General features: G+C 58.0%; 53 protein-coding genes and 1 tRNA gene (2 of these 54 running past the window's edge). 40 read left to right on the top strand and 14 right to left on the bottom strand.

The features are described 5' to 3' along the window. Nucleotides 1-2,252: the 5' portion of a [protein-PII] uridylyltransferase gene (locus AC27HQ_RS08945; protein WP_487155809.1), read on the bottom strand. Its footprint begins 448 nt before the window's first position; 2,252 of the gene's 2,700 nt are visible here — the first part of the coding sequence; its start codon is at nucleotides 2,250-2,252; its stop codon lies off the left edge, out of view. Nucleotides 2,253-2,271: 19 nt separating this feature from the next. Beyond that, a complete protein-coding gene (gene map, locus AC27HQ_RS08940) occupies nucleotides 2,272-3,060 on the bottom strand; it encodes a type I methionyl aminopeptidase (RefSeq protein WP_487155808.1) in 789 nt (262 codons plus the stop codon). A gap of 307 nt (nucleotides 3,061-3,367) precedes the next feature. Between map and rpsB the strand changes: the two genes are divergently transcribed. The 24 genes from rpsB to AC27HQ_RS08820 all read left to right on the top strand — a co-directional run bounded on the left by rpsB (nucleotide 3,368) and on the right by AC27HQ_RS08820 (nucleotide 29,588). Beyond that, the gene (rpsB, locus tag AC27HQ_RS08935; RefSeq protein WP_487155807.1) at nucleotides 3,368-4,105 is read left to right on the top strand and encodes a 30S ribosomal protein S2; all 738 of its coding nucleotides are present in this window, start codon (nucleotides 3,368-3,370) and stop codon (nucleotides 4,103-4,105) included. 138 nt (nucleotides 4,106-4,243) lie between these two features. After that, nucleotides 4,244-5,113, top strand: coding sequence for a translation elongation factor Ts (gene tsf, locus AC27HQ_RS08930; RefSeq protein ID WP_487155806.1), 870 nt, complete (start codon nucleotides 4,244-4,246; stop codon nucleotides 5,111-5,113). Nucleotides 5,114-5,291: 178 nt separating this feature from the next. Next, nucleotides 5,292-6,026: a UMP kinase gene (gene pyrH, locus AC27HQ_RS08925; protein ID WP_487155805.1), complete on the top strand. Its 735-nt coding sequence runs from the start codon at nucleotides 5,292-5,294 to the stop codon at nucleotides 6,024-6,026. A gap of 2 nt (nucleotides 6,027-6,028) precedes the next feature. After that, on the top strand, nucleotides 6,029-6,586 hold the full coding sequence (gene frr / locus AC27HQ_RS08920) for a ribosome recycling factor (RefSeq protein ID WP_487155804.1): 558 nt from the start codon (nucleotides 6,029-6,031) through the stop codon (nucleotides 6,584-6,586). Nucleotides 6,587-6,631: 45 nt separating this feature from the next. After that, nucleotides 6,632-7,363: a polyprenyl diphosphate synthase gene (uppS, locus tag AC27HQ_RS08915; protein WP_487155803.1), complete on the top strand. Its 732-nt coding sequence runs from the start codon at nucleotides 6,632-6,634 to the stop codon at nucleotides 7,361-7,363. Continuing rightward, nucleotides 7,363-8,178, top strand: a complete 816-nt coding sequence (locus AC27HQ_RS08910) for a phosphatidate cytidylyltransferase (RefSeq protein WP_487155802.1) — start codon at nucleotides 7,363-7,365, stop codon at nucleotides 8,176-8,178. The genes uppS and AC27HQ_RS08910 overlap by 1 nt, the downstream gene beginning before the upstream one ends. Continuing rightward, nucleotides 8,175-9,356, top strand: a complete 1,182-nt coding sequence (ispC, locus tag AC27HQ_RS08905) for a 1-deoxy-D-xylulose-5-phosphate reductoisomerase (protein WP_487155801.1) — start codon at nucleotides 8,175-8,177, stop codon at nucleotides 9,354-9,356. The genes AC27HQ_RS08910 and ispC overlap by 4 nt, the downstream gene beginning before the upstream one ends. A 42-nt stretch (nucleotides 9,357-9,398) precedes the next feature. Next, nucleotides 9,399-10,760 (top strand): sigma E protease regulator RseP, encoded by a 1,362-nt coding sequence (gene rseP / locus AC27HQ_RS08900; RefSeq protein ID WP_487155800.1) that lies wholly within the window; start codon nucleotides 9,399-9,401, stop codon nucleotides 10,758-10,760. 71 nt (nucleotides 10,761-10,831) lie between these two features. Next, on the top strand, nucleotides 10,832-13,183 hold the full coding sequence (bamA, locus tag AC27HQ_RS08895) for an outer membrane protein assembly factor BamA (RefSeq protein ID WP_487155799.1): 2,352 nt from the start codon (nucleotides 10,832-10,834) through the stop codon (nucleotides 13,181-13,183). 37 nt (nucleotides 13,184-13,220) lie between these two features. Continuing rightward, nucleotides 13,221-13,727, top strand: coding sequence for an OmpH/Skp family outer membrane protein (locus AC27HQ_RS08890; RefSeq protein WP_487155798.1), 507 nt, complete (start codon nucleotides 13,221-13,223; stop codon nucleotides 13,725-13,727). 5 nt (nucleotides 13,728-13,732) lie between these two features. Continuing rightward, entirely contained in the window at nucleotides 13,733-14,794 is a 1,062-nt protein-coding gene (lpxD, locus tag AC27HQ_RS08885) for a UDP-3-O-(3-hydroxymyristoyl)glucosamine N-acyltransferase (protein WP_487155797.1), read from the top strand. Between the two features lie 49 nt (nucleotides 14,795-14,843). Continuing rightward, the gene (gene fabZ / locus AC27HQ_RS08880) at nucleotides 14,844-15,281 is read left to right on the top strand and encodes a 3-hydroxyacyl-ACP dehydratase FabZ (protein ID WP_487155796.1); all 438 of its coding nucleotides are present in this window, start codon (nucleotides 14,844-14,846) and stop codon (nucleotides 15,279-15,281) included. After that, a complete protein-coding gene (gene lpxA, locus AC27HQ_RS08875; protein WP_487155795.1) occupies nucleotides 15,278-16,054 on the top strand; it encodes an acyl-ACP--UDP-N-acetylglucosamine O-acyltransferase in 777 nt (258 codons plus the stop codon). Before fabZ ends, lpxA begins: the two co-directional genes overlap by 4 nt. A gap of 2 nt (nucleotides 16,055-16,056) precedes the next feature. Next, nucleotides 16,057-17,259 (top strand): lipid-A-disaccharide synthase, encoded by a 1,203-nt coding sequence (lpxB, locus tag AC27HQ_RS08870; protein WP_487155794.1) that lies wholly within the window; start codon nucleotides 16,057-16,059, stop codon nucleotides 17,257-17,259. Next, the gene (gene rnhB, locus AC27HQ_RS08865; protein WP_487155793.1) at nucleotides 17,256-17,873 is read left to right on the top strand and encodes a ribonuclease HII; all 618 of its coding nucleotides are present in this window, start codon (nucleotides 17,256-17,258) and stop codon (nucleotides 17,871-17,873) included. Before lpxB ends, rnhB begins: the two co-directional genes overlap by 4 nt. 465 nt (nucleotides 17,874-18,338) lie before the next feature. Next, entirely contained in the window at nucleotides 18,339-21,860 is a 3,522-nt protein-coding gene (dnaE, locus tag AC27HQ_RS08860; RefSeq protein WP_487155792.1) for a DNA polymerase III subunit alpha, read from the top strand. A gap of 97 nt (nucleotides 21,861-21,957) precedes the next feature. Beyond that, nucleotides 21,958-22,914: an acetyl-CoA carboxylase carboxyl transferase subunit alpha gene (accA, locus tag AC27HQ_RS08855; RefSeq protein WP_487155791.1), complete on the top strand. Its 957-nt coding sequence runs from the start codon at nucleotides 21,958-21,960 to the stop codon at nucleotides 22,912-22,914. After that, on the top strand, nucleotides 22,915-24,231 hold the full coding sequence (gene tilS, locus AC27HQ_RS08850) for a tRNA lysidine(34) synthetase TilS (protein ID WP_487155790.1): 1,317 nt from the start codon (nucleotides 22,915-22,917) through the stop codon (nucleotides 24,229-24,231). It abuts the gene before it with no gap. Nucleotides 24,232-24,370: 139 nt separating this feature from the next. Then, the gene (gene pyrG / locus AC27HQ_RS08845) at nucleotides 24,371-26,002 is read left to right on the top strand and encodes a CTP synthase (protein WP_487155789.1); all 1,632 of its coding nucleotides are present in this window, start codon (nucleotides 24,371-24,373) and stop codon (nucleotides 26,000-26,002) included. 9 nt (nucleotides 26,003-26,011) lie between these two features. Continuing rightward, entirely contained in the window at nucleotides 26,012-26,857 is an 846-nt protein-coding gene (kdsA, locus tag AC27HQ_RS08840; RefSeq protein WP_487155788.1) for a 3-deoxy-8-phosphooctulonate synthase, read from the top strand. Between the two features lie 46 nt (nucleotides 26,858-26,903). After that, nucleotides 26,904-28,193: a phosphopyruvate hydratase gene (gene eno, locus AC27HQ_RS08835; protein ID WP_487155787.1), complete on the top strand. Its 1,290-nt coding sequence runs from the start codon at nucleotides 26,904-26,906 to the stop codon at nucleotides 28,191-28,193. Nucleotides 28,194-28,199: 6 nt separating this feature from the next. Beyond that, nucleotides 28,200-28,472 (top strand): cell division protein FtsB, encoded by a 273-nt coding sequence (gene ftsB, locus AC27HQ_RS08830; protein ID WP_487155786.1) that lies wholly within the window; start codon nucleotides 28,200-28,202, stop codon nucleotides 28,470-28,472. Next, nucleotides 28,469-29,161 carry a 2-C-methyl-D-erythritol 4-phosphate cytidylyltransferase gene (gene ispD, locus AC27HQ_RS08825; protein ID WP_487155785.1) on the top strand — a complete coding sequence of 231 codons (693 nt, stop codon included), beginning with the start codon at nucleotides 28,469-28,471 and terminating at the stop codon, nucleotides 29,159-29,161. Before ftsB ends, ispD begins: the two co-directional genes overlap by 4 nt. Before the next feature lie 151 nt (nucleotides 29,162-29,312). After that, nucleotides 29,313-29,588, top strand: coding sequence for a hypothetical protein (locus tag AC27HQ_RS08820; protein WP_487155784.1), 276 nt, complete (start codon nucleotides 29,313-29,315; stop codon nucleotides 29,586-29,588). Nucleotides 29,589-29,693: 105 nt separating this feature from the next. On the opposite strand, the gene umuC is transcribed toward AC27HQ_RS08820, so the two are convergent. The 4 genes from umuC to AC27HQ_RS08800 all read right to left on the bottom strand — a co-directional run bounded on the left by umuC (nucleotide 29,694) and on the right by AC27HQ_RS08800 (nucleotide 32,444). Next, nucleotides 29,694-30,962, bottom strand: coding sequence for a translesion error-prone DNA polymerase V subunit UmuC (gene umuC, locus AC27HQ_RS08815; protein WP_487155783.1), 1,269 nt, complete (start codon nucleotides 30,960-30,962; stop codon nucleotides 29,694-29,696). 9 nt (nucleotides 30,963-30,971) lie between these two features. Further along, nucleotides 30,972-31,403 carry a LexA family protein gene (locus AC27HQ_RS08810; RefSeq protein ID WP_487155782.1) on the bottom strand — a complete coding sequence of 144 codons (432 nt, stop codon included), beginning with the start codon at nucleotides 31,401-31,403 and terminating at the stop codon, nucleotides 30,972-30,974. 45 nt (nucleotides 31,404-31,448) lie between these two features. Continuing rightward, nucleotides 31,449-32,219 (bottom strand): substrate-binding periplasmic protein, encoded by a 771-nt coding sequence (locus AC27HQ_RS08805; RefSeq protein ID WP_487155781.1) that lies wholly within the window; start codon nucleotides 32,217-32,219, stop codon nucleotides 31,449-31,451. 148 nt (nucleotides 32,220-32,367) lie between these two features. Then, nucleotides 32,368-32,444, bottom strand: a tRNA-Met gene (locus tag AC27HQ_RS08800). Nucleotides 32,445-32,700: 256 nt separating this feature from the next. Here AC27HQ_RS08800 and AC27HQ_RS08795 point away from each other — a divergent pair. Genes AC27HQ_RS08795 through dinB form a run of 3 tightly spaced genes read left to right on the top strand, consistent with a single transcriptional unit; the run spans nucleotide 32,701 to nucleotide 36,183 of the window. Next, nucleotides 32,701-33,882, top strand: coding sequence for a GGDEF domain-containing protein (locus AC27HQ_RS08795; protein WP_487155780.1), 1,182 nt, complete (start codon nucleotides 32,701-32,703; stop codon nucleotides 33,880-33,882). Beyond that, on the top strand, nucleotides 33,879-35,090 hold the full coding sequence (locus AC27HQ_RS08790; RefSeq protein WP_487155779.1) for a GGDEF domain-containing protein: 1,212 nt from the start codon (nucleotides 33,879-33,881) through the stop codon (nucleotides 35,088-35,090). The genes AC27HQ_RS08795 and AC27HQ_RS08790 overlap by 4 nt, the downstream gene beginning before the upstream one ends. 40 nt (nucleotides 35,091-35,130) lie before the next feature. Continuing rightward, nucleotides 35,131-36,183 carry a DNA polymerase IV gene (dinB, locus tag AC27HQ_RS08785; RefSeq protein ID WP_487155778.1) on the top strand — a complete coding sequence of 351 codons (1,053 nt, stop codon included), beginning with the start codon at nucleotides 35,131-35,133 and terminating at the stop codon, nucleotides 36,181-36,183. On the opposite strand, the gene AC27HQ_RS08780 is transcribed toward dinB, so the two are convergent. Further along, nucleotides 36,153-36,611 (bottom strand): hypothetical protein, encoded by a 459-nt coding sequence (locus tag AC27HQ_RS08780; protein ID WP_487155777.1) that lies wholly within the window; start codon nucleotides 36,609-36,611, stop codon nucleotides 36,153-36,155. The two genes, dinB and AC27HQ_RS08780, sit on opposite strands and share 31 nt — an antisense overlap. Before the next feature lie 144 nt (nucleotides 36,612-36,755). Here AC27HQ_RS08780 and AC27HQ_RS08775 point away from each other — a divergent pair, with 144 nt between their 5' ends. Next, a complete protein-coding gene (locus tag AC27HQ_RS08775; RefSeq protein ID WP_487155776.1) occupies nucleotides 36,756-37,538 on the top strand; it encodes an SDR family oxidoreductase in 783 nt (260 codons plus the stop codon). Between the two features lie 20 nt (nucleotides 37,539-37,558). On the opposite strand, the gene AC27HQ_RS08770 is transcribed toward AC27HQ_RS08775, so the two are convergent. Then, nucleotides 37,559-38,005, bottom strand: coding sequence for a DUF2489 domain-containing protein (locus AC27HQ_RS08770; protein WP_487155775.1), 447 nt, complete (start codon nucleotides 38,003-38,005; stop codon nucleotides 37,559-37,561). Between the two features lie 3 nt (nucleotides 38,006-38,008). After that, nucleotides 38,009-38,482 (bottom strand): LEA/WHy family protein, encoded by a 474-nt coding sequence (locus AC27HQ_RS08765; protein ID WP_487155774.1) that lies wholly within the window; start codon nucleotides 38,480-38,482, stop codon nucleotides 38,009-38,011. A 122-nt stretch (nucleotides 38,483-38,604) separates the two neighbouring features. Between AC27HQ_RS08765 and AC27HQ_RS08760 the strand changes: the two genes are divergently transcribed. After that, nucleotides 38,605-39,171 (top strand): hypothetical protein, encoded by a 567-nt coding sequence (locus tag AC27HQ_RS08760; RefSeq protein WP_487155773.1) that lies wholly within the window; start codon nucleotides 38,605-38,607, stop codon nucleotides 39,169-39,171. On the opposite strand, the gene AC27HQ_RS08755 is transcribed toward AC27HQ_RS08760, so the two are convergent. Then, entirely contained in the window at nucleotides 39,172-39,648 is a 477-nt protein-coding gene (locus AC27HQ_RS08755; RefSeq protein WP_487155772.1) for a YchJ family protein, read from the bottom strand. Between the two features lie 2 nt (nucleotides 39,649-39,650). Then, a complete protein-coding gene (locus tag AC27HQ_RS08750; protein WP_487155771.1) occupies nucleotides 39,651-40,136 on the bottom strand; it encodes a DUF6231 family protein in 486 nt (161 codons plus the stop codon). 142 nt (nucleotides 40,137-40,278) lie between these two features. On the opposite strand from AC27HQ_RS08750, the gene dinG reads away from it, so the two are divergent. The 4 genes from dinG (at nucleotide 40,279) to AC27HQ_RS08730 (ending at nucleotide 45,672) form a co-directional block, all read left to right on the top strand. Further along, nucleotides 40,279-42,411, top strand: a complete 2,133-nt coding sequence (gene dinG / locus AC27HQ_RS08745) for an ATP-dependent DNA helicase DinG (protein ID WP_487155770.1) — start codon at nucleotides 40,279-40,281, stop codon at nucleotides 42,409-42,411. 444 nt (nucleotides 42,412-42,855) lie between these two features. Beyond that, nucleotides 42,856-44,028 (top strand): serine hydrolase domain-containing protein, encoded by a 1,173-nt coding sequence (locus AC27HQ_RS08740; RefSeq protein ID WP_487155769.1) that lies wholly within the window; start codon nucleotides 42,856-42,858, stop codon nucleotides 44,026-44,028. Between the two features lie 76 nt (nucleotides 44,029-44,104). After that, entirely contained in the window at nucleotides 44,105-44,746 is a 642-nt protein-coding gene (gene pdxH, locus AC27HQ_RS08735; protein WP_487155768.1) for a pyridoxamine 5'-phosphate oxidase, read from the top strand. A 107-nt stretch (nucleotides 44,747-44,853) separates the two neighbouring features. Further along, the gene (locus AC27HQ_RS08730) at nucleotides 44,854-45,672 is read left to right on the top strand and encodes an SDR family oxidoreductase (protein ID WP_487155767.1); all 819 of its coding nucleotides are present in this window, start codon (nucleotides 44,854-44,856) and stop codon (nucleotides 45,670-45,672) included. Here AC27HQ_RS08730 and AC27HQ_RS08725 read toward each other — a convergent pair. Then, the gene (locus AC27HQ_RS08725; RefSeq protein ID WP_487155766.1) at nucleotides 45,656-46,897 is read right to left on the bottom strand and encodes a TIGR03862 family flavoprotein; all 1,242 of its coding nucleotides are present in this window, start codon (nucleotides 46,895-46,897) and stop codon (nucleotides 45,656-45,658) included. The genes AC27HQ_RS08730 and AC27HQ_RS08725 overlap by 17 nt on opposite strands. 32 nt (nucleotides 46,898-46,929) lie before the next feature. Then, the gene (locus AC27HQ_RS08720) at nucleotides 46,930-47,850 is read right to left on the bottom strand and encodes a histone deacetylase family protein (protein ID WP_487155765.1); all 921 of its coding nucleotides are present in this window, start codon (nucleotides 47,848-47,850) and stop codon (nucleotides 46,930-46,932) included. Between the two features lie 178 nt (nucleotides 47,851-48,028). Between AC27HQ_RS08720 and tesB the strand changes: the two genes are divergently transcribed. From tesB to AC27HQ_RS08700, 4 genes are read left to right on the top strand one after another with little or no spacing between them, the layout of a single operon-like run. Next, nucleotides 48,029-48,895, top strand: a complete 867-nt coding sequence (gene tesB / locus AC27HQ_RS08715; RefSeq protein ID WP_487155764.1) for an acyl-CoA thioesterase II — start codon at nucleotides 48,029-48,031, stop codon at nucleotides 48,893-48,895. Continuing rightward, on the top strand, nucleotides 48,892-49,479 hold the full coding sequence (locus AC27HQ_RS08710) for an HAD family hydrolase (RefSeq protein WP_487155763.1): 588 nt from the start codon (nucleotides 48,892-48,894) through the stop codon (nucleotides 49,477-49,479). The genes tesB and AC27HQ_RS08710 overlap by 4 nt, the downstream gene beginning before the upstream one ends. 4 nt (nucleotides 49,480-49,483) lie before the next feature. Continuing rightward, nucleotides 49,484-50,515 (top strand): HDOD domain-containing protein, encoded by a 1,032-nt coding sequence (locus tag AC27HQ_RS08705; protein ID WP_487155762.1) that lies wholly within the window; start codon nucleotides 49,484-49,486, stop codon nucleotides 50,513-50,515. A gap of 40 nt (nucleotides 50,516-50,555) precedes the next feature. Continuing rightward, nucleotides 50,556-52,592, top strand: coding sequence for an LTA synthase family protein (locus tag AC27HQ_RS08700; protein WP_487155761.1), 2,037 nt, complete (start codon nucleotides 50,556-50,558; stop codon nucleotides 52,590-52,592). 64 nt (nucleotides 52,593-52,656) lie between these two features. On the opposite strand, the gene nadC is transcribed toward AC27HQ_RS08700, so the two are convergent. Beyond that, the gene (gene nadC / locus AC27HQ_RS08695) at nucleotides 52,657-53,505 is read right to left on the bottom strand and encodes a carboxylating nicotinate-nucleotide diphosphorylase (RefSeq protein ID WP_487155760.1); all 849 of its coding nucleotides are present in this window, start codon (nucleotides 53,503-53,505) and stop codon (nucleotides 52,657-52,659) included. A 383-nt stretch (nucleotides 53,506-53,888) separates the two neighbouring features. On the opposite strand from nadC, the gene AC27HQ_RS08690 reads away from it, so the two are divergent. The 3 genes from AC27HQ_RS08690 to ampE form a co-directional block, all read left to right on the top strand. After that, nucleotides 53,889-56,372 carry a DUF1631 domain-containing protein gene (locus AC27HQ_RS08690; protein WP_487155759.1) on the top strand — a complete coding sequence of 828 codons (2,484 nt, stop codon included), beginning with the start codon at nucleotides 53,889-53,891 and terminating at the stop codon, nucleotides 56,370-56,372. A gap of 66 nt (nucleotides 56,373-56,438) precedes the next feature. After that, nucleotides 56,439-57,023, top strand: coding sequence for a 1,6-anhydro-N-acetylmuramyl-L-alanine amidase AmpD (ampD, locus tag AC27HQ_RS08685; protein WP_487155758.1), 585 nt, complete (start codon nucleotides 56,439-56,441; stop codon nucleotides 57,021-57,023). Beyond that, nucleotides 57,020-57,030 carry the 5' portion of a regulatory signaling modulator protein AmpE gene (gene ampE, locus AC27HQ_RS08680; protein WP_487155757.1) on the top strand. Its footprint extends 814 nt past the window's final position, so 11 of the gene's 825 nt are visible here — the first part of the coding sequence; its start codon is at nucleotides 57,020-57,022; the stop codon falls past the right edge of the window. Before ampD ends, ampE begins: the two co-directional genes overlap by 4 nt.

Genomic DNA, 57,030 nt, shown 5'->3' with positions numbered 1-57,030 from the left:
GCATCCAGCACAATATAGGTATCCAGACTGAAGCGGTTGGTCGAGGTAATGATGCGCGCATCCTGAATGCTCAGATTGAGCTGGTCCATGGCCGCCACCGTTACCGCGAACAGGTCATGCTGTTCCGGGGTATAGATGAAGATCTGGGTAGCTCCCTCGAATTCGCGCTGGGCGGTTTCCTTGATCAACACCAGTGGGCCGTCGCGGTCCGGATGCTGGACAATGGCTTCGGTGTGCCAGGCCACGTCGCTGGCGGTATGGCGCAGGAAATAGTCCTCACCAAGCTGCTCCCAGAGCGCTTCGGCATCCTCTTCTTCCATACCGCTGCGCACCAGAATATCCAGCGCTGCATGTTGGGTCTGACGCACCTGCTCTTCGCGATCCGGGGGATTTTCCAGGCCACGTCGCAGGGCGCGCTTGGTCTCGGTATAGAGCTGGCGCAGCAGTGACGCGCGCCAGGAGTTCCACAGGGTCGGGTTGGTCGCGTTGATGTCGGCAATGGTCAGCACATAGAGGTAGTCGAGTCTGACCTGATTACCCATCAGCACGGCAAAGTCGTGGATCACCTGCGGGTCGGAAATGTCCTTGCGCTGGGCGGTCGTCGACATCAGCAGATGGCTTTCCACCAGCCAGCTGACCAGATGCGAGTCCCAGGCGGGGAGATGATGCCGCTGACAGAAGTCCATGGCATCCACGGCGCCGAGCTCGGAATGATCGCCACCACGTCCCTTGGCAATGTCGTGATAAAGCCCGGCCATGTAAAGCAGATCCGGTTTCGGCAGGCGACAGAAGATACGCCAGGCCAGGGGGTACTTTTCCTGATAATCCGGGCGCCCGAGTTTGCGCAGGTGTTTGATCAGATTCAGCGTGTGCGCATCAACGGTATAGATATGGAACAGGTCATGCTGCATCTGCCCGACAATCTTGCCGAACTCGGGCAGGTAACGACCCAGAATGCCGTAGCGGTTCATCCGCCGCAGATTGCGGTGCACGCCTTCCTTGCAGCGGAACAGCTCGACGAACAGGCTGGTGTTGCGGATATCGGCGCGGAACGCATCGTCGATCAGATGCCGGTGGTCGCGTAGCAGGCGAATGCTGTCGGCGCGCACGCCCCGGATCTCGGGGTGCTGGGCCATCAGCAAAAAGATTTCCAGCAGGGCAAAAGGCGCGCGCTTGAAGACCTGCGGGTGGGTTACCTCGATATAGTGATTGCGCACCTGGAAGCGCGCATTCAGCGGCTCGATCTCGGCGCTTTCGGCATCGCGCAGGAGGATTTCCTCGAAATGCTGCATCAGTAGATCGTTCAGTTCGGACAGCGACATGACCACCCGGTAGTACTTCTGCATGAAGCGCTCGACCGCCAGTTTACTGTCGTTGTCTTCATACCCCATCATGCTCGCTATGGTGCGCTGGTGATCAAACAGCAGGCGGTCCTCGGCGCGGCCAGCAAGGATATGCAGGGCAAAACGCACCTGCCATAGAAAGGCGCGACCCGAAGCCAGGATGTTGTATTCGGCTTCGTTGAGAAAACCGCGCTCGACCAGCTCGCGCAAGTCGTTGGTACCGAAATGCCGCAGTGCAACCCAGCCAATGGTCTGGATGTCGCGCAGGCCGCCGGGGGAGCTTTTGACGTTGGGCTCCAGGTTGTATTCGGTGTCGTTGAACTTGGCGTGGCGTTGCTGCTGTTCGGCACGCTTGGCACGGAAAAATTCGTCATCGGACCACATGACACTGGCGTTGATGCTGTCGACCATGGCGCTGCGCAGCGCCTCGTCGCCGCACAGGGTGCGCGACTCCATCAGGTTGGTGATCACGGTGATATCGGCGCGCGCCTCATCCTGGCACTCGCTGACCGAGCGGACGCTCTGGCCGACTTCGAGGCCAATATCCCACAGCAGCATAAGGAACTGTTCGATGGCTGCGTTGTGGCGCTCGGCCTCGGCGTCGCGCAGCAGGATCAGCAGGTCGATATCCGAATGCGGATGCAACTCCCCGCGCCCGTAGCCGCCCACCGCCAGCAGGGCAATGTCGTCGGCCTTGGTCCCGGCTTGCAGAGCCCAGGCCTGCAGCAGGATCTGGTCGGTAAACCAGGCGCGTTCATGGATCAGTCGGTGGATATCGCGTCCGCCTTCAAAGCGCCCGCGCAGCACGTTGTCGGCCTGGCGAATGGCTTTCTTGAAGGCGGCAACCGGGCTGCTTTTCAGCGCCAGCTCGGCCTTGAACTGACCCAGATCGAAGAGTTCGTTATCCACAAAAGCATCCAGACAGGGATTAATGGAAGTTTTCTTCCTGGCGGCGGGTCAGGACCTCATAGCCGTCAGCCGTGACCAGAATGGTGTGTTCCCACTGTGCCGAGAGTTTGCGATCCTTGGTGATGGCGGTCCAGCCGTCACCCAGCAGACGGGTTTCGGCACGACCCTGGTTGATCATCGGCTCAATGGTGAAGGTCATGCCTTCCTTCAGCTCCATGCCGGTGCCGGCACGGCCATAATGCAGAATCTGCGGTTCCTCGTGGAATACCTTGCCGATGCCATGGCCACAGTATTCGCGTACCACGCTGTAATGGTTGGCATGGGCATGATCCTGAATGACCTGGCCAATGTCGCCCAGGCGTGCACCGGGACGGACCACTTCAATACCCTTGTACATGCATTCCTGGGTAATTCGTGCCAGGCGCTGGGCCCAGTCTGGTACCGTGCCAACCATGAACATTTTGCTGGTGTCGCCGTGGTAGCCATCCTTGATCACGGTGACGTCGATATTCAGGCAGTCGCCGCTCTTCAGTGGCTTTTCGTTGGGTATGCCGTGACAGACCACATGATTCAGCGAGGTACAGATCGACTTGGGGAAGCCCGGCCGGCCGGGCACAGCACCATAGTTCAAGGGCGCTGGAATGGCTTTCTGAACGTTGACTATATAGTCGTGGCAAATCTGGTTGATCTCATCCGTGGTGACACCGGGCCTGACGTGCTCGCCGATCATTTCCAGTACCTCGGCGGCCAGGCGGCCGGCAATGCGCATGCCAGCAATGTCTTCCGGGGTTTTGATGGTCACGGTCATCAGAGTGCTCTCTTGGTTGTGCGGGCTCGGACTGTGTTGGCTGAGGCCGACTTTGGCAATAAAAAGAGCGCTATCTTAGCAGACATGCGGCGGGCTGTTGAGCGCGGCATGAACGTCGCCGCCCGGCAGTTGCGACTTTATTCGTTTCCCTTTGTGTGGTATAAAGCGCCGCGCCTGAAAGAACATCGGTCAGCTGACCACAGGTGAACACTGAAACCGCACACGTATCGACACGGTGTCCTGGGTGCCCTTCGGGGTTGGACATTGGGATGCGTGGAGGCTCAACCCAATACAATTTGGAGCTGTCATGACTCAAGTATCAATGCGCGATATGCTGAAGGCCGGTGCGCACTTCGGCCACCAGACCCGTTACTGGAACCCGAAAATGGGCAAGTTCATTTTCGGCGCTCGCAACAAGATTCACATCATCAACCTCGAAAAAACCATGCCCATGTTCCATGATGCCCTGAGCTTCGTGGAAAAGCTGGCCTCCGGCAAGAACAAGCTGCTGTTTGTTGGTACCAAGCGTGCCGCCAGCAAGATCATTGCCGAAGAAGCCACTCGCGCTGGCATGCCTTATGTTGATCACCGCTGGTTGGGCGGCATGCTCACCAACTACAAGACCATCCGTCAGTCGATCAAGCGTCTGCGTGACCTGGAAGTTCAAGCCCAGGACGGTACCTTTACCAAGCTGACCAAGAAAGAAGCGCTGATGCGTACCCGTGATCTGGAGAAACTGGATCGCAGCCTGGGCGGCATCAAGGATATGGGCGGTCTGCCTGATGCGCTGTTCGTTATCGACGTTGAGCACGAGCGCATTGCTATCACTGAAGCCAACAAGCTGGGTATCCCGGTTATCGGCATCGTTGATACCAACAGCAGCCCAGAAGGCGTTGACTTTGTTATCCCCGGTAACGATGACGCGATCCGCGCCATCAAACTGTACGCAGCAGCCATGGCTGACGCTGTCCTGAGTGGCAAGAACAACGGTGGTGTCGACGAGTTCGTCGAAGAAGCACCGGCTGCTGAGGCTTCAGAAGGCTAAGGCTTTCTTTGCTCTGTTTTCTGCCGTATTGAAAAGGGGGCTATGCCCCCTTTTTGCAATATCTTGAACGCAACATGATCTGGCTGACCGATCGAGCTATCGGCCAGTCCTACATCAAGCAAGTTAGAGGAACCATTCATGACACAGATTACTGCTGCCCTGGTAAAAGAACTGCGTGAGCGTACCGGCCAAGGCATGATGGATTGCAAAAAGGCCCTCGAAGCGGCCGGCGGCGACATCGAAAAAGCCATTGACGACATGCGTTCAGCTGGTGCCATCAAGGCCGCCAAGAAAGCTGGCAACATTGCCGCTGAAGGTTCGATCGCGGTCAAGGTTGCCGCTGATGGCAAGTCTGCGATCATCATGGAAGTCAACTCCCAGACTGACTTCCTGGCTCTGCAGGATGACTTCAAGGGTTTTGTCAGCGATAGTCTGGAAAAAGCCTTTGCTGCTGGTTACAGCGATGCCGCGCCGCTGATCGCGGATCAGGAGCCGGCCCGTGAGGCGCTGGTTGCCAAGTGTGGCGAGAACGTCAATATTCGCCGCCTGACCCGTGTTGAAGGCGATGTAGTCAGTGCCTACCTGCATGGTCACCGCATTGGTGTGCTGGTAACCCTCAAGGGTGGCAATGCCGAGCTGGCCAAGGATGTTGCCATGCACGTTGCTGCCAGCAACCCGCAGTTCCTCGATGCTTCCCAGGTGTCTGAAGACGCCATCGCCAAGGAAAAGGAAATCTTCCTGGCGCTGAATGCCGACAAGATCGCCGGCAAGCCGGAAAATATTGTCGAGAACATGGTCAAGGGTCGCATCAACAAGTTCCTGTCCGAAGCCAGTCTGGTTGAGCAGGCCTTCATCAAGGACCCTGAAGTCAAGGTCGGTGATCTGGCCAAGAAGGCCGGTGCCGAGATCTTGTCCTTTGTCCGTTTTGAAGTGGGTGAAGGTATCGAGAAGGTCGAGTCTGACTTCGCTGCCGAGGTAGCCGCTCAGGTTGCCGCATCCAAGCAGTAATATGCGCACTGACCGGCGCATCACAGGCTATCCTAGGGGTAGTCTGTAGCAGGTTGAATACAGAGGCTTCCCGCGCAGGCGTGAAGCCTCTTTTTTAAGAAACACTGAACAAGTGGCCACCAGCAAGGTCTGGTTGTAACTCGTTCATTGTTTTGCCCTTTCCCGCAGGAGAATGCATATGGCCCAGGTACCCGGTAGCCGTCAGCCGAAATACAAGCGAATTCTACTCAAGCTCAGCGGAGAGGCCCTGATGGGCACTGAGGGCTTCGGTATTGACCCCAAGGTGCTGGACCGTATGTCCCTGGAGATAGGCCAGTTGATCGGCATCGGGGTGCAGGTTGGTCTGGTCATTGGCGGTGGCAATCTGTTCCGTGGTGCGGCACTGCATGCCGCCGGCATGGATCGGGTGACCGGAGATCATATGGGTATGCTGGCCACCGTGATGAACGCCCTCGCCATGCGTGATTCGCTGGAGCGCTCGAACATCCAGACCCGCGTCATGTCTGCCATCACCATGGAAGGCGTGACAGAGCATTACGATCGTCGCAAAGCCATGCGCTACCTTGGCAGCGGTGACGTGGTAATATTCTCGGCCGGAACCGGCAACCCCTTCTTTACCACCGATACTGCCGCCTGTTTGCGCGGGATTGAAGTGGACGCCGACCTGGTGCTGAAAGCCACCAAGGTCGACGGGGTATATAATGCCGACCCAATGAAGGACCCGAATGCCGAGCGTTTTGACAGCCTGACCTATGATCAGGTGCTCGACCTCAAGTTGGGGGTGATGGATCTGACGGCAATTTGCCTGATCCGCGACCACCAGATGCCTTTACGGGTATTTAACATGAACAAACCCGGTGCGCTGCTGAATGCGGTTGTGGGCAGTGCCGAGGGCACACTGATCGAGGGTTGATAATGATCAACGAAATCAAGAAAGACGCGCAAGAACGCATGAAAAAATCGGTAGAGTCTCTGGGCCATGCCTTTGCCAAGATTCGCACCGGGCGCGCGCACCCGAGCATCCTCGACAGCGTCATGGTCTCTTACTATGGCTCTGATACCCCGTTGCGCCAGGTCGCCAACGTCATCGTTGAAGACTCCCGTACCCTGGCCCTTAGCGTGTTTGACAAGGGCATGATCCAGGCCGTTGAAAAGGCCATCATGACCTCTGATCTGGGCTTGAATCCGGCGACTTCGGGTACCACTATTCGTGTGCCGATGCCGGCGCTAACCGAAGAAACGCGCAAGGGTTACACCAAACAGGCGCGCGCCGAGGCGGAAAATGCCCGTGTAGCGGTACGCAACATCCGTCGTGATGCCCTCAGTCAGCTCAAGGATCTGCAGAAAGACAAGGAAATCAGCGAGGATGACGAGCGCCGGGCAGCGGATGAGGTACAAAAGCTCACCGACAAGTTCATTGCCGAGATCGACAAGTCGCTGGAAAGCAAAGAAACGGATCTGATGGCCATCTGATGGTCGACGGCCTTTTCCTGTCCTGTGAATGAGCGGACGACTGTCATGCCGGTACGCACTCTTCCTCGTCATGTTGCCATCATCATGGATGGTAACAACCGCTGGGCCCGCAAACGCCTGATGCCGGGTGTGGCGGGCCACAAGGCGGGTGTGGATGCGGTCAAGGCGATGATCGAGGTGTGCGCTGAAGAAGGCGTTGAAGTGCTCACCCTGTTTGCCTTCTCCAGTGAAAACTGGCGTCGCCCCGAGGATGAAGTAGGAGCCTTGATGGACCTGTTTCTCGGGGCTCTTCGCCGTGAAGTACGACGTCTGCATGAAAACGATATTCGCCTGTGTATCATTGGTGATCGCAGTCGTTTTTCGTCCGAACTGCAGCGGGCCATGGCTGATGCTGAACAATTGACCCGCGATTGCAAGCGGCTGACACTGGTGGTTGCCGCCAATTACGGTGGTCAATGGGATATTGCCCAGGCTACCCGCAAGTTGGCTGAGCAGGTGGCTACCGGGCAGCTGAAGCCCGAGCAGGTCAACGAGCAATGCATCGAGTCTTGCCTGAGCACGGCCCATTGGCCCAGCCCCGATCTGTGTATCCGCACCGGTGGTGAGCACCGTATCAGTAACTTTCTGCTCTGGCAGCTGGCCTATGCCGAGTTGTATTTTTCCGACCTTTTCTGGCCGGACTTCAAGCACGATGCGTTGCGTGCCGCGCTGGCAGATTTTGCCCAGCGTCAGCGCCGCTTCGGCAAAACCAGCGAACAGATTGCAGCGGAGTCCTGATGCTGAAACAACGAGTCATAACCGGGGTGATTCTGGCGCCACTTGCCATTGCGGGTTTCGTGCTGCTGGAGGCCGGGTGGTTTGCCTTGTTCATTGGTGCGGTGGTGTGTGTTGGTGCCTGGGAATGGGCACGGCTGGCTGGTGAAGAAACTCAGAAGGGCCGGGTTATCTATGCCATTGTGGTGGCGCTGCTAATGGCTGGCTTGTATCGCGACGCTTGGCCAGCCCACTATATCCTGTTGCCAGCCTTGGCCTGGTGGTTGTTGGCAACGCTGCTGATCTGTCGTTATCCAAAGGGCCGCGGTCTTTGGGCTGGCTCAATGATTGCTCAGCTGTTCGGTTTGCTTATCCTCCTGCCAGCCTGGTATGGCCTGGTGCTTTTGCGTGCAGAACAACATGGCCTATGGCTAATGCTGGCGGTTTTGGTGCTGGTTTGGGCGGCGGATATCGGCGCCTACTTCGCTGGCAAAACCTTTGGTCGGCACAAGCTTCTGCCACGTGTCAGTCCCGGCAAGACGGTTGAAGGGCTGGTGGGTGGTGTCATCTTTACCCAGTTCCTGACCCTGGCTGCGGTACTTTACCTCGGCTGGTCGATGACCTCTTTGTTACTCGCCTTGCTGGGCGCAGCGATTGTCGTCTTGATCTCCATTGTCGGTGATCTGACCGAAAGCCTGTTCAAGCGTGAGCAAGGGCTCAAGGACAGCAGCTCGCTGCTGCCGGGGCATGGCGGTGTACTCGATCGGATTGACAGTCTTACTGCAGCCATTCCGGTGTTTACCTTGCTGTGGCTGCAGTTCGGGAGTCAGCTGGGGTGACGCAGACCCGGATTACCGTGTTGGGCGCGACCGGTTCGATTGGCGTCAGCACCCTGGATGTGATCGCCCGGCATCCGGATCGTTACGCTGTCCATGCCTTGACGGGTTTTTCCCGCATGACCGAGTTGCTGGCCCAGTGCCTGCGACATCAGCCGCTGTTTGCTGTGGTGGCTGCGGCCAATCAGGTCGAACCCTTGCAGCGTCAACTCAGCCAGGCGGGCTGCAAAACCGAAGTTCTGTTTGGCGAGACCGCACTCCGGCAAGTGGCTACTGATCCTCAGGTTGATGTGGTCATGGCGGCTATTGTCGGTGCCGCAGGGTTGCGCCCGACGCTGGCGGCGGTCGAGGCGGGTAAGCGCGTGTTGCTGGCCAACAAGGAGGCGCTGGTGATGTCGGGCGCTCTGTTCATGCGCGCGGTCAAGGCATCCGGTGCGGTATTGCTGCCGATCGACAGCGAGCATAATGCTATTTTCCAATGCATGCCTGGCGATTACGCCCGCGGGCTCAAGCAGGTTGGGGTGCGGCGTATTCTGTTGACTGCTTCCGGCGGGCCGTTTCGTGATTTTAACGCCGAACAGCTGCAGCACGTTACACCGGAGCAGGCTTGTGCTCATCCGAACTGGTCCATGGGGCAAAAGATTTCGGTTGATTCGGCGAGCATGATGAATAAAGGCCTGGAGCTGATCGAGGCCTGTTGGCTGTTTGATGCCAGACCGGATCAGATTGAGGTGGTGGTGCATCCCCAGAGTGTGGTCCACTCACTGGTTGATTACCTCGATGGTTCGGTACTGGCGCAGTTGGGTAATCCCGACATGCGCACGCCGATCGCTCACGCCCTTGCCTGGCCTGAACGTATCGACTCCGGTGTCAGTGCGCTGGATTTGCTGGCGGTTGGGCAGCTGGACTTTCGTCGCCCCGATGATGCCTTGTTCCCTTGTCTGGGCTTGGCCCGCCAGGCGGCGGAAGTCGGAGGCACTGCTTGCACCCTGTTGAATGCGGCAAATGAGGTAGCGGTAGCCGCATTCCTGGAACGGCGCATTGGTTTTACCGATATCCCTGTTATCATCGAGTCAACGTTGAACTCCGTGGGCAGCGAATCGGTCGAAGACCTGGAACATATTCTGCGTGCAGACCAATTGGCCCGCGAACAGGCCCGGCGCTGGCTGGCCCAGCATTAACAGGCCCCTTTTGTCGTACCCACTTTCCTGACGAGGCGCTGAATGGATCTGTTGTTTACCCTGCTGGCTACCATCGTTGCTCTGGGGTTGTTGGTTACCATTCACGAGTATGGCCACTTTTGGGTGGCCAGACGCTGTGGCGTCAAGGTTTTGCGTTTTTCCATCGGCTTTGGCTCGGCACTGTATCGCTGGTATGACAAGCGAGGCACCGAGTTCGTGATTGCTGCCATTCCCCTGGGCGGTTACGTCAAGATGCTTGATGAGCGCGAGGGGCCAGTGGATGAGGCCGACTTGCATCAGGCCTTCAATCGCAAGGACGTCAAGCAGCGTATTGCTATTGTTGCTGCCGGTCCGATTGCCAACTTTCTTTTGGCCATCTTTGCTTTCTGGTTGATCGCCGTCGTCGGTATTACCACCCTGGCCCCGGTATTGGGTCCGGTTCAGCCTGACAGCGTTGCGGCCCGCGCCGGACTGGTTGAGGGGCTTGAGGTTGTCGAGGTAGACGGGGTCAGTACGCGCAGCTGGCATGAGGTCAATCTGCAGTTGATCCGGCGTCTGGGCGAAACTGGACAACTCAATATTCAGGCCATAGACGCAGCTGGTGCAACGCCGAGGACATATTCCCTTGAGCTCAGTAACTGGCTGCGTGGCAGTGACCAACCTGATCCGATTTCTGAACTGGGTTTGACCTCCTGGCGCCCGGTAGTAGAGCCTTTGATTGGTGAAGTCAGTACCGATGGCGCCGCGGCGCGCGCAGGCCTGCAGGTCGGTGATCTGATTGTCAGTCTTGATGGTGAACCAGCGAGTGACTGGGTGACGGATGTTGTGCCGGCCATCCAGCGCAGTGCTGGACAGCAACTGACAATGGGCATCGAGCGCGATGGTCAGCGCCTGTCCTTGACCGTTGTGCCCGAGTCGCGTGACGTGAATGGTGAGAGCAGCGGCTTTATCGGTGCCGGCGTCGCTCCCTTCGAGTATCCGGAGCATATGATCCGGAGCATTGATTACAATCCCTTCGTGGCCATTCCGGTAGCCGTCGGCAAGACCTGGGACATGACTGTCCTGACCCTGGACTCGCTGAAAAAGATGCTGACCGGGCTGGTCTCGGCAAAAAACTTGAGTGGCCCGATAACCATTGCTAAAGTGGCGGGCGCTTCAGCCAAGTCAGGTCCGGAAAGTTTTTTGACCTTTATTGCCTATTTGAGCATCAGTCTGGGCGTGCTCAACTTGCTGCCCATCCCGGTACTTGATGGCGGCCATCTGGTCTACTACACGGCCGAATGGATTCGTGGCAAGCCACTTTCCGAGCGCATACAGGCTTGGGGATTGCAAATAGGTCTGACATTGATTGTCGGTGTCATGGTGTTTGCCATTTATAACGATATAAGCCGCCTGGGCAGTTGAGCCCCGTCGGTGACCATACGCACTGCCGCTTGCGGTGGATAAGAATTAACCAGTCAGCCAGAACGGATTTCATGAAACGTTACCTATTGCCTGCGCTATTGCTGATACTCCTGGCGCCAGGAGCCTTTGCCGACGCCTTCCAGATTTCCGATATCCGCATTAACGGATTGCAACGGGTCTCCGCCGGTAGTGTCTTTACTGCGCTGCCCTTGAATATCGGCCAACAGGTGGATGATCAGGCGCTCGTGGATGCCAGTCGCTCTCTGTTCAGTACCGGCTTCTTCCAGGATATCCAGCTCGGCCGCGAAGGCACCGTTCTGGTAATTACCGTGGTAGAGCGCCCTTCGATTGCCGCCATTGAGTTGGAGGGCAATAAGGCGATCAAGAGTGAGGACTTGCTGTCTGGCCTGAGCATGGCCGGTCTGGCAGAGGGGGAAATTTTCCAGCAGGCAACCCTTGAGGGGGTGCAGAACGAGCTGTTGCGCCAGTACGTCGCGCAAGGGCGTTATTCGGCCAGTATCGATACCGAAGTGATAGCCGAGCCGCGCAACCGGGTAACGCTGAAGATCAACATCAATGAAGGCTCGGTTGCCTCCATCAAGCACGTCAACGTGGTGGGCAATACGGTCTTTACCAATGACGAACTGACGTCGTTGTTCGAACTCAAGCCGAGCGGGCTGTTTTCCTTCTTCCGCAGTGATGACAAGTATTCCCGTGAAAAACTCTCCGGTGATCTTGAGCGTTTGCGTTCCTGGTACCTGGACCGTGGCTATATCAACATGGATATTGCCTCAACCCAGGTCTCCATTACGCCGGACAAGAAACACGTCTATATCACCGTCAACGTCAATGAAGGTGCGCGTTATACCGTGCGCGACGTCCAGTTGTCCGGTGATCTGATTGTTGCCGAGGACGACGTCCGTCGTTTGTTGCTGGTGCAGCCAGGCCAGGTATTTTCCCGCCAGGTAATGACGGCCACCTCTGATCTGATCGGCCGTCGCCTGGGCAATGAAGGTTACACCTTTGCCAACGTCAACGGCTTTCCGGAAATCCATGAGGATGACAATAGCGTCACCGTGACCTTCTTCGTGGATCCGGGTACACGCGCCTATGTCAATCGCATCAATTTCCGCGGCAATACCAAGACTGACGATGAGGTGCTGCGCCGGGAAATGCGTCAGATGGAAGGCGGCTGGGCATCAACCTATCTGATCGATCAATCGAAAGTGCGTCTGGAACGCTTGGGCTTCTTCAAGGAAGTGGATGTCGAGACCGTACAGGTGCCGGGTGCAGAAGATCTGATTGACGTTAATTACACTGTGGAAGAGCAACCATCGGGTTCCATTACGGCCAGCTTGGGTTTTGCCCAGGGTACCGGTTTGATCCTTGGTGGTTCGATCAGTCAGAACAACTTCTTTGGTTCGGGTAACAGGGTCAGCTTCAGTGCTAACCGCTCCGAGTTCCAGACGGCATTGTCTTTCGGCTTCCTCAACCCCTATTACACCGTTGATGGTGTAAGTCTGGGTTATAACGCCTTTTACCGCACGACCGACTACGATCGTCTGAACGTCGATGTATCGAGCTTTGCCGTGGACTCGCTAGGCGCCGGGGTCAACATTGGCTATCCGATCAGTGATATTTCCCGTTTGTCCTTTGGCCTGACTGTCCAGCAAGACGAGATTCAGACAGGTAGCTTTACTGTCCAGGAAATCCTGCAGTTCCTTGAGGAAGAGGGTGACAGCTTTACCAACTTCAAATTCAACACCAGTTGGTCGCAGTCTACCCTTAACCGGGGTGTTTTCCCGGATCGGGGTTACTCGCAATCTATCAGCCTGGAAACCACCATTCCCGGCAGCGACCTGAATTTTTACACCCTGGGTTACCGTGGTCAGCGTTATTTTCCGATGACCGACAGTCTGACCTTGCGCTTGCACAGCAACCTTGGCTTCGCTCGGCGCTTCGGTTCAACCAAGCGTGTGCCCTTCTATGAGCATTACTACGCGGGTGGTATCGGCTCGGTTCGCGGATACCGTGACAGCTCGTTGGGGCCGCGCAGTACCCCGAACGAAGATGACTTTGATCAGGACGAATTACCCTTCGGTGGTAACATCCGCCTGACTGGCGGCGCTGAAGTGATTTTCCCGGTGCCCTTTATCAAGGACCAGCGCTCCCTGCGTACCGTGCTGTTTCTCGATGCCGGCAATGTGTATGACACCTATTGCAGCAATGAAACGCTGCCCAGTGGTGACAACAATCCGGGGTGTGGCAGTGTCGATCTTGGCGATATACGTTACAGTGCCGGTATTGGTCTGAACTGGCTGACAGCATTGGGCCCACTGGGCTTCAGCCTGGCAGCACCCTTGAATAGCCAGTCCGGTGACGATACGCAGATTTTCCAGTTTACCCTGGGTCAGACTTTCTGAAACCAGACACCCAAAGACAAGAAACAGGAGCTGTATAGTGCGCAAGTTGATCAATGCTGCAATCATGTCGGTTCTGGTTATGGCCAGCTTTCCGGCAGCCGCCCAGATGAAAATTGCCGTTCTCGATTATCAGATGGCACTGCTGGAGTCGGATGTAGCCAAGCGTTACTCAGTCGATGCAGAGGCCCGTTTTGGCAGCCAGCTGCAACGCTTGCGCAACCTCGAGAGCGAAGCCCAGCGCCTGCAGGAGCGTATGCAGCAACAGGGTCAGCAACTGGATCAGACTGAGCTGGAAAAGCTTGACCTGGAATTCCGCCAGAAAGCCCGCGAATTTCAAGCTCAATCTCAGCAGCTGAATGAAGCCAAGGCGCAATCTGATCGTGAAATGCTGGAAACTTTGAAGCCAAAGCTGGATGAGGCGATTGAAGCCATTATTACTGCTGGCGCCTACGAGCTGGTGCTGGAACGCAGCACGGTAGTCCATGTTGTTCCGGCTTATGATATTACGCGTCAGGTTATTGAACGCCTGAATAGTATGCGCTGAGGCTGATGGTGAGCCGTTTCCAATGGTCTTTGGCCGAGTTGGCTGAACTGCTGGATGCCCGGTTGGTGGGTGCCGGCAGCCATCAGATTACCGGCCTGGCATCTCTGCAGCAGGCGGCCGAAACTGATCTAAGCTTTCTGGCCAATGCCCAGTACCGCAAGCACCTCGCCAGCAGTCATGCTGGCGGGGTGTTATTGACTGAGGTCGATGCCGAGGGTTTTGCCGGTAATGCCCTGATCGTGGCCAATCCCTATTTGTGTTATGCACGCCTGTCCCATCATTTCGATCCCAAACCAAAAGCGCCGTCGGGTATTCACCCGGCGGCGGTGATAGCCACGGATGCCAGGATTGACAGTAGTGCCAGCATTGGCGCCGGGGCAGTGATTGAGCAGGGGGTGGAAATTGGCGCAGGTGTGACCGTGGGTGCCCAGTGTTTTATCGGCGCCCGCAGTCGGATTGGCGCTGGTGGCTGGCTGGCTCCGCGGGTCACGCTCTATCATGATGTGCGTATTGGTGAGCGTGTAGTTATTCAGTCTGGTGCTGTACTGGGTTCCGAGGGCTTTGGTTTTGCCAGCGACCGTGGCGTCTGGCAGAAAATCGCTCAGATCGGTGGCGTGTTGATTGGCGATGACGTTGAAATCGGCGCCAATACCACCATTGATCGCGGTGCACTGTCCGATACTCTGATCGGCAACGGCGTCAAGCTCGATAACCAGATTCAGATTGCCCATAACGTGCAGATTGGCGACCACACGGCCATGGCTGCCTGTGTCGGTATTTCCGGTAGTACGCGAATTGGCAGGCACTGCACCATTGCCGGTGGTGTTGGCATGGTTGGCCATATCGAGATCTGCGATAACGTTTTTGTCAGCGGCATGACCATGGTCACGCGCTCGATCACCGAACCGGGTGCCTACTCTTCCGGCACCGCCATGCAGCCTGCAGCCGAGTGGAAGAAGAGTGCGGCGCGAATTCGTCAGCTTGATGGGCTGGCAAAAAAGGTACAGCAACTGGAAAAGCAGCTGCTGGCCGTGACTCCGGGTTCTCAGGACGCTTCAGAGTCCTGATCCGCGCCAACAAGGCGCCAACATTGTTCAGTGCAAGGCCTGCTACTACATGGATATTAACGAAATCAAAGAGTACCTGCCCCACCGCTATCCTTTTCTACTGGTGGATCGGGTGGTCGAGTTGGATATGGAGCAGCGCCACATTCGCGCCTACAAGAATGTCTCGGTCAATGAGCCTTTCTTCAATGGCCATTTTCCTGGCCATCCGATCATGCCCGGTGTACTGATCATTGAGGCCATGGCCCAGGCTGCTGGTCTGCTGGGTTTCAAGATGATGAATACGCGCGCCCAGGATGGCACCCTGTATTACTTTGTCGGCACGGACAAGCTGCGTTTTCGTCAGCCAGTTGTACCGGGTGATCAGTTGCAGCTTGAAGCAAAGTGGTTGAGCAACAAGCGTGGTATATGGAAGTTTGCCTGCCGTGCCATGGTGGATGGCAAGGAGGCTTGTTCTGGTGAAATCATCTGTGCGGAACACAAGGTATGAGCCTGATTCACCCGCTGGCCATTGTGGACCCGTCTGCCAAACTGGCAGATGACGTCGAAGTTGGCCCCTGGTCACTGATTGGTCCCGATGTGAGCATTGGCGCCGGTACCGTGATCGGACCGCATGTGGTGGTGCGTGGTCCGACCACGATCGGCAAGCACAACCGCATCTTTCAGTTTGCCTCTGTGGGTGAAGAGTGTCAGGACAAGAAATACAAGGGTGAGCCCACGCAGCTGATCATTGGCGACCATAATGTCATACGTGAGGGTTGTACCCTGCACCGCGGCACAGTTCAGGATCAGGGTATTACCCGGATTGGCAGCCACAACCTGCTGATGGCTTATGTGCATGTGGCCCATGACTGTGTGCTGGGTGACAACATCATCATGGCCAACAACGCCACCATCGCCGGACATGTGCATGTCGGTGACGGCGCTATTCTGGGCGGCTACACCACGGTGCATCAGTTCTGCCATCTGGGCGCCTGGTCCATGAGTGCGGCCAACAGCGCGGTATTCAAGGATATTCCGGCCTTCGTCATGGTTGGCGGTAATCCAGCCAGCGCCCACGGCATGAATTTTGAGGGCATGCGCCGTCGCGGTTACAGCCCCGAGCTGGTTGCGGCCCTGCGCAAGGCTTACAAGACTGTCTATCGCCAGGGTCTGACCCTGCAAGAGGCCTTGGTATTGCTTGAAGAGCCCGCCAGTCAGCATGCCGAGATCGCGCTGTACCGCGACTCCATTCTGGCCTCGACACGTGGTATCACCCGCTAATCATGGTCGACGTCGCTGTCGTCCCTGACGTTACCACGGTCGAGCGCAGCAAACCCCTGTGTATTGCGCTGGTTGCCGGTGAAGCCTCCGGCGACATCCTCGGTGCTGGCCTGATCAAGGCCCTGCAACGTCATTACCCGAACGCCCGCTTTATTGGCATTGGCGGCCCGCGCATGCTGGCTGCCGGTTTTGAAAGCCGATTTGCCATGGAGCGCTTGTCGGTCATGGGGCTGGTTGAGGTGCTCGGACGGTTACGTGAACTGCTGGATATCCGCAAGCAGCTGGCCGCCTATCTGAAGTCCGAAGCGCCGGATGTCTTTATCGGAATCGATGCCCCCGACTTCACCCTGAACCTCGAACAGCAACTACGTGATGCAGGTATACCCACGGTGCATTACGTCAGCCCGTCGGTCTGGGCCTGGCGCGAGAAGCGCGTGCTGGGGATCAAAGAGTCCACCGACCTGATGCTCACGCTGTTTCCCTTTGAGGAGGCGGTCTATCAGAAACACGGGGTCGCGGTGCGCTGTGTCGGGCATACCCTGGCTGACCAGATACCCCTGCAGCCGGATCGTGACGCCGCCAGAACCACCCTGGGGCTGGATCACCAGGCTCCGGTCATGGCGCTGATGCCGGGCAGTCGCAACGGCGAGCTGCGCAAGCTCGGCCTGCTTTTTCTGCAAACCGCTGCGCTCTGCTTGCAGCAGCGTCCGGATCTGCACTTTGTCATGCCCTGCGCGAACCCCGAGCGCAAGGCGCAAATGCAGGCCATTCTGGCTGACAGCGGGCTATCCTTGCCGCTGACCCTGCTCGATGGTCAGGCCCATGAAGCGCTGGCTGCCTGTGATGCCGTATTGATTGCCTCGGGTACAGCTACCCTGGAGGCCATGCTGTTCAAACGCCCGATGGTGGTGGCCTATCGTATGGCCGGCCTGACTTTTCGCATTCTCAAGTTGCTGGTTAAGGTCGGTCACGTCTCCCTGCCGAATCTGCTCGCCGGTCGTGAAGTGGTGCCGGAGTTTCTGCAGGATGCGGCGACTCCGGAGGTCATGAGCCAGGCGTTACTCGCGCGGTTGGGGCCGACCAGCGAAGCAGAGGCCACGCAAGCCACCTTTCTGGCCCTGCATCAGATGCTGCGCCGGGATGCCGATGAGGCAGCGGCAGCAGCCGTCATAGACTTGATGCGCGAGAAAGGCCGGTTGGCATGACGCAGCTGTCCATGGACTGGTGCGTACCCGTTGGCAATGAGCTGGTTGCCGGCGTCGATGAAGTCGGGCGCGGTCCGCTTTGTGGCGCGGTGGTGACCGCCGCGGTGATCCTTGACCCGCATCGGCCGATCGAGGGCCTGAACGATTCCAAGAAACTCACTGAAGCACGCCGCGAGGCACTGTTTCCGCTGATCCAGGAGCGTGCGCTGGCCTGGTGTATTGCCCGTGCCGAGGTCGAGGAAATCGACCAGTTGAATATCCTGCACGCCACCATGCTGGCGATGCAGCGTGCCGTGGCCGGTCTGACCACTCGCCCGGATCGAGTGCTGATTGATGGTAATCGCTGCCCGGTGCTGCCGATGCCCAGCGAAGCTGTGATCAAGGGCGACTCCCGCGTGCCGGCCATTGCCGCCGCGTCGATTCTGGCCAAAGTCGCCCGGGATCGCGAGATGCAGGCGCTGGAGCTGTTGTATCCCGGCTACGGTATAGCCCAGCACAAGGGTTATCCAACTCCGGTTCACCTGGCGGCTTTGCGTGCGCTGGGTGCTACACCTATTCATCGTCGGTCTTTTGCGCCGGTGCGGGATGTGCTGGTGCGTGATCAAGATTCTTAGGCATTTGTGTCAGTTGGGCTCAGACGGTGCGACTTCCACCGACACGCCGTGAATACATCCCTGTAGGCTCATCACTGGCATCCTTGCCAGTGACGGTCGGTGGAAGCCGCACCGTCTAAGCCCGCCACGGACATGTGTGCAGTCCGATCATTTTTTCTCTTATGTCTTTCCCTTTCGAGATTGCAGCGCTTTCTTCTGGGCTTTCTTGCAGGCAACACTGTGCTCGCAGGCGGATGGAAAGGGGCAGGGCTAAGCCGACCGTCACTGGCAGGGATGCCTGTGATGAGGCTACATGGACGTATCTACGGCGTGTCGGCGTGTCCTGCTCCTTTCCATTCGCCAAACACATATTGCAAAGACGCGATTCAGAAAGTCATGAAAATTCAGCCATCCATGTGAGTAGCCCCCAACTCCCCCCGCCGGTACAATCCCAATTCAGTTGTTGCCTTCAGAAACAGGACCACCATGACGCATTCCTTTGTTCACCTGCGCGTACACAGCGAGTTCTCTCTGGTTGACGGCATCGTCAAGATCAAGCCTTTGATCAAAGCGGTGGCCGAGGCGGGGATGCCGGCTGTGGCGGTGACCGATCAGAACAACATGTGCAGTCTGGTGAAGTTCTACAAGGCGGCCATGGGCGGTGGTATCAAGCCGATTTCCGGGGTCGATCTATGGTTGCTGGGCCGGGATGACGACACCCAGCTTACCCGTATGACCCTGCTGGCGATGAACCGCAATGGCTATCGCAACCTGACCGAACTGATCTCCCGAGGTTATACCGAAGGTCAACGCAACGGTCTGGTAACCATTCGCCGTGAGTGGATCGCCGAATCGAGCCAGGATGTGATTGCCCTGTCTGGCGCCAAGGAGGGCGAAATCGGCCTGGCGCTGTTGTCGGGTAATCCGCAACTGGCCGCCGAGTTGCTGGATTACTGGATGGGCATCTTCCCTGGTCGTTTCTACCTTGAGCTGCAGCGTACCAGTCGTTTGAATGACGAGGAGTATCTGCATGCCGCCGTGGCGCTGGCTGGCCAGAGTGGCTGCCCGGTGGTGGCCACCAATGATGTGCGCTTTCTCAAACGCGAGGACTTTGAAGCCCACGAAACCCGCGTCTGTATTGGCGAAGGCCGGGCCCTTGATGATCCGCGCCGGGTTCGTCAGTACAGTGATGAGCAGTACCTGAAAAGTCCGGAGGAAATGGCCGAGTTGTTTGCCGATATTCCTCAAGCGCTGGCCAACAGTGTCGAGATTGCCAAACGCTGCAATATCGATGTGCAATTGGGCAAGAACTTTCTGCCAGCCTTCCCGACACCGGATGGCATGAGCGAAGCCGACTTCTTTCGCAAGGTCTCGTTCGAGGGGCTGGAAGAGCGTCTCAAGGTCGTCTTGCCGCCTGGCTCGGAGAATTACGAGGCCCGCAGGCAGGTCTACATTGATCGGCTCAACTTCGAACTGGATATCATCATCCAGATGGAGTTTCCCGGCTATTTCCTGATTGTCATGGACTTTATCAAGTGGGCCAAAGGCAACGGCGTACCGGTAGGCCCGGGCCGGGGTTCGGGGGCGGGCTCGCTGGTGGCCTATTCGCTGCTGATTACTGATCTGGATCCGCTGCAGTATGACCTGCTGTTCGAACGCTTCCTGAATCCTGAGAGGGTCTCGATGCCCGACTTTGACGTCGACTTCTGCATGGAAGGACGCGATCGGGTTATCGACTATGTGGCGGATGCCTATGGCCGCCAGGCGGTATCGCAGATCATTACTTTCGGCACCATGGCCGCGAAGGCGGTGGTGCGCGATGTGGCGCGGGTGCAGGGTAAATCCTATGGCCTGGCTGACAAGTTGTCGAAGATGATCCCCTTCGAAGTCGGCATGACCCTGACCAAGGCCTACGAGCAGGAAGAAATCCTCCGTGACTTCCTGACCAATGACGAGGAAGCCCAGGAAATCTGGGATATGGCACTCAAGCTCGAGGGCATTACCCGTAACGTCGGCAAGCATGCCGGTGGTGTGGTGATTGCGCCGACCAAACTGACGGATTTTGCCCCGCTCTACTGCGATGAGGCCGGAGCCGGTCTGGTAACCCAGTTCGACAAGGACGATGTTGAGTCGGCCGGTCTGGTGAAGTTCGACTTTCTCGGTCTGCGCACCCTGACCATCATCAAATGGGCGATGGAGACCATCAACCGCGAGCAGGCCAAGCAAGGCCTGGAGCCGTTGAATATCGACTTTATTCCGCTGGACGATGCGCCGACCTTCCGCATGCTGCAGAAAGCCGAGACCACGGCGGTGTTCCAGCTTGAATCACGCGGCATGAAGGAGCTGATCAAGAAGCTCAAGCCGGACTGCCTTGAGGATCTGATCGCCCTGGTAGCACTGTTCCGCCCCGGTCCTTTGCAATCGGGCATGGTGGACGACTTTATCAACCGTAAGCATGGTCGTGAAGAGATCTCCTACCCGCACCCCAATTACCAGTACCCCGGCCTTGAGCCGGTGTTGAAGCCTACCTACGGCATCATCCTGTATCAGGAACAGGTGATGCAGATCGCCCAGGTCATGGCCGGTTATACCCTGGGTGGTGCGGACATGCTGCGTCGCGCCATGGGCAAGAAAAAGCCGGAAGAGATGGCCAAGCAGCGCGGCGGCTTTATTGAAGGCTGCGCCGGTAATGGCATTGATGCCGATCTGGCAGGCAACATCTTTGATCTGGTGGAAAAGTTTGCCGGCTATGGCTTCAACAAGTCGCACTCGGCCGCCTACGGCCTGGTCTCCTACCAGACTGCCTGGCTCAAGGCGCATTATCCTGCGCCTTTCATGGCCGCAGTGTTGTCGGCGGATATGCACAATACCGACAAGGTTGTGACCCTGGTGGAAGAATGCCGCAGCATGAAGCTGCGAATCCTTCCGCCGGATGTGAATGTCTCCGAGTTCAAGTTCACCGTCGATGAAGCCGGCAACGTGGTCTATGGCCTGGGCGCCATCAAGGGCGTCGGCGAAGGCCCGGTGGAAACCATTGTCGAGAAGCGTCTGCAGGGTGGAAGCTTTACCGATCTGTTCGATTTTTGCGCCCGGGTTGACCTCAAGCGCATCAACAAACGGGTGATGGAGGCGCTGATTCGCTCCGGTGCGCTGGACCGCCTGGGGCCGTTCTTTGATGAAGAGCAACAGGCCTGCCTCAAGCAAGTGGACCGCAACCGCGCGGCCCTGATGGCGGCGATGGAAGAAGCCATTGCCGCCGCCGAACAAAGCGCCAAGAGTGCCGACAGTGGTCACGCCGACCTGTTCGGCGACCTGCTTGGGCCGGCCACCGGACGAGATGTCTATGCCGATTACCTGAATGCCCGTGAATGGGCATTGAAGGAACGCCTGCGTGGTGAAAAGGAGACCCTGGGACTGTATCTGACCGGCCATCCGATTGATGAGTATGAAAAGGAAATTCGCCGTTTCGCCCGCCAGAGGATTATTGACCTTAAGCCCTCGCGGGACAGCCAGACCATTGCCGGTCTGGTCTTCGACCTGCGGGTGGTCAAGGGCAAGCGCGGTACCATGGGTATTGTGACCCTGGATGACCGCTCGGCGCGAATCGATGTGGCGCTTTACTCCGAAGCCTATCAGGCTGCCCAGCCCTTGCTGCAGAAGGATGCGCTACTGGTGGTCGAGGGTGAGGTCGGGCAGGATGACTTCTCCGGTGGTCTGCGCATGCGGGTCAAACGGGTGATGGGGCTGGAGGAGGCGCGCACAAGCTTGCTCGACAGCGTGCGCATCAGTCTGGATAGTGCTCGGCACCATCCGGCCAGTCTGGAACACTTGGCCGGACTGCTGAAGAAGTACCCCGGCAACTGCGCGGTAACGGTTGATCTGCAGCGCCCTGAAGCGGCCGCCCAACTGCGCCTTGGTGAGGCCTGGCGGGTTGAACCGGCGGATGACCTGGTGCAGGCCCTGCGTGACCAGTTGGGCAAAGACAGCGTCTCCTTGCACTACAGATGATTGACCTGGGGGGCGGCCGCTCGACGGCGGGCCTGCAATCCCTTAAGGTAATGCCAAATCGGATGCCCTGCGGGGCCCAAGCGGATAATGGATGCTTATGAGCAAGAGCCAGAAATACCTGGAGTTTGAACAGCCGATCGCTGATCTGCAGGCCAAAATTGAAGAATTGCGCCTGGTTGGTAGCGACAACTCCCTGAATATCACTGACGAAATTGCCCGCCTGCAGGACAAGAGCAAATCGCTCACCGAGAGCATTTTCGGTAATCTCAGCAGCTGGCAGATTGCCCAGATGTCGCGTCATCCCCAGCGCCCCTACACGCTGGACTACATCAGTCAGATCTTTACTGATTTTGAAGAGTTGCACGGCGACCGGCATTTTGCTGACGATGCGGCCATCGTTGGCGGTATTGCTCGTCTGGACGGTCGTCCGGTGATGATTATCGGTCACCAGAAGGGTCGGGATGTGAAGGAGAAGGTCCGCCGCAACTTCGGTATGCCCAAGCCCGAAGGTTACCGCAAGGCCTGCCGATTGATGCAGATGGCCGAGCGTTTCAATATGCCCTTGCTGACTTTTATCGATACCCCCGGTGCCTACCCCGGTATTGATGCCGAGGAGCGCGGCCAGAGTGAAGCCATCGCCTGGAATCTGCAGATCATGGCCCGCCTGAAAACCCCGATCATCGCTACTGTAATTGGTGAGGGCGGTTCAGGTGGGGCACTGGCGATCGGTGTCTGCGACCGCCTGATGATGCTGCAATACTCGACCTATTCGGTGATTTCCCCCGAGGGCTGTGCCTCGATTCTGTGGAAAAAGGCCGAGAAGGCTGCCGACGCCGCAGAAGCCATGGGTATCACCGCCGAGCGCCTGAAGGAGCTGGGTCTGGTCGATAACCTGATCCCCGAGCCGCTCGGTGGTGCGCATCGCAAGCCGGAAGACATGGCAGCACGGATCAAGGCGCAACTCTTGGCTGAGCTGGATGCGCTGGAAAAACTGCCGGCCGAGGATCTGCTCGAACGTCGCTATGAGCGCCTGATGGCCTTTGGTCTGAAATAAATGTTCAGCACGCAGGAACTGCTCAGGCAGTTGCTGCCCTGCAAGGACGCCCCGGTCTGGTGGCTGGGGCTGTCCGGCGGCATGGATTCCATGCTGTTGCTCGACGCGCTGGTTGTACTGCGCGACCATCACGCATTGCCCCCCCTCAAAGCCCTGCACGTACATCACGGTCTGCACGCCGATGCCGACGGCTGGGTGGCGCATTGCGCCGCCCAGTGTCAGCGCCGCGGTGTCGACCTGGTGATCGAACGGGTCAAGCTGGCCGACGGCCCGAGTATCGAAGCCCAGGCCCGCGATGCTCGCTATCAGGCTTTTGTCCGGCATATGGGGCAGGATGACTGCCTGCTGCTGGCGCACCATCAGGACGATCAACTGGAAACCCTGATGTTCAGAATGCTGCGTGGCACCGGCCTGCGCGGCCTGGCCGGAATGCCGAAGCGGCGACCGCTTGGCTCTGGCTATCTGTTTCGTCCCCTGCTCGACTATACCCGTACTCAACTCGCCGAGGCGGCCCGGCAGCGCGGATTGCAGTGGATCGAGGATCCGGCCAATCAGGACCCGCGTTTTGCCCGCACAGCCCTGCGCCATACCTTGTTGCCCTTGCTACAGCGTGAATGGCCGGGTTCGGGCCGCAATCTGCTGCGTCTGGCTGAGCATGCGCAGGAGGCCAACCTGCTGCTTGATGAGCGGGCGCAGGAAGATAGTCAGTCCCTGTCCATGGGGGTAACTGATCCCTGGCTGAAGGGCTGGCCAAGTCTGGACTGTGCCGGTCTGCAGCGACTCAGTCCGGCCCGGCAGGCCAATCTGCTGCGCTATTGGTTGCGTACCCAGGCCGACCTGAGCCCACCGCGTGCTGTGCTGGATACCCTGCTAAGCCAGCTCGGCGCCGCTGACGACAGTCAGCCGATGGTCAATCTGGGTAACTGGCAACTGATCCGTTCGTCGGGACGGCTGTGGTTGCTGAAGGCTGGGGTGCCGCCTGTCGCCCCGACGTCGATTTCACTTCAGCAGCCGATTATCCAACTGCCTGGCAATGGTCAACTGCGCTGTTCGGCGCAGACCGGCGCTATTCGAGGCCTGGAGGGTGAGTGGCAATTACGTTACCGGCAGGGCGGTGAGCAGATCAAACTGCCGGGACGCCCCACACAGGCGCTCAAGGACCTGTTTCAGCAGGCCGGTCTGCCGGTTTGGCTGCGCAGCAGAATCCCCTTGCTATACTGCGACCAGCAACTGGTTTCGGTGGGTGGACGCTGGAATGCCGAGTGGGCCAGCTGCGCATCTGACGAAATGGGTTTTTGCCTGATCTGGGTGCCGTGAACGGATTGAGAAAGGGGGGGCTGTCTGGTATCCTGACTTCCCATCTTGACGAGACTTTGGGAATCATCAGTGCTTCCCCCGGCCTCCCTTCGATTCCCTGCGGTTGCGACCGCTTAACAGTTCAATCTACGGGTTTTTCATGACGCGCTACATCTTCGTCACGGGTGGTGTTGTATCTTCATTGGGCAAGGGTATTGCCTCGGCTTCCCTGGCAGCAATTCTTGAGGCGCGTGGCTTGAAAGTCACCATGCTCAAGCTGGACCCCTATATCAACGTGGATCCCGGCACCATGAGCCCGTTCCAGCATGGTGAAGTGTTTGTCACCAACGATGGTGCCGAAACCGACCTCGATCTGGGTCACTACGAGCGTTTTGTCAACGCCACCATGAGCCGCTCCAGCAACTTCACCACCGGTCGGGTGTACGAAGAAGTGCTGCGCAAGGAGCGCCGCGGTGATTATCTCGGGGCGACCATTCAGGTCATTCCGCATATTACCGACGAGATCAAGAGCCGCATCATCAAGGGTGCGGGCGATGCCGATGTGGCCATGGTCGAGATTGGCGGCACGGTCGGTGACATCGAGTCGCAGCCGTTCCTTGAGGCTATTCGCCAGCTGCGGGTCGAGGTGGGCGCTAAGCGTGCCATGCTCATGCACCTGACCCTGGTGCCCTATATCGCCACCGCCGGCGAAACCAAGACCAAACCTACTCAGCACTCAGTCAAGGAACTACGCTCCATCGGCCTGCAGCCGGATGTGCTGATTTGCCGTTCCGATCACCCGATTGATCTGTCCTCGCGGCGCAAGATTGCGCTCTTCACCAACGTCGAAGAGCGTGCGGTCATCGGTCTTGAAGATGTCGATACCATTTACCGTATTCCCGCCGTATTGCACGCTCAGGGCCTGGATGACTTTGTTATCGAGCGTTTTGGTCTGGAGTGTGGCAGTGCCGACCTGTCCCAGTGGGATCGCGTGGTCGACGGCAAGCTGCATCCGACCAAGGAAGTCACCATCGCCATGGTCGGCAAGTACATGGAATTGCTCGATGCCTACAAGTCGCTGATCGAAGCGCTGAGCCACGCCGGCATCCAGAGCTATACCAAGGTCAACATGCGCTATATCGACTCCGAAGAGATCGAGAAGCAGGGCATTGGCCTGCTCGACGGCGTTGATGCGATTCTGGTGCCGGGCGGCTTTGGTCTGCGCGGTGTCGAAGGCAAGATTGCCGCTGTGCGCCACGCCCGTGAGAACAAGATTCCTTACCTGGGCATCTGCCTGGGCATGCAGGTTGCGGTGATCGAGTATGCCCGCAGCGTACTCGGCTGGCAGGACGCCAACTCCACCGAATTCGACAAGACCAGCAGCCATCCGGTCGTTGGTCTGATCACCGAATGGCAGACTGCCACCGGCGACAAGCAGCAGCGCAGCGAGGAGTCCGATCTGGGCGGCACCATGCGTCTGGGTGGTCAGGAATGTGCCTTGCAGCCGGGCTCCATGGCCCATCAGTGCTATGGCAAGGACCTGATTGTCGAACGTCATCGGCACCGCTATGAGGTCAACAACAACCTGTTGCCTGAACTGCAGGCGGGCGGCTTGAAGATTACCGGTCGCTCGGTTGACGGTGCACTGGTTGAAGTCATTGAGGTCGGCGATCATCCCTGGTTTGTTGCCTGCCAGTTCCACCCCGAGTTCACCTCGACGCCGCGTTACGGTCATCCGCTGTTCAGCGGTTTCATTCAGGCCGCGCTGGCCCAGCATGCACGTAAGGGCTGAGGAGTCGATATGTCACAGAAGACCGTAGTGGTTGGCGGTATCGAGATCGCCAACGACAAGCCCTTGGTGCTGTTTGGTGGCATGAACGTGCTGGAATCCCGTGACATGGCCATGCGCATCTGCGAGACCTATGTCGAGGTCACCGGCAAACTCGGTATTCCCTATGTGTTCAAGGCCAGTTTCGACAAGGCCAACCGCTCCTCGATCAACTCCTTCCGCGGTCCGGGAATGGAGGAAGGGTTGAAGATCTTTGAAGAGATCAAGCGTACTTTCAATGTGCCGCTGATCACCGATGTACATGAACCTCATCAGGCCGCCCCGGTCGCCGAAGTCTGCGACATTATCCAGTTGCCGGCGTTCCTGTCGCGGCAGACCGATCTGGTCGTGGCCATGGCCAAGACCCAGGCGGTGATCAACATCAAGAAAGCGCAATTCCTTGCGCCGCAGGAAATGAAGCACATCCTCACCAAGTGCGAAGAAGCCGGCAACGACCGGCTTATCCTCTGCGAACGTGGTTCCAGCTTCGGTTACAACAACCTGGTGGTCGACATGCTCGGCTTCGGCATCATGAAGCAGTTCGAGTACCCGGTGTTCTTTGACGTCACCCACGCACTGCAGATGCCCGGTGGGCGAAGCGATTCAGCGGGCGGGCGTCGTGGGCAGGTCACGGATCTGGCCAAGGCCGGCATGAGCCAGGGCCTGGCTGGGCTGTTCCTGGAAGCGCACCCGGATCCGGATAACGCCAAGTGTGATGGCCCCTGTGCCCTGCGGCTGGACAAGCTTGAGCCCTTCCTCAGCCAGCTGAAACAGCTGGACGACCTGGTCAAGGGTTTTCCGGTATTGGAAACCGCCTGAACAATTCCCCCTTTTTTCTATGTAAATGATGGAGCAAGCAGCAACCATGGCAAAGATCATTGATATCAAGGGTCGTGAAATTCTCGATTCCCGTGGCAACCCGACCGTTGAAGCCGATGTGATTCTGGATGGCGGCATTATGGGCAGCGCCTGCGCTCCATCTGGCGCTTCGACCGGTTCCCGCGAGGCGCTGGAACTGCGTGATGGCGACAAGAGTCGTTACCTGGGCAAGGGCGTTCTCAAAGCCGTAGCCAATATCAATGGTCCGATCCGCGAGCTGCTGGTGGGCCGCGATGCCACAGATCAGCAAGCGCTTGACCGTGCCATGATCGAATTGGATGGTACCGAGAATAAGGCCACCCTGGGTGCCAACGCGATTCTGGCTGTATCCCTGGCTGCCGCCAAGGCTGCTGCCCAGGCCAAGGGTGTGCCGCTGTATGCCCACATTGCCGATCTGAACGGTACTCCCGGTGTCTATTCGATGCCGGTGCCGATGATGAACATCATCAACGGCGGTGAGCATGCGGATAACAACGTTGATATCCAGGAGTTCATGGTGCAGCCGGTTGGCGCCAAGAACTTTGCTGAAGCACTGCGCATGGGCGCAGAGATCTTTCACCACCTCAAAGCGGTTCTCAAGGCCCGTGGCCTGAGCACGGCAGTGGGTGATGAGGGTGGTTTTGCCCCGAATCTGGCCTCCAACGAAGATGCCCTGGCGGCCATTGCCGAGGCCGTAGCCAATGCCGGATACACCCTGGGTGATGACGTGACCCTGGCCCTGGACTGCGCTTCCAGCGAGTTCTATAAGGATGGCAAGTACGATCTGGCCGGTGAAGGTCAGGTGTTTGATGCGGCCGGCTTTGCCGATTATCTGGCTGGCCTGTCCGAGCGTTACCCGATCATCTCCATTGAAGACGGTATGGATGAGTCCGACTGGGCCGGTTGGAAGGTCCTGACCGACAAGATCGGCGCCAAGGTCCAGTTGGTCGGCGATGATCTGTTTGTCACCAACACCAAGATCCTCAAACGCGGTATTGACGAGAAAATCGGCAACTCGATCCTGATCAAGTTCAATCAGATCGGCTCGCTGACCGAAACCCTGGAAGCCATTCAGATGGCCAAGGCCGCTGGCTTTACCGCCGTTATCTCGCATCGCTCCGGCGAAACTGAAGACAGCACCATTGCCGACCTGGCTGTCGGTACCTCTGCCGGCCAGATCAAGACCGGTTCACTGTGTCGTTCTGACCGGGTGTCCAAGTACAACCAGCTGCTGCGTATTGAAGAGCAACTGGCGGGCAAGGCGCCGTACAAGGGTCGTGACGAGCTCCGTGGCTAAGCGGCCATGAAATGGCTTTGGCTGATTGCGCTGGTGCTGCTGGCCGGCCTGCAGTACCGACTCTGGGTCGGTGAGGGCAGCCTTGCGCATGTCAGTCAGCTCAAACAGCAGATTGCCGCCCAGGCCCGTGAGAATGAGCAGTTGCAGGAACGTAATCGGGTACTCACGGCCGAAGTCATCGAGCTCAAACAAGGGCTTGAAACCGTCGAGGAGCGTGCCCGGCGCGAGCTGGGCATGATCCGTGACGGCGAGACCCTGTTCCAGTTGAGCGTGGAATGAGTCTGCCGTTCTGGGTAGTGATTCCGGCCGCAGGCGTGGGGTCACGCATGCAGGCGGACCGTCCCAAGCAATACCTGCCGTTCGGCAAGCATAGTGTGATTGAACAGACCCTCGATTGCTTCCTCGGCCAGGCCGGATGTCGTGGCCTGGTCGTGTGTCTGGCCGTGGATGATCCCTATTGGCCAACACTGCCCTGTGCCAGTCAGCCCGGGATTTATCGCGCGCCCGGCGGCCGCGAGCGGGCTGATTCGGTGCGCAATGGTCTGGCGCAGCTGACTGCACTGGGTGCAGAGGATCAGGATTGGGTGCTGGTGCATGACGCCGCACGGCCGAATCTGGCTGAAAGCGATCTGCATCGTTTGCTGAGCGAATTGGCCACTGACCCTGTCGGTGGCCTGTTGGCGGTGCCGGTACGCGATACCCTGAAGCAGGTTGGCGCAGACGGTCGGGTTCAGGCCACTGTGGATCGCCGCCAGTTCTGGCAAGCCTTTACCCCGCAGATGTTTCGTCTTGGCCCGCTGCGCCAGGCGCTGTCCGATGCTTTGCAGGCTGGTGCCGAGATCACCGACGAGGCTTCGGCCATGGAGCGGGCCGGCTGGGCACCGCGCCTTATTGAAGGGCGCGCCGACAACATCAAGATCACCCGCCCCGAAGACCTTGAATGGCTTGCTGGTTTGCAGTGCGAGTAGGCAGCGCGCTTCCATCTTGGCTGAGTCGGTATTATGCGCGCGGCACGGGTTGCATTGCTGCTCCGGGGCGAGCGTGTTGCTGAGCTGTATCGTGAAGCATACTGCTCAGCATCAGTGAACGGCTGCGGACATCTGTGGAGGTGTTAGCCCTGTGAAGAATGTAGAGTCAGAACAGCCGGTTAGGGTGCTCACACCCGGCACGTTTATCGCGCTGCTGTTATCTGTGTTCTTCTTCTGGATCTGGTATGAACGGTATCTGAGCATCGAATTTAATGAGCTGGGGCGTTACTACGATGCGGAAAATCACATCGTATACACAGATGCAGCGTTCGTTTGGTGTCTTCCTGCGTTCGGCTTTCTGTTGCTTGCTATTGTCATCCTGTCTTATCGACTAAAGCGGTGCAGGGTCAACAAAGGGATAATGTGAGTGTGTGAGGGTGCTGGACATCCAGGGCTGCTGGATATTTTTGATTCAACGCTGTGGCAGCGCCCGACCTGGGTTACAGATACCCTGGTTATTGTTTGCGGGATATCAGCGGGCCTTGGGCAAGTCCTCCCAGCGGCTGGTAAAACCTGGACTCATATGCTCGCGCTTCATGCTCCAGTCGGGTGTGGCGCGTAGCCGCCCTATTCGAATACTGCCGCGACCCTGATGGCGGTTGATCTGATCCATGACCTGCATCACGGCATCGCTGCCGGGACGTGGCGCCGGTTGAAACAGGTCGGCGGTGTATTGCCCGGGCTGAATCAGATCCATCAGCATGATGCCGGCCTTGGCGTAGGCTGGACCGGGTCGGTAGATGGATTCCAGTCCCTGCAGTGCCGCTTTGACCAGATCACGGCTGTCGGCGCTGGGGTAGGGCAGGGTGACGGTGGCCTGGTAGCGATGGGCCTGACTGCCGGTGGTGTAAACCCCGGTACGGATATACAGATGCACAACCCGGCACAGACTGTGTTGTGCCCGCAGCTTCTCCGCTGCACGTGAGGTATAGAGGGTAAGGGCCTCAGCCAGGTCGTGCTGGGCGAACAACCGCTGCGAGAAGGAGCGGGTGCTGGCGATCATCTGCTTGGGTTCGGGACTGTGCTCCAGGCCAAAGCAGCTTTCACCCTTCAGCTCGCGGGCGGTGCGTTCAAGGTTGACGCTGAAGGCCTTGCGCAGCATCTTGAAGTCATAACAGGCCAGATCCCGGGCGCTATGAATGCCCATCAAGGCTAGTCTGGCGGACAAGCGCCTGCCTATGCCCCAGACTTCGCCAACCGGTGCCAGCGCCAGCAACTTGTCACGCCGTTGCGGATCGCTCAGATCCAGCACGCCGCCGGTCTTGGTCCACTTTTTTGCCGCCCAGTTGGCCAGTTTGGCCAGCGTCTTGCTCGGAGCAATGCCAACACACACCGGCATGCCGACGCAGCGGGCGATATCATCGCGTACTTTCTGACCAAAGTGCTGCAGATCCAGCTGCAGGCTGCTCAGGTCAAGAAAGGCCTCATCAATTGAATAGCACTCGATGGCGGGGACCTGTTCGGCCAGCCGGGACATGACCCGGTCTGAAATGTTGGCATAGAGCGCGTAGTTGGAGCTGAAGACTTCAATGCCATGGCGCTCAATCAGCTCGCGAATCTCGAAAAAGGGTACGCCCATTTTGATGCCGAGCGCCTTGGCTTCGTTGCTGCGGCTGACCACGCAGCCATCGTTGTTGCTCAGTACGACGATCGGCAGGCCGCGCAGATCAGGGCGGAACAGGCGCTCGCAACTGACGTAGAAGTTGTTGCAATCAACCAGGGCAAAGCGGGGGGCAGGCACGGGACGGTCTCAACGGAAACGGTGACGGTGCAGGCTGTGGCTGACCACACCCCAGATTTCCAGCTCGTCGGCGCTGTGCATGCGGATCGGCTGGTAGCGTGGGTTGGCCGGCATCAGTACCGGCAGGCCAGCCTCGAAGGTCAGTACCTTGACGGTAAAGTCACCGCGCACGCAGGCAATCACAACGTCGCCGGGCAGAGGCCGGGCGGCGCGGTCGACGACCAGAATGTCATTATCGTAAATACCGGCGTCCTGCATGCTGTCGCCCTGGGCGCGCAGCAGGAAGGTATGGCTGGCATGGACGTTTACCAGCTCATCGAGTGACAGGGAGGTTTCTCGGTAATCGTCAGCGGGGCTGGGAAAGCCGGCCTGCACCGGGCAGGTAAAGAGCGGCAGTCTTGCTCCGTTGCTGGCCGCAGGGCCAATCAGGGAAATACGCATGATGGCAGTTCTTTTTGCTGTATGGATATACAGCTTACAGGCGCTCTATTCGATGATCAAGCGCTCTTCATCAGCCTGTGGCAGGTCAAACAGCTCACGCAGTTCACCGCTGTCGTGCAGGGCTTGCAGGTGTTGTTGCAGTCGCCGGGTAAGGGCGCTGTCGCTTTGCTGCAGCGATAGGTAGAGGTGTGCGGGGTGGCCTGCACTGGTTACAACGCTTTGGTAATCTGCAGGTTCCAGGCCAAGTGCAGCCAGCGTATGCACAAAAACCACATCACTGCTCATCATGGCGTCAAGACGGCCAAGGCGCAGCATGTCGATGGCCTGGTCCAGATTGTTGACAGGTATTTTGATGATCTCCTGATCGCGTTCAAAGGCCTCGCCATAATAGGTTCCACGTATATAGCCTATCGCTTTGCCTGCCAGGGCAGTCAGGCTGAGTGGCTGGCTGTCGTCATGCTTACGGATCAGCAGGATGTCGGTATTCAAGACCACGCCGAGGCTGATGGCATAGTCATCAAGGTAGGGATTCTCAAACAACATGGCCAGGCCCGGATGTCCGCGTTGCAACTCAGACAACACCCTTTGATGGGGCAGAATGCGAATGCTGTAAGGTAATTCTGCCTCGGCGGCAAATCGATGTACAAAGTTCACGATCAGGCCATCCTTTTCCCCGTCAGCGTTGACATAGCCCCAGGGCCAGACGTCAGCGACAAGAAAGTCCAGTGTTGTTGGTTCTGTGTCGGTTTCCGGCGCCGCTTGGGCAGGGTTGATGCAGTACAGGCTCAGAATCAGACAGGTCAGGCGAAACAGCATTGCTTGGCTAGTGTCCTGGTGGGTGTGATGATGAGTATAGTCCGCTGGCCTGAGCTGTGAATGGTGACAAGTTGAGTTGTCTGCAGGCGCGCGAATTTTTGGCAAAAAAAACCGCCGAAGGAGAATATCCGTTCGACGGTTTTTAATATGGTTGCGGGGGCAGGATTTGAACCTACGACCTTCGGGTTATGAGCCCGACGAGCTACCAGACTGCTCCACCCCGCGTCTGAGGGCGCCATTCTACTCATTGACGCTGAGCTGTCAAGCGATTGATGAGAAAAGATTTTTCTATCCTTGGGTACAGATTTTAAAGGCTGAGTCAAGGCGATGTCAGAAATGTGACGCAGTTTGTTTGACATCAAAGTGCTAGTAGGCGGATAGTATGTTCATTAATCTACTTTGCGCCCAAGATGTTCTATCATTGATACAACATAAAAATAACGAGACAGTCCGTCTCGACCCAGCCGGTGGGGGGTTTTCCATGGAGAAAACCGATAGTCGTTATGCCTTGTCGAAATGGCGTGGCGAATTTATTGATCGGGCCACGGAGCAGGCCTACCGACAGCACGAAGAAAAGACCACAGCCCGATCTCTGATCACGGCCCTGTGGGTGTGGGGGACGCTGGTCATCCTGTTCGGGGTGCTCGACTATATTCAGTTGGGCGCCACAGAGGGTTTTTACCTGTTATTTGCTTTGCGCCTGATATCCACGTTCTTTATCGCCTTATACATTGTCTTCCTGAAGCACAGGCCTGCGCTGGCGACCGGTGGCCAAGCCACCACGGCGGTTGAAATCATCGGCTTTCCGGTCATGTTCATGATCTTCTTCGTGCGCCCGGAAATCACCAGTTGGAACATAGGGGTCATCAGTATCTTGCTGATCAGCCTGTTCATCTTTGTACCCAACCGTGCCACCCAAAGCGCCATTGCGGCGCTTTTTGGTGTGGTCGGCACGGTATACAGCATTGCCTTGAAGGGCTCACCGGCCTCCGTTCTGATTGGACTGGTATTTGTACTGATGCTGCCTTCGGTCATTGGTTATATAGCCGCGGTTCGTCTGCAAAGGGGCCAGCGTCGGCAATTTGCCATGCTGAACGAGACGGTCCGCATCAACAAGAGCCTGCAGGAAGAGATCCTGCGCCGTGAAGAGCTTGAAGTTGAGTTGAAACGGCAAGCCACCACCGATCCGCTCACCGGGCTGTTCAATCGTCGGCAATACGAAATGCTGTTCCGCCGTGAACAGGAAAGATTGCGCCGTTACGGCGCGCGACTGTCTCTCTGTGTATTAGACCTGGATCACTTCAAGCGCATCAATGACCAGTATGGTCACGACCTGGGTGACCAAGCTTTGAAGCATGTGGCCAATCTGTTCGTCGATGCCCTCAGGCATTCGGATATTGTCGGTCGTTTTGGTGGCGAGGAGTTTATTCTGTTGCTGCCCGATACCGACCTGGATAGTGCCATGCAGGTGATCAATCGCCTGCGTGAGCGCCTGCAAAAATCGCCGCTGGACAATGATGGTCAACCCATCACGCTTACCGCGACCTTTGCAGTGACCGAGGTGCAGGTTGACGATACCAATATTGAGGATGTCATTCGTCGGGCCGACAAGGGCTTGTATGACGGCAAGGCGGCGGGCAGAAACCGCGTCATCAGTGTATGAACCAGAGTCTACATGAGCATCAGCAGGTTCTGACCCAGCCACGCTGGCAGCTCGGCCGGCTGTTTGGCGAGTTTGTTGATATCGATAGCGAACAGGCCTACCTGCGCACCAATCAGTTGCTTGTCAGTCGCCAGCTGCAAAGGGCGCTGCTGGTCTGGGCCAGCTTGTTATTACTCTTTGCCATTCCTGATCTGGTTGCCCTGGGGCCGGTGCTTGAGTTCTATCTGTTGCTGGCCATGCGCATAGGCGTGAGTCTGCTGTTGGTGGTGCTGTTTATTGCGGTGCGCAAACAGCCCTTGCTGGCGACCCGGGGGCGCTGGATCAGTCTGGCCATGCTGGTTGGCATCAGCGGTTTCATGTTGGTTTATCCACTGCGCCCGGAGATTGCTGCCTGGTCAGTGGTGGTGACAGTGATCATGCTCATGTCATTGCTGATCTTTATACCCAATCGGTTGATGCTGTCGGTCGGGCTGGCCTTTTACATGGTCTTCTGCACCTTACTGGCCGTGCATTGGGTGCATCCAAAGCAGCCAGCTGAGCTGGTGTCCCTCTTCGTCTTTTTGCTGTTGCCGATTGCCACTGGCTGGGCGGCGGCACTGCGTACCCACTTGCTGCAGCGCCAGCAATTTGCCCTGTTGGTTGAAGCCAGGGAGGTCAACACCCTGTTGCGTCGTGAAGTTGAGGAACGCAGTCGTTTGCAGGACGCCTTGATGCTGCAAGCCAGTACCGACCCGCTGACCGGCTTGAACAATCGTCGCGAATATGAGGCTCTGTTCGAGCATGAATTGCAACGCATTCGTCGCAGCGGAAAACCGCTGAGCCTGTGCATTCTCGACCTGGATCATTTCAAACGCGTCAATGATACCTGGGGCCATTCGGCCGGCGATGAGGTGCTGCGTCGGGTCGCGCAGATTTGCCGGGACAACTTTCGCACTATCGATATTCTTGGGCGGTTGGGAGGCGAAGAGTTTGTGGTAGTCTTGCCCGATACACCCCTGAAATCAGCCGGCCTGATTGCCCAGCGCTTTGTCGAAGCCTTGGCAGCGGCACCAATGGATATCGCCGGTCAATCCATTCAGATTACGGCTACAGCGGGTGTGGTCGAGCGCCGGGCCGACGAGGATGATTTTGAGTCCCTGGTACAGCGGGCTGACAAGGCCATGTACGAGGGCAAGCAGGCCGGTCGAAACCGGGTTGTCGTCGCCTGATCCTGAACCCTATTCATGCTGCAGGCCCGTGGGCACTTCCGTGCGCAAGATTATTCATATCGACTGTGACTGCTTCTACGCGGCGATCGAAATGCGCGACGATCCAAGGCTGCGTGGACGGCCCCTGGCGGTCGGCGGTGACCCTGGTAAACGCGGTGTTATTGCCACCTGCAATTATGAGGCGCGTGCCTACGGGGTGCGCTCTGCCATGGCCTCGGCCTACGCGAAAAAATGTTGCCCTGACCTGTTGATCGTGCCGCCACGCATGGCGGTGTATCGTGAGGCCTCCCAGGCCATTCAGGCGATCTTTGCCCGTTATACGCCACTGATACAGCCATTGTCTCTGGATGAAGCCTACCTCGATGTGACTGACAGCCAGATGTGCCGCGGCAGCGCCACCCTGATGGCGCAGGACATTCGTCAGGCGGTGTTTGCCGACCAGGCCATCACCGTGTCGGCCGGGGTAGCGCCGAACAAGTTTCTGGCCAAGATTGCCAGCGAGTGGAACAAGCCTGACGGCCTGAAGGTGATCTTGCCGGACGAAGTCGAGGACTTTGTCAAAGCATTACCGGTAGAGCGTCTGCACGGTGTCGGCCGTGTTACTGCGGCGCGCTTGAAAAACCTTGGTGTCGATGTCTGCGGTGAACTGCTGCCCTGGCGCAAGCAGGATCTGGCGCGTGAGTTTGGCAGCTTTGGTGAACGCCTGTGGCAATTGGCGCGGGGTCTTGACGAGCGGCCGGTGGTGGTTGAAAACCGCCGCCAGTCCGTCAGCGTGGAAAATACCTATGACCAGGATTTACCCGATCTGCAGGCCTGCCTTGACGCCTTGCCGCCGCTACTGGAGAAGCTCGCCCAGCGTCTTGGGCGCCTGGAAGGCGAGTACCGGGTCAGCAAGCCCTTCGTCAAACTGAAGTTCCATGACTTTACCCAGACTACGCTGGAGCAGGCAGGGGCGCCTATCAGCCCGGCAGGCTATCGCGATCTCTGTCAGCAGGCCTTTGCCCGGGGCCTGCGACCGGTCAGGCTGATTGGTGTTGGCGTGCGCCTGGATAGCGACTACAGTCAGCTCGGTGAGCAGTTGCTGCTGTTCTGAGCGCGGCTGCAGGCCGGGCACAGGTGGTTGTCGCCGTGCGGCGCCCAGCCCAGCTCGGCGATGCGCTCAACTGCTCTGGCGGTGCGAGCATCCAGATTGTCCTGGTCGCGGGCGAGAAATTCGAAGGCCTGTTCGCGCTCACAGGCATCGCAGCGGATCGACCAGCCCAGTACCGACTGACCACGCAGATCCGGCCCGCGCGCAGAGGCAACCCACTGCCCCGGCGGGTTGATCAGGCAGCGGACCTTGTCCACGCTCAAGCGCAGCGGTAAATCACGGCTACCCTTGACAGTACAGATCAGGGTGTCTCCGGGCTGAATCGCACCGCCTTGCCCTGTGACCTGATACAACCCAGCCGCCAAGGTGCGACATTCAATCAGTGTATGGACGGGGGAAAGCAGGGTGCGCCTGAAGTCGTGCTCTGCCATGATGGGCTCCATAAAAGGGGGCGAGCATGATAACACTGGAGCAGGCTTGCATATCACCCGTATCACTGATGGTCGGTGCCTGGCACCGGTAGCGCTATGATGCTGGCACGAAAAGTCAACTCCATGAGAAAGCGAGGATTCTGTATGAGCGTCAAGCAACTGTTTGATCTGACCGGCAAGGTCGCCCTGATTACCGGCGGTACCAAGGGTCTTGGTCTGCAAATGGCTGAGGCACTGGGTGAGCAGGGCGCCAAGGTGTTCATCAGCGCCCGCAATGCGGCCGAAGTGGAGCAAGTGGTCGCTGATTTGGCCGCTCAAGGTATTCAAGCCGGTGGTATTGCCTGCGACATGGGTGACCTGCAGAGCAATCCGGTCGGTACCCTGGTTGATGCGGTTGAGGCCAAGTTCGGTACTGTCGATATCCTCATCAATAACGCCGGCACCACCTGGGGTCAGCGCGCCGAAGAGCACAGCTACGAAGGCTGGCAGAAGGTCATGACACTGAATGTCGATGTGTGCTTTCTGATGGCTCAGGAAGTGGCTCGTCGCTTCATGATCCCGCGTCAATCCGGCAAGATCATCAATATCGCCTCGATTGCTGGTCTGAAGGGCAATCGTGCCAACTCCGGCATCTTTACTGTGGCCTATAACACCAGCAAGGCGGCAGCCATCAATCTGACCCGTGCGCTGGCGGGTGAGTGGGGCGCCTACAACATCAACGTTAACGCCATCTGCCCGGGTTACTTCCCGACCAAACTGGCCAAGGGGCTGGAAAAGGTAACGGAGCTGATCAAGCAGGGTACCCCGTTGGGTCGCATTGGCGGTGATGAGGATATCAAGGGTACGGCGGTCTACCTGGCATCCGAGGCTTCACGCCATGTGACCGGTCAGGCCATCGCCGTGGATGGTGGCAACTCGGTAGTCTGACCCCCTCCTGAACCTCACGGTTACTGGCTGATCAAACCCTTGACCAGTAACCGTGCAGCCTGTTCTACCGATTCCTTGTGATCCCGCTCCAGAGTCTCCATACGCCGTTCGTGCAGGCGTCGCTCGGCCACGGGCAGGTCTTTCCAGGCCTGATGGGTCGGGATATGTGCAGTGTCATCATAGATGCGTTCAAATACCGCGAATGCCGGATCGTCACGCCCAGGACCCTGATAGTTGTCGAGTAACACCTTGATGCGGATGCAACCCTCGATCAACGGCAACTGACCGTCCAGCAAGCTGCCGGCCAGAAAGCGGATATCCGCCGCCAGTTGCTGGGTGCTCTGCTGCTGCTGCGCCTTGAGCAGGGTTTGTCGATGCAGGACCTGACGCCAGAGAACAATCGCATAAGCGGCCAGCGCCAGAATAATGATAAGGCCAACAACGGTCAGCCAGTTCAAAGTACTCATGCTTTAAAAACTCAGGTTCGCAGGATCAAGGATGCCCTTTTCCTGCAGGCTAATGGCCGGTGACAGAAAAAAGCTGGTACGGATATGGCCTTCAATCCGGTAACTCACCGGTTGTTGTCGCTCGACCATCTTGACCAGATCGGCAATGTGGCGCCAGAGATTGGAGCGCACATTCAATTCAAAATATTCCGAACCATAGGCCGGTACATCGAAGGGTTGATTGGTTACGCCGGTTGCCAGCCGCGCATCATTGATATAAATCTGATAATGCATGCCTCTGATCGGCAGATTGCGGTTGTTGGGGTTGTCCACGCGCAGTTGCAGTCGGAAGTTCTGCTCCCACAGATTGGCCTTGAGCATTTCGACGTTCGCAAGGCTGATTTCCGGCTTGGTATAGGATGGACGCAGAATGGCGCAACCGCTTAACCATAGCAGGGTGACGATCAACAAGGCCGCCGTTTTTATGGGTCTGAACACGGGTTCCCCTTATCTTGCACGCAGGTCGGAATGGTTATGGAGTTGTCGTACCGCCTGGGTCTGTCCATACTAATCAAATGCGGCAGAAACTGCCCACTTAATCATTATCAGGGAGAGACAAGATGCCTCTTTTCGAGATCGTTTTTCAAGGACAGGTTCGCGACGGTGTCACGCCGGAGCAAGCGCGTGCCCGTGTTGGTCAGCTTTTTCAGGTCGGAGAGGAGCAACTGACGCTCCTGTTTTCCGGTCGCCGTGTAGTGATCAAGCAGGGGTTGGATGAGGCTGCAGCAGACAAGTATCGTCAGGCCATTGAGCGTGCAGGCGCCGTCTGTACCGTGGTGCCCATGGGGAGTGATCCAGTCGAGCCGGTTGCCCCTGCCCCTGCCGCTACCGCTACCGCTGAAATACCTGTTCCCGCGCCCGCTGCGCCAGCAACGGCAAGTGCAAGTGGCAAGCCCAAGCTGTTTCCACGTGATGAATTCATGGCGGCGTTCAGTGATGTCGATGCGCCTGATTTTGGTATCGCGCCGGTCGGTGCCGATATGCAGGACGATTACGCCGACTTTACGCCCTTGCCAATCGACCTGTCTGCCTTGAGCCTGGCACCACCCGGTGCTGATCTGGATGAGCTCAAGCGGGACGTAGAGGTCAAGGTGCCCAATACCGACCATCTGAAACTGGCTGACTGATCAGGCACAACAGTGCTTGAACTTGCGTCCGGAGCTGCATGGGCAGGGATCGTTGCGTCCGGCTTTGAGCCGATGGTTGGGGTCAACAAAATACCAATGGCCCTGGCGCAGGAGAAAGTCCGAGCATTCCTGATGGCTGTGGGGCTGACCGTCTGAGTCTGCCCAGTGCGCAGTAAAGGTCACCTGCGCACGGTCAGTGCCAGGTGGGCAGGGACTGGCGGAATTGATCTGCAGCCCAAGCCACCGGCTGCTGCGACTCCATAAAGCCATCGCCTGAATATCCAGTGCCTGTTGCTGGGCGGGCAAGGTGCTGGCCTGCAGGTAATCGATCAAACCAAGGCTGTAGGCGCAATAGCGCGAACGCATCAGGGCTTCGGCGTTGGTTGCTGGCTGTCCCTGATGCAAAGGCTGACAGCAGACGCCGTAGACTATGCTACTGCCGCAGGGGCATGGGCTGGCAGAATCAAGAGCGCTCATGCTCACCACCAATACTTGTCGTACATCTCGGGGTTGGCCCAGTACTTGGCGTTCAACCAGTCCGGCACATTCTTGTAAGCGGCCAGATCGTAACTGAACAGGGTGAGGCTCCCGCTGTCACGTTCGAAACGCGCCTGGCGCTGCATGGCCAGGCCAAAAAAATCGGTGTCCTGCCAGTCGGCGGCGCGTTGCAGATCAACCAGAACTGCCATGCGGCTGACCGTCAGGTTGCGCAGACCGGCCAACAGCTCAACACCAGGACGCTTATCCATATGCTCGAGCTGATCGGCAACCACGGCCAGATCATAGCGCCGAGCAGTAACCTCAGGCGCCAAGGGGGTTTCCCCGACCTGTACCAGCAGGGTTTCAGGGTGTTTCGTGCACCAGTGACTGAGTGCAGGCACGGGCGCCTGGCTGACACATAGCAGTGTGGCAGGCTGGACCTGCTCAAGTAGGGCGACGAGGGCGGCTGTAGGGCTGTCTGACATGACACTCTTCCGTTTAATAGCCCATTAGCTTCAGGCCTGAAGGGTCTGGCATCAAGTGAAATCTGCAACCGAAGATGTCCTGGCCCATGCGCAACCCCGGCGGCACTTCAATGTTATGATGCTCGCCTAGACCGGAGCGCGCATGCTGAACGACGACCTTAAAGGCCAGATCCAGACGGCCTACCGTACCTTTCTCGAGAACAAATCATTGAAACCGCGCTACGGCCAGCGGGTCATGATTGCCGAGGTGGCCAAACTCTTTGGCGGCATCAAGCTGGACGATGAAAATCGCCGCGCCGGTGATCCGGCGGTGGCGGTGGTTGAGGCCGGAACGGGTACGGGCAAAACCGTCGCCTATTGCCTGGCCGCTATTCCGATTGCCAAACACCTGGGCAAGCCCCTGGTCATCTCCACTGCAACCGTGGCGCTGCAGGAACAGATCGTACTCAAGGATCTCCCCGATATTCAGCGCAATGCCGGTCTGAACTTCCAATTCTCCCTGGCCAAGGGCCGTGGCCGTTATGTCTGCCTGTCCAAACTTGACCAACTGCTCAGTGAAAACCAGTCCCTGGCCAGCCGTCAGCAGGGCTTTGCCGATGAAGGTTTCAATCTGGATGTCGACGAAGCGGGGCTCAAACTCTACACCCGTATGGTTGAATCTCTGGCCAGCAAGAAGTGGGACGGCGAACGCGACTCCTGGCCAGAGGCCCTGGATGACCAGGATTGGTCACGTCTGACCACCGACCATATCCAGTGCACCAACCGCCGCTGCGGTCATTTCAACCAATGCGTGTTCTACAAGGCGCGGGAAGGCGTGCAGAAAGTCGATGTGATTGTCACCAACCATGACATGGTGCTGGCCGATCTGGCGCTGGGTGGCGGCGCCATCCTGCCGGATCCGCGCGACTGCCTGTATATCTTCGATGAAGGGCACCATCTGCCAGACAAGGCGATTGCGCACTTTGCCCACCACACGCGTATGTCGGCTACCGCCGACTGGCTCGAACAACTGGACAAGAATCTCAGCAAGTTGCTGGCGCAACATCCGCTTCCCGGCGACTTCGGTCGATTTCTTGAGCAGGTGCCAGGCCTGGCCCGGGATCTCAAACCGCATCAACAATTCATGGCCCAGGCCCTGGGCGAAGTAGCCGACTTTGCCAGCGCCGAGGATCTGAGCGGGCAGATTCGCCCGCAACACCGCTTCCAAGACGGCATTATTCCAGAGCATCTGTGCGAGATGGGCGTTGAACTCAAGGCCGGTTTTGGGCGCATCAGTGACCTGCTTCAACGTCTCGTCGACCTGCTCAAGGAAGCCATGGATGGCGAGGCCATTGGCGTGACTTCGCATCAGGCCGAGGAATGGTATCCGCTGTTCGGTGCGCTGCTGGCGCGTTCCCAGGGCAACTGGACGCTCTGGACCCAGTTCTGCCTGGAGGACGCTGAAGACAAGCCGCCTACTGCGCGCTGGCTGACGTTGACCGAGCAGAATGATATTGAAGTGCATGTCAGTCCGATCATGGCCGCCGAGACGCTGCGTCAATTCCTCTGGCACAGTGCTTTTGGCTGTCTGGTGACCTCGGCCACCCTGACTGCGCTGGGTCGCTTTGACCGTTTCAGCATGCGCGCCGGGCTACCAAAAGGTGCTGTTTGCACCTTGGCGCCAAGCCCTTTCAATTATGCTGAAAAGGGCGTGCTGCGCATCCCTAATCACGGTGCCGACCCGCGTGACGGTCCAGGCCACAGCGCCTCGATCATTGAGCATCTACCAGGCATTCTGGCAGAGGCGCTGGGCAGCCTGGTGCTGTTCTCCTCGCGCCGACAAATGCTTGAAGTCTACGCTGGACTGGCGCGCGACTTTCGCGAGCGAGTACTGGTTCAGGGCGACCTGTCCAAGCAGGAATTGATCCGCCAACACCGCGCCCAAGTCGACAAGAAAAATCCCAGCGTGATCTTCGGTCTCGCCAGTTTTGCCGAGGGCGTGGATCTGCCGGGCAAGTACTGCGAGCACGTAGTCATTGCCAAGATCCCCTTCGCGGTGCCGGATGACCCGGTGGAAGCAGCACTTAGCGAATGGATTGAACGCAACGGCGGCAACCCCTTTATGGAAATCGCCGTGCCCGACGCCAGTCTGCGCCTGATCCAGGCATGCGGCCGCCTGCTACGCAACGAACAGGACAGCGGCGTCGTCACGCTGCTGGATCGACGGCTGGTGACACAGCGGTATGGCAAGGCGATTCTCAATGCGTTGCCGGCGTTTAGGCGGGAGATCGATTAGCCGGAAATAAAGCGGCAAGCGGCAAGCTTTAAGCGGCAAGTTGAACAAGCTCACAAGATGAGTTTTTGGCTGGAAGCTTGAAGCTTGAAGTAAAAAGCCAAACCTAGCTTCGCATTACCAGTAGAGGTTATTAGCCGTCAGCACGGACTCAGAAAGTGGGGCTTGCAAACGGCCTCCGGGAACGGTCCAAATCCTGGATGATTTGGATCGAGCCCCCAGGGACGGGTTCACGGCGGTTCTCGGAGGCCGTTTGCAAGTTCCACCCACCACGGACTAGCCCAATCCGGTTTTGCCTGCTTCCAGAGTGCCGCAAAACTTTCCGAGCTAGCGGGCGATCTATCATGCAATCGCATATAGATAATATTCCGGTGTTTATACGTGCTGAAATTGCCGCCAAGCTCGGGTCTAATAAGCCCATAAAACCTCCAACAGGGAATCCATACCATGAGCAACGTCCAGGGCTATTTTGATCCGCGTTTCGAGCACGTTCGTGAGCTGTTTGCCGAGCAGCAGACAGACGAACAGGCGCGCGGCAGTGCGCTTTGCGTCTCTGTAGGCGGCGAAACGGTCCTGGATCTGTGGCAGGGCGTGGTCGACAAGGACAACCAGCAAGTCTGGGAACAGGACACCCTGGTCAACGTCTTTTCCTGTACCAAGCCGCTGGGTGCCGTCGCTCTGTTGCAGCAGGTAGAAGCCGGTCGCATCGGGCTGGATAGCCCGCTGGCCGAGGTCTGGCCCGAATTCGCCCAGGCCGGCAAGGAGCGGATCACCCTGCGCCAGGTACTCAGTCATCGCTCGGGCCTGTCGGCCATCAGCGACAGCCTGCCGCCGGAAGCGCTGTTTGACTGGGATGCCATGGCCACAGCCCTGGCTGCACAAAAGCCCTGGTGGACACCCGGCGAAGCCCACGGCTACGCACCGGTCACCTATGCCTGGCTGCTTGGCGAACCACTCAAACGCCTCAGCGGCGAACACCCCGGCGCTTATATTCAACAGCATATCTGTGAGCCGCTGGGTATGGACTTCTTTGTCGGCGTACCGGATGACCAACTGCAGCGCATCGCCCACATCTCGCGCCTGCGCAATCAGGTCGGTGACCAGTATGCCCGCGCCCTGTTCATGTCCATGGGTCAGCCCGAGGGTATGGGCTTCAAGGCTTTCGGCAACCCTTCGAGCATGATGGTCAGTACCAACAAACGCGAATGGCAGCAGGCTGAAATACTCTCCGCCAACGGTACCGGCAATGCGCGCTCGCTGGCCCGCTTCTGGCAAATCCTGGCCCATGATGGCAGCCTCGACGGCGTCAGCCTGCTGGACCGCGAACTGGTTGAGCAAATGCGTACCGAACACAGCCAGGGCATGGATAAGACCCTGCTGGCACCCACGCGCTTTGGCCTCGGCGTCATGCTTGAACAGGACTATGAAGGTGGCGGATTCGGTATGGGACCGCAGGCCTATGGACACCCCGGCGCTGGCGGTTCACTGGGTTTCTGTGATCCCGAAGCCCAGGTTGGCTTTGGCTACGTCACCAACACCATGGGTCCCTATGTCCTCATGGACCCGCGTGCCCTGGCACTGAGTCGTGAAGTCTATCGCTGTCTGAAACAGCAAGATTGAAAAGAGCTTGTCCGGAGTCAATGTCCCGCCCATGCAAGGTGCTAGCATAGGGACATTATCCACCGGAGCCACGACCATGAAACCTGATGTAGCCGATCTGCGTCGCGACTATACCCGCGACGGCCTGCTGGAAAACCAGGCCCCTGATGAACCCCTGAGCCTGTTCGCCACCTGGTTCGAGCAGGCGGTGGAAATCGAATCCACCGAAGCCAACGCCATGATGCTTGCCAGCGTCGATGCAAACGGCCAGCCGCACCTGCGCACCCTGCTGCTCAAAGGTATGGACGATCGTGGTTTTGTGTTCTTCACCAATTATCACAGCGCCAAGGGTCAGCAGTTGCAGGCCAACCCCCAGGCGGCCATGACCTTCTGGTGGCACGACCTTGAGCGTCAGGTGCGTATCGAGGGCCAGGTCGAACAGATCAGCGCCGACGAATCCGACGCCTACTACCACAGCCGCCCGGTGGGCAGCCGTCTGGGCGCCTGGGCCTCGCCGCAGAGCCAGGTGATTGCCAACCGTGAGGTGCTGGAGCACAACCTGCAGCAACTGCAGCAGCAGTATGCCGACCAGGCCCCCGAGCGTCCGCCACACTGGGGCGGCTTTCGCCTCAAACCACAGCTGATCGAATTCTGGCAGGGCCGTCCCAGCCGCCTGCATGACCGCCTGAATTATCGGTTGGTAGATGGTCAGTGGCAGCGCGAACGTCTGGCGCCCTGACTAACTCCCTACATTCTGCGCGGGGCTGCGCTTGCAGGGGCAGCTTGCAGCGCGCGGCGATTTGTCCCACTCTTGGTCGTGACCAACAGCATGATCAGGGGTAAGCAATGGGCAGGGGCGTCTTTCAGCAGAAAGTGGTAGTGATTACCGGCGGTTGCGCCGGTATTGGGCGGGCACTGGCCCTGCGTTTTGCTCAGTCCGGTGCCCGCATTGCCATCCTCGATGTACAGGATGAGCCCCTCGTTGCCTTCCGCCAGCAACTGATGGACAAATTGAATGCTGATGTGCTGGCGCTGCACTGCGATGTCGCTGATGAGCAGGCCTGCGAGCAGGCCATGCGTCAGGTGCTCGAGCACTTTGGCGGCATTGATATTCTTATCAATAACGCTGGGATTACCCATCGCAGCGCCTTTGCCGAGACCGATCTGACTGTCTTTCAGCGCATCATGGCGGTGAACTACTTCGGTGCGCTGTACTGCACCCGGCTGGCCCTGCCCAGCATAGTGCAGCGCCGTGGTCAGGTGATTGTGCTCAGCTCGCTGTCCGGTTTTGCGCCCTTGCTTTACCGCAGTGCCTACAATGCCAGCAAGCATGCCCTGCACGGCTTGTTTGAAACCCTGCGCATGGAAGTGCGCGAGCAGGGCGTGAATGTCATGCTGGTGACACCGGGTTATACTGCCACTGATATTCGCAAGCATGCGCTACAGGCCGACGGCAGCGTGATCAGCAGCCCAGTGGTTTCGCCCCTGGGTCTGTCCTCACCTACCGAGGTAGCCGACGATATCTTTCGCGCGGCGGTAAAGCGGCGTCGGCAGCTGGTGTTGTCGAACGTCAACTGGCGCGCTCGATTACTGGCCAGATTGCTGCCAGGGCTGTTCGAGCGCTGGATGGTACCCAGGTTGTCCGGCATCAAGCCGAAGTCGTGAGCCAGTTCAGCATCCCCTGTCCAGCGCGTCGGCCGCTGGCGAAGCAGGCGGTCAGCAGGTAACCACCGGTTGGTGCTTCCCAGTCGAGCATTTCGCCGGCGCAGAATACTCCGGGCATGGCCTTGAGCATCAGCTTGCCATCGAGGGCCGCATGGCAGACGCCACCGGCACTGCTGATGGCCTCATCCAGTGGCCGTGCAGCAGTGAAAACAATCGGCAGCTGCTTGATAGCGTTGGCCACCTGTTCAGCACTGCGCAGCGTCTCAGGCTCGAGTCTTTCATGCAGCAGGGCGATCTTGACGGCATCCAACCCAGCTTTTTTCCGCAGCACCGAGCTCAGGGTCTGTCCCTTGCGCGGCGCCTCAAGCGCTGCCTGTAATTGACTCTGGTTGCGATCGGGTGCCAGGTCCAGCCAGAGTGTGGCACGGCCTTGGTCGAGCAGCTGATCACGCAGTGGCGCCGACAGCGCATAGATAAGGCTGCCTTCCAGGCCCTGTGCGGTCAGTACACACTCACCGCGCTGAACCTGCTCGCCGCCCTTGGCCAGCATAACCCGCGCGATAACCTGCTTGAGTGGCTGACCGGCAAAGCGTTCACGCAGGTAAGGACTCCAGTCGCACTCGAAGCCGCAGTTGGCCGGCAGCAGGTCGCGTACCTGAATCTGCTGCTGGCGTAGCCAGGGAACCCAGGCACCATCCGATCCCAGGCGTGACCAGCTACCGCCGCCCAGCGCCAGAATCTGGCCATCAGCCTGAACGGTGACAGTGCCCTGCGGGGTCTGGAATTGCAGTTTGCCTTTGGCATCCCAGCCTAGCCAGCGGTGCCGGGTATGCAGGCTGACGCCGGCTTCACGCAGGCGCTTCAGCCAGGCACGCAGCAGCGGCGCGGCTTTCATATCGACCGGGAAAACCCGTCCGGAGGAACCGACAAAGGTCTCTACGCCCAGACCGTGGATCCAGGCCCTGAGCTGATCGGCATCCAGCGCCTGCAGCCAGTCGGCCACCCAGGGACTGGCCTCGCGGTAGCGTTGGATGAAATCGGCCTTGGCTTCAGCATGGGTGATGTTCATGCCGCCCACACCGGCCAGCAGAAACTTGCGTCCGACCGAGGGCATGGCGTCATACAGATCAACGCGCACGCCAGCCAGGGCCAGGGTTTCGGCAGCCATCAGGCCGGCAGGGCCGGCACCGATAATGGCAACGTGAGCAGAGTGGGGCGCAGGCATGAGAGGGTCCGCAGGGCATGGAGTGGCGCAGTTTACCCCAAAGCCCGCTGCTGCCAAATCTGCGCGGCACTGTGATGCAGAATGCCGTGGCGCCTGGCCAATGCATCCCGATCGGTGCTGTAGCCGCCGCCGATGACTGCGCAGACCGGGATGTCGCGGCCCAGACAATGGTCGATCACCAGCCTGTCGCGCTGTGCTATGCCCTGATCGCTCAGATTCAGATAGCCCAAGGCATCATCCCGGTGCACATCCACGCCGGCATCGTAGAGCACCAGATCCGGCTGGTAGAGCGGTAACAGATAACCCAGCACGTCATCGACGATCTTCAGGTAGCCAGCATCGTCCAGTTGCCGAGGCAGGGGAATGTCCCAGTCACTGTGCGCCTTGCGTGCCGGGAAATTATTCTCGCAGTGCAGCGATACCGTGATGGCGTCGGTGTCGTTCTCCAGGATGCGCGCGGTACCGTCACCCTGATGCACATCGCAATCGAAGATCAGAACGCGGTGCACCTTGCCGCTGGCCAGCAGATAGCGACTGATGATCGCCAGATCATTGAAGATGCAGAAGCCCGAGGCAAAGTCGTAATGGGCGTGGTGCGTGCCGCCGGCCAGATGACAGGCCAGACCCTGTTGCAATGCCAGCTCGGCGGTCAGCAGTGAGCCGCCGACCGCGCGGCTGGTCCGCCGCACCAGGGCGTCACTCCAGGGCAAGCCCATGCGCCGGAGCGCGGCGTTGTCCAGCTGATTGTCATGGAAGCGCCTGACATAGTCCGGGTCATGGGCCAGAATGAGAATATCCGCTGGGCAGATGTCCGGGCTATGCAGGTTAGTGTCGTGCAACAGTCCGGTGCCACGCAGGTGATCGTGCAGACGCACAAACTTGTCCATGGGAAAACGATGCTTGTGCGGAAAGTCAAAGCTGTAATCGGTGTGGTAAACCAGCGGCAGATCCATGCAGGCAAGCCCTGTTTTGCTGAATGCTGAGTATGAGCCAGAGTCAGAGGGGCCAACAAGGCAAGAGGCGTTACCAAAAGTGGCGGGGGAGAGGTTAGAATGTCTCGCTGGGTGACATTCTCAGTCCCTTTCAATTCGTATCCGGCTGCGGCCGGTTGCTGTCGAGGAAATTGTCTCTATGACGCATATGCTGGATGATCTGGTCAGCTTGCTGGCGCTCGAGAAGATTGAAGAAAACCTGTTCCGTGGCCTGAGTCAGGATCTGGGTTTCAGACAACTCTTTGGAGGTCAGGTGCTTGGGCAAGCGCTGTCTGCGGCCAGTCAAACCGTGGATGCTTCGCGTCATGTGCATTCTGTGCACGGTTACTTCCTGCGGCCAGGCGATGCCACACTACCGATCATCTATCAGGTTGATCCTTTGCGCGACGGTGGCAGCTTTACCACTCGGCGAGTGCAGGCCATCCAGAAGGGCAAGCCGATCTTTACCATGATCAGTTCCTTTCAGGGTGATGAAGAGGGTTACGACCATCAAGCAACGATGCCGGATGTGCCCGGCCCCGAGGACCTGCGTAACGAGACCCAGTTGACCCGCGATCATCAGCACCTGATCCAAGAGAAGGTACGTGACAAGGTGCTGGTCGACAAACCCATCGAGATTCGTCCGGTAGAGCTGTTCAACCCGTTCAAGCCGCATGCGGCTGAGCCGGTCAGGCATGTCTGGTTCCGCGCCGATGGTCGTCTGCCGGATGACCCGCAACTGCACCGCTATCTGCTGGCCTACGCCTCGGATTTTCATCTGCTCGGGACAGCCATGCTGCCGCATGCTGTGTCCTCCTGGTCGCCGCAGATGCAGGTTGCCAGTCTGGATCACTCGATCTGGTATCACCGGCCGCTGCGCATGGATGACTGGCTGCTGTATGCCATGGACAGCCCTTCCGCCTCGGGTTCGCGCGGTCTGTCGCGCGGGCAGATATTCAACCGCGAAGGTGTGCTGGTGGCGTCCATCACCCAGGAGTCGCTGATGCGTAAGCTGCCAGCCAAATGATCCGCGATCTGCGTGGCTGGATTTTCGACCTGGACGGTACCCTGACGGTAGCGCAGCACGACTTTGATGCCATTCGGGTGCAGCTGGGCGTGCCGGCCGGGCAGGATATTCTCGGCTTTCTGGCCAGCCTGCCGACTGCTGAGAAGGCGGCCATGCAGGCTGAACTGAATGCCATCGAGTTGCAGTTGGCTCAGGATGTAGAGCCTGCACCCGGCGCTGCTGAGCTGATCAGGTATCTGCATGCAGCGGGTCAGCATATTGGTATTCTGACTCGCAATCTGCGTCAGGTAGCGCTGTCTTCGCTGGAAGTGATTGGTGTGCGTGACTGTTTTGCCACCGCGCATGTTCTGGGCCGCGATGATGCTCTGCCCAAGCCCGATCCGCATGGGATTCAACAACTGCTATCGGCCTGGTCCCTGGGGCAGTCCGAGGTGATCATGGTCGGTGATTTCCGTTTTGACCTGGAGGCCGGGCGTGCGGCAGGTTGCCATACCTGTCTGGTGCACCCGGACAATAGCTGGCCGGCATTGGCGGACTGGCATGTTGTCGATTGCCACGGTCTGCTGCAGCGGCTGAGGGGTTAACTGCATGCAACTGAGATCTTGGCTGAAACGCATGTTTTTTCTGCCAGGACGCACGCCGAACGTCGTCAGTGCAGCCCGTTTTCGACCGGCTATGGCCCTGCGCGGTACCGGCTTGAGTGAAGATGAAGATCGCATCGAGCAGGCTTTCATGGGGCTGGTGCTGGGTGTGCACTCGCCGCTGAACCTGCCAATCAACAGCTTTGAGCGGGCAGCAATCAAGTCCTTTGAGGTTGCGCTGCAGGGCAATCTTGCCGATAGCCGTCTGGTTCCGCGCCTGCCCAGCGTGTTGCCACGGATCATGAGCTGCTTTCGTGACCCGGATACCACCATCAAGGATCTGACCGACCTGATTGCCAGTGATCTGGTGTCGGTCAGTGAAATCATCCGCCTAGCCAACAGCCCTTTTTATCGCCGTGCCAGCGATGTGAAAAGTCTCGAACAGGCCGTTCTGGTTCTGGGTCAGAAAGGGCTCAGGCAATTGATGGCAAACCTGCTGGTCAGGCCAATATTCAACCAGGCCAAGGGGCATTTCAGTGGCATTGCCGGAACCCTGCTGTGGAATCTGTCCGAACATACTGCCGTGGTCAATGCGGCCTTTGCCCGCACCCGTGGCGAGGACGAGTTTGTCGCTTATCTAAGCGGCCTGACCAGCCATGTCGGTCTGCTGGTCGGCTGTCGAGTGCTGGATCAGCAGTTTGATGGTGCGCAAATTCCCAATAGCCTGTTGTTCAGGGCACAATGGCGTCAGCTTGGACGGCGCATGAGTGCTGCCATGGTCAGAGTCTGGGCTTTTCCGGATCAGACCTGCCTGACCCTTGAGGGGCTGATTCAGCCCGGATTATCAAGTCTCGGTGTGGCGTCGGCGCAACTCTACCGTGCCGAAAAGATCAGTCAGTGTCATTATCTGCAGCGCAGCGGGCGCTGGCCCTTGGGTTCAAGCCGGATTCCCGACCTGTTTGCATCTGATGAGCACTTGTTTGCCCTGGGTATGCAAACCCTTTCCCGTTATGACGGTGAAGTGGATAGCAGCCCCTGATCCACGTTGCGTTACCTTCTTATTCTGAACTGGAGTTTCTATGACTTGGTTGTTGTCGCGGCGTCTTCATTATTTTGTCGGGGGCGTTGCTATCCTTTCGTGCCTGCTGTTGATTCTGCGGGCTGTTTTTCTGTTCGGCTTTTCCGCCGTTGATCCCGGGGTGGAACAGACCTGGGCCGTGGTGTTGGAAACGCTGAGTATTGGTGCCCGGTTTGACTTGCGCTTGGCCATACTGCTGATGCTGCCGGTCATGTTGCTGGCCTGGTTGCCCCGTTGGAACAGTCTGCGTTCTGCGCTGCTGCGCTGGATAGGCAGGATCTATCTGATACTGGCGCTGGCCATCGTACTATTGATGTATATCTTCGATTTTGGTCATTACGCCTACCTGGGTGTGCGGCTGAATGCATCAGCCCTGAAGTTTATTGAAGATGCGGCGATTTCCCAGCAAATGGTCTGGGAAACCTACCCGGTTATCTGGATCAGTCTTGGCTGGTTGAGCATGTTGGTGCTGACCTGTCTGGCCCTGTTCAGGTTCGAGCGTGTGACCCTGGATCGACCTGCCAGACGCATTTCCCTGTGGTCCCGAATCTGGGGCAGCACGGCCATGGTGGTGCTGGTATTTCTGGCTATTCTGGGCCGCTATACCAATATCAATCTGGAAAATCCGGTGCCGTTGCGCTGGAGTGATGCCTTTTTCTCGGGTGACAGCCAGTTGGGTGCCTTGGGTCTGAACCCGGTGATCTTTTTCTATGACACCCTGAGTGTTCCGGAGAACCGTTACGATCTTGATCAGGTGCGCGAGCATTATTCGGTAGTAAGCCGTTATCTGGGTGTTGAAACACCCGACAGCGAGGCGCTGACGCTGAATCGCCAGGTGCCGCTGCAACCGCATGCGCTGAATGTGGCGCAGCGTCCGAATGTGGTCTTTGTCATGCTCGAGTCGCTCGGCACTACTGCAGTTGGCGCCTATGGCAACCCTCTGAATCCAACCCCGAATCTTGACCGCATGGCACAGGAGAGCTGGTTTTTCCGGCATTTCTATGTGCCGGTAACGGGCACGGCCAAGACCGTCTGGGCCAGCATCACCGGGATTCCGGATGTATCCCGTTCGGAGACGGCTACCCGTAACCCGCTGATCACCAATCAGCACACCCTGATCAATGCGCTGGAGGGTTACCACAAGATTTACACCATAGGTGGCAACTCGGGCTGGGCCAACATGAATGCACTGATTCGCCAGAGTATTGATGACGTTACCTTGTATGAGGAGGGTGGCTGGGTTTCCAAGAATGTCGACGTCTGGGGCATTTCCGATCTGGACCTGTTCAAGGAAACCGATCAGATTTTGCGCAACCTGCCCAGGGACAAGCCATTTTTTGCCTACATCCAGACCGCGGGTAATCACCGACCCTTTACCATTCCCGAGGACAATGATGACTTCGAGGTGATCGAGCGCTCGCTTGAAGAAGTGCAGGCCGCGGGTTCACGTAGCGTTGCTCAATACAACGCTGTGCGTCTGCTCGATTACAACATCGGCCGGTTGATGGAATTGGCCAAGGAAGGGGGCTACTACGACAACACCATCTTTGTCCTCTTTGGTGACCACAACACGCGTATTGCCAATATCGATTACATGCGTCCCGCCTTTGATCAACTGGGCCTAGAGAGCAACAACGTACCGCTGCTGATCTATGCCCCCAAGCTGCTGCCTCCACGCGAGTTTGACGAGGCGGTGGGTCTGGCTGATCTGCTACCGACCATCACCAGCCTGCTGGGCCTGCCTTACGATAACCGCACCATGGGTCGTGATCTGTTGCAGCCGGCACCCGAGGGTGAGCGGGTGGTGCCGGTGGTGCTGCGCGAGGGCAGTTTTCCGCTGATTGGTGCCGTCAGCAAGGACTTCCTGTTGCAGATGAATTACGACGGCAGCGAACCCAGTCTGCATGATTTGTGGTCCGAAACGCCGCTGGACAACGTGGCTGAGCGCTTCCCCGAGGAGTATCAGCGCTTGTTGCCGCTGACTCGAGGGCTCTATGAAACCTCGCGCTATATGATGTACGAGAACGTGCGCGACTGATCCCTGCGCAGTGTTCACAAAAAACCCGGCTTGTGCCGGGTTTTTTGTAGCTGCCTGAAGCGGCTTACATGCTAAGCCGCATGGACAGATCAACCGCCTTGATGTCCTTGGTCAGGCTGCCAATGGAAATCAGGTCGACCCCTGTTTCGGCTACACTGCGGAGCGTCTGCTCGTTGATGCCACCTGAAGCTTCCAGTGCTGCGCGTCCGGCACAGCGCCGGACAGCCTCGCGCATCTCGTCGTGGCTCAGCTCGTCAAGCATGATGATATCGGCACCGGCCTCCAGTGCCTGATCGAGCTCATTCAATGACTCGACTTCTACCTCAACGGGTTTGCCCGGTGCAAGATGTCTTGCCTGGCTGATGGCCGCCTGAATGCTGCCGCAGGCGGCAATATGATTTTCCTTGATCAGAAAGGCGTCATACAGACCAATTCGGTGGTTATGGCAGCCGCCACAGGTCACGGCGTACTTCTGGGCCAGGCGTAATCCGGGCAGGGTTTTACGCGTATCCAGCAGCTTGACCCCGGTGCCTTCGACCAGTGAGGCGAAATACCGGCTGCGGGTTGCCACCGCTGACAGTGTCTGAATGAAGTTCATGGCGGTACGTTCGGCAGTCAGCAGGCTGCGTGCCGGACCACTTAGGGTGCAGAACACCTGATTGGCCTGCATCTGTTCGGCATCGGTTACCTGCCATTGCACCTGAATACGTGGGTCGACCTGACGAAATACTTCGTCAGCCCAGGCGGTGCCGCACAGGGTGGCGGTTTCCCTGGTCAGAATGCGGGCCTTGGCCTGGCGATCAGCGGGAATCAGCATGGCGGTAATGTCGCCAGCGCCGACATCTTCGGCTAGCGCCCGCTTAACATCATCGACAATGGTCTCTTGCAGGCTGTCGAGGGTCAGATTCGGCATGCTGTGCTCCATGGCAGATCGGTTTAAGGCGGCGAGTATACCCGATTGTTTGCCTGTTACCTGCCACTTGGCCGCTGTTGCAATCCGTCGGTCGCCGTATAGCCCCGATCAGGTGCTGCTACTTGCTCTTTTATTTGCGCTTTGGGATGGTATTCCAACTCTTGGGCTCCAGCGATGGACGCCATGCTCGAACCTCGGAAATGTGAACTGGGTCATGTAAATGAGATTAGGGTGATGGAGCCTGATAAAAAAACGGTATACTCGGTTCAAATTTGACGCCATTTTTACGACGTACGGACATGCAGATCAAAGCAGTGTGCATATAGCAGGGTAAGCTTCGTTGGCGTTACACAAGGCAGATAGTCTCTGTCCGGAGATGTGACATGGCCCGTGATCCCAAAATTGTTGCGATAAGCTCAGCTGAACAGGCCATCGACAAGTTCGATCCCAATCGGCCATCCAGCTTGCCATCTCCGCTTTTGCCAGTCAGAAAGCTCGGGCTCGAGTTTCTGAAAAAAAGCCTGACCGAACTCTTTGATAACGCCGACGACAGTTTGTTTGAAATGGCTGATCGTGCCGGCAGCAATACTGAACAAACCCTGTTTTTTGAAGCTATGCGTGCAGTACGGTTGCAGCGTCATAACATGACCAAGGCATGCTGTATGGCCTTTATGCGTGAGCTTGAAGCACTCAGTCAATACACTCCCGAAGCTCCGCCGCAGTCTCTGCAAAACTTCGAAATCGACTCCCTCTCGCTGGTGCAGCCCGACGAGCTGGAAGAAACGGTTGCAATTGACAACATGATTGGTCGGGTGGCATCGCGCACCAAACCCTTGCTCAGTCATCTGTCTATTCGTTTGAACAGTCTGGTCAAGGTAACGGTTGATGAGCGCAGCAATCCGTTCGGACCGAAGATGCTGTCACAGGTGTTTGTTGATGCACTGGCCGAACTGAGTCTCGACATCAAGGTTCGTCTGATTATCTACAAGCTTTTTGAGCGCTATGTATTCAACCAACTGGATGGCATGTACGAAGCAGCCAATCGTCAGTTGATCTCTGCCGGCGTTCTGCCTGATCTTCGCGGTACTGCCCAGCAGTCTGCTACTCGCCGAGCTCCTGCAGCATCATCAGGCGGCCAGTATGCCGGGGCGCCGGCGGTCGAGTCCGCTGAGCACCAGCAAGTATTGTCGATGTTCAGCGAGCTGATCGGCAACTGGCGGCATGCCAGTGGTGATGCGGCTATCTCACGTCTGGGCAGTCCTTCCGCGGAGCCTCTGCGTAGCAATGAACTGCTGGGCATGCTTTCCAATCTGTCTTTCAATGAAAATACGGCCGAACCGGTACAGCGCATCGACATGCGCGCGCAGATCAACCAGCTACTGACCCAGCACCGTGAACTCAGTGGCCAGGCCCGTGGCCTGGAGCGGGTTGATGATGACGTCATCAGCCTGGTATCGATGCTGTTTGATTTTATTCTGGATGATCCGCAATTACCCTCTGCGGTGAAGGTGCTGATTGGGCGTCTGCAGCTGCCGATCCTGCGCGTGGCCATCGCCGACAAGCGTTTCTTCAGCCAGTCCAGCCACCCGGCGCGACGTCTGCTGAATGAGCTGGCACGCGCCACCATGGGATGGAACGACCACGATGACTTGCGTCGTGATCAGTTGCATACGATGCTTGAAGGGATTGTTGAGCGCTTGCATGGGCAAGCCGAGCCGGACCCCGAGCTGTTTGCCAGTTTGCACACTGAGCTGACCGGCTTTCTTAACGTTGAAAAGCGTCGCTCTGAGCGTCTCGAGCAGCGCACCCGTGACTCTGAAGAAGGCAAGGCGCGAATTGAGGATGCGCGCAACCAGGTTGCAGCGTCTCTGAATGCACTGCTGTTGGGCAAGACCTTGCCGGTTTTCGTGATTGATTTTCTGCGTGATACCTGGAGCCAGGTGATGCAGATGGCCAACTTGCGTGAGGGTCAAGGCTCCGCTGCCTGGAAACACGCTGAAGATACGGCCAAACGGTTACTCGACAGTATCGAGCCGCTGGCAGATGACGCTTATGCTGAGCGTGAAGCATTGAACACCGACGTACGCAAGGCTCTAGCCCAGGGTCTTAAGCTGGTCGGTATGCGCTCGGAGCAGGGGGCGCCGTTGCTGATGCGACTCAAGCAGTTGCAAGAGGCAATCATTACCATGCCTGAGTTGGAGCCTGATCCCCAGTCGGTTCCGCTGTTGACTGAAACCTTGTTTGAGCAGGTAGACAAGGCTGAGCCCCCCCTTCTTGATGTGGCGGCAGAGATGGTTGAGCCTGCTGCCCTGCCAGAGCCTGAAGCAGAGGTTGAGTCATTGCCTGCGCCGGAGTCCGATGCCCCGCAGCCTGAGTCCGTAGTCGCGGAGTCCGCTCCGTCTGTGCAGGACCAAGCGCTGGCCAAGCCGGTTGCACTCAAGCCTGAAGCTAAGGAGGTAGCGCCCCGTGAGCCGGCTCGCCGCGTGCCGGTCATTGAGCGAGTGCTGGTTGATGAGCCGGTTATGGAAGCGCCTGCTTCAGAGCCCGCAGTTGAGCTGGTAGGCGACTTGCCGGATGCCAAAGCAACTGAATGGGTTGCTGCCCTGCATACAGGTAGCTGGTTCGAGCTCAGCCTGGCTGAAGGCGAGCCGGTTCAACGCTGCAAGTTGGCGGCGATCATCAGCTTCAGTGGCAAGTATATCTTCGTCAATCGAACTGGCATGAAGGTTGCCGAGTTTTCCACGGCCGCTCTGGGCCAGCACTTTGTGGCTGGATTGATCAGGGTGCTGGACGACAATCAGTTGTTTGATCGCGCCCTGGAGTCGGTAATCGGCAATTTGCGCCGTATCCAGTCTGGCAAGAACTGAGCCTGGCCTACTGTTGCAGCGGCCTTTGGGCTGCTAGCATGACGTTTTTGCCAAGTGACTGCGTCCATGCATATTGATGTCCTGTCAGGCTGGCTTGATCAGGCTGAGCAATGCCCTTCACCTCACTTCAATGCCCGCCCAGCGGATGCACAGGTGTCTCTGCTCGTCATCCATAACATCAGTTTGCCGCCGGGGGAGTTTGGTGGCGGTTTCGTACAGCCTTTTTTTCAGGGAAAACTGGATTCAAGCCAGCATTCCTACTTTGCTCAGATTGCCAGCCTGCGCGTTTCAGCGCATTTCCTGATTGAGCGCAACGGGCGCATTACCCAGTTCGTATCCTGCAATGACCGGGCCTGGCACGCGGGTGTTTCCTGCTATGCTGGTGTTGCAGATTGCAATGATTACTCGATTGGCGTCGAGTTGGAGGGCGTGGATGACGTTCCTTACACGGATGACCAGTACCAGTCACTGATTCAGTTGACCCAGGCTTTGCTGCAGACCTATGTGGCGATAGATTGCTACCGGATAACCGGACATGAGTTCATTGCGCCGGGCCGCAAGACCGATCCGGGCCTGGCGTTTCATTGGCAACGTTACCTGCGTGCTTTGACAAGGCAAGATGACAATCACATGGGCGGGAGTCCTCAATGAGTTTTTT

Source organism: Halopseudomonas sp. 4NH20-0008, assembly GCF_057548395.1.
Note: the sequence above shows the minus strand (reverse complement) of the source record. Positions and strands in the feature narration are given on the sequence as shown.

Coding starts and splice junctions, on each gene's coding strand:
- rnhB (WP_487155793.1), top strand. CDS start 17,256: ATGACGCAGCTGTCCATGGACTGGTGCGTACCCGTTGGCAATGAGCTG.
- accA (WP_487155791.1), top strand. CDS start 21,958: ATGAGCAAGAGCCAGAAATACCTGGAGTTTGAACAGCCGATCGCTGAT.
- AC27HQ_RS08760 (WP_487155773.1), top strand. CDS start 38,605: ATGCCTCTTTTCGAGATCGTTTTTCAAGGACAGGTTCGCGACGGTGTC.
- lpxD (WP_487155797.1), top strand. CDS start 13,733: ATGGTGAGCCGTTTCCAATGGTCTTTGGCCGAGTTGGCTGAACTGCTG.
- AC27HQ_RS08705 (WP_487155762.1), top strand. CDS start 49,484: ATGCAACTGAGATCTTGGCTGAAACGCATGTTTTTTCTGCCAGGACGC.
- AC27HQ_RS08780 (WP_487155777.1), bottom strand. CDS start 36,611: ATGGCAGAGCACGACTTCAGGCGCACCCTGCTTTCCCCCGTCCATACA.
- eno (WP_487155787.1), top strand. CDS start 26,904: ATGGCAAAGATCATTGATATCAAGGGTCGTGAAATTCTCGATTCCCGT.
- ftsB (WP_487155786.1), top strand. CDS start 28,200: ATGAAATGGCTTTGGCTGATTGCGCTGGTGCTGCTGGCCGGCCTGCAG.
- lpxB (WP_487155794.1), top strand. CDS start 16,057: ATGGTCGACGTCGCTGTCGTCCCTGACGTTACCACGGTCGAGCGCAGC.
- bamA (WP_487155799.1), top strand. CDS start 10,832: ATGAAACGTTACCTATTGCCTGCGCTATTGCTGATACTCCTGGCGCCA.
- AC27HQ_RS08730 (WP_487155767.1), top strand. CDS start 44,854: ATGGGCAGGGGCGTCTTTCAGCAGAAAGTGGTAGTGATTACCGGCGGT.
- AC27HQ_RS08775 (WP_487155776.1), top strand. CDS start 36,756: ATGAGCGTCAAGCAACTGTTTGATCTGACCGGCAAGGTCGCCCTGATT.
- AC27HQ_RS08740 (WP_487155769.1), top strand. CDS start 42,856: ATGAGCAACGTCCAGGGCTATTTTGATCCGCGTTTCGAGCACGTTCGT.
- AC27HQ_RS08725 (WP_487155766.1), bottom strand. CDS start 46,897: ATGCCTGCGCCCCACTCTGCTCACGTTGCCATTATCGGTGCCGGCCCT.
- AC27HQ_RS08690 (WP_487155759.1), top strand. CDS start 53,889: ATGGCCCGTGATCCCAAAATTGTTGCGATAAGCTCAGCTGAACAGGCC.
- AC27HQ_RS08770 (WP_487155775.1), bottom strand. CDS start 38,005: ATGAGTACTTTGAACTGGCTGACCGTTGTTGGCCTTATCATTATTCTG.
- AC27HQ_RS08720 (WP_487155765.1), bottom strand. CDS start 47,850: ATGGATCTGCCGCTGGTTTACCACACCGATTACAGCTTTGACTTTCCG.
- AC27HQ_RS08805 (WP_487155781.1), bottom strand. CDS start 32,219: ATGCTGTTTCGCCTGACCTGTCTGATTCTGAGCCTGTACTGCATCAAC.
- tsf (WP_487155806.1), top strand. CDS start 4,244: ATGACACAGATTACTGCTGCCCTGGTAAAAGAACTGCGTGAGCGTACC.
- pyrG (WP_487155789.1), top strand. CDS start 24,371: ATGACGCGCTACATCTTCGTCACGGGTGGTGTTGTATCTTCATTGGGC.
- AC27HQ_RS08750 (WP_487155771.1), bottom strand. CDS start 40,136: ATGTCAGACAGCCCTACAGCCGCCCTCGTCGCCCTACTTGAGCAGGTC.
- pyrH (WP_487155805.1), top strand. CDS start 5,292: ATGGCCCAGGTACCCGGTAGCCGTCAGCCGAAATACAAGCGAATTCTA.
- AC27HQ_RS08910 (WP_487155802.1), top strand. CDS start 7,363: ATGCTGAAACAACGAGTCATAACCGGGGTGATTCTGGCGCCACTTGCC.
- frr (WP_487155804.1), top strand. CDS start 6,029: ATGATCAACGAAATCAAGAAAGACGCGCAAGAACGCATGAAAAAATCG.
- AC27HQ_RS08700 (WP_487155761.1), top strand. CDS start 50,556: ATGACTTGGTTGTTGTCGCGGCGTCTTCATTATTTTGTCGGGGGCGTT.
- AC27HQ_RS08795 (WP_487155780.1), top strand. CDS start 32,701: ATGGAGAAAACCGATAGTCGTTATGCCTTGTCGAAATGGCGTGGCGAA.
- uppS (WP_487155803.1), top strand. CDS start 6,632: ATGCCGGTACGCACTCTTCCTCGTCATGTTGCCATCATCATGGATGGT.
- tilS (WP_487155790.1), top strand. CDS start 22,915: ATGTTCAGCACGCAGGAACTGCTCAGGCAGTTGCTGCCCTGCAAGGAC.
- AC27HQ_RS08755 (WP_487155772.1), bottom strand. CDS start 39,648: ATGAGCGCTCTTGATTCTGCCAGCCCATGCCCCTGCGGCAGTAGCATA.
- dnaE (WP_487155792.1), top strand. CDS start 18,339: ATGACGCATTCCTTTGTTCACCTGCGCGTACACAGCGAGTTCTCTCTG.
- AC27HQ_RS08790 (WP_487155779.1), top strand. CDS start 33,879: ATGAACCAGAGTCTACATGAGCATCAGCAGGTTCTGACCCAGCCACGC.
- tesB (WP_487155764.1), top strand. CDS start 48,029: ATGACGCATATGCTGGATGATCTGGTCAGCTTGCTGGCGCTCGAGAAG.
- fabZ (WP_487155796.1), top strand. CDS start 14,844: ATGGATATTAACGAAATCAAAGAGTACCTGCCCCACCGCTATCCTTTT.
- nadC (WP_487155760.1), bottom strand. CDS start 53,505: ATGCCGAATCTGACCCTCGACAGCCTGCAAGAGACCATTGTCGATGAT.
- kdsA (WP_487155788.1), top strand. CDS start 26,012: ATGTCACAGAAGACCGTAGTGGTTGGCGGTATCGAGATCGCCAACGAC.
- lpxA (WP_487155795.1), top strand. CDS start 15,278: ATGAGCCTGATTCACCCGCTGGCCATTGTGGACCCGTCTGCCAAACTG.
- ispD (WP_487155785.1), top strand. CDS start 28,469: ATGAGTCTGCCGTTCTGGGTAGTGATTCCGGCCGCAGGCGTGGGGTCA.
- ampD (WP_487155758.1), top strand. CDS start 56,439: ATGCATATTGATGTCCTGTCAGGCTGGCTTGATCAGGCTGAGCAATGC.
- rseP (WP_487155800.1), top strand. CDS start 9,399: ATGGATCTGTTGTTTACCCTGCTGGCTACCATCGTTGCTCTGGGGTTG.
- AC27HQ_RS08710 (WP_487155763.1), top strand. CDS start 48,892: ATGATCCGCGATCTGCGTGGCTGGATTTTCGACCTGGACGGTACCCTG.
- pdxH (WP_487155768.1), top strand. CDS start 44,105: ATGAAACCTGATGTAGCCGATCTGCGTCGCGACTATACCCGCGACGGC.
- AC27HQ_RS08810 (WP_487155782.1), bottom strand. CDS start 31,403: ATGCGTATTTCCCTGATTGGCCCTGCGGCCAGCAACGGAGCAAGACTG.
- rpsB (WP_487155807.1), top strand. CDS start 3,368: ATGACTCAAGTATCAATGCGCGATATGCTGAAGGCCGGTGCGCACTTC.
- map (WP_487155808.1), bottom strand. CDS start 3,060: ATGACCGTGACCATCAAAACCCCGGAAGACATTGCTGGCATGCGCATT.
- dinG (WP_487155770.1), top strand. CDS start 40,279: ATGCTGAACGACGACCTTAAAGGCCAGATCCAGACGGCCTACCGTACC.